Raw genomic sequence first — 48,650 nt, 5'->3', positions numbered from 1 at the left:
CTGCGTGGCCGAGGCCGAGAGTCCAGCACCGAGCTTCACTACATCTTGATTCTGGCTCGTGCTCTTGTACGTGTTGTTCTCGTTCAGGATCACCTGACCGCTGCCAGCATTAACGATCACCGTATCGGCACCGCTGCCCGCATACACGGTGTTGTTCTTGCCCACCGTGATCGTGTCGTTATGGTCGGCCCCGAAGATCGTGTCACCCGCGGCACCCACGATCCGGTTGTCCACGCCATTCAAGGCATGCAGCGTATTGCCGCCCGCACTCGTGTCCGCGAACACGAGGTTGCTCGTGATGGTCGTGTAGTTCCACGTGGTGCCATCAGCAAACTTGATCGTCGGCTGATTGGACGCGTTAGCGAAATAGCCCTGGATGGTCAGCTGACTGCTATCACTAAAGACCAGCACAAGGTTATTCGACGTATCGCGATAGATTTTGGCCTGTGCTGCGGAAATGCCGCTGCCGATTTGCACAACATCGAGATTGAAACCCCCGACCTTGTTCGATTCGATCACGGTGTCCTTGCCGAATCCCGACTGAAGAACGAACGTGTCGTTGCCTGTTCCGCCATACAGTGTTTCGTCTCCGCTCCCGGCAAGCAACGTGTCGCCACCGGAACTTGCGTAAAGCGTGGCCTTGTCGGTCCCGATCAGAATGTTCTCAACACCCTCCTGACCCCGAATGACCAGGTGGCTTGAATCGGCAGCAATAACATTGGCGCCAAGTGCGGCCAACTGCCCTAAGAAGCCTGACTGTCCAAGCTTGCCCTGCGCATGCAATGCCGCGATGACTTGCTTCCCCGAGTCTCCATCAGACTTCAGGCTACTGCCCAAATCGGCAATGACCTTCGTGGTAGCGATCGGATCCTTTTGATACACGCTACTCAAAGTAGCTATCAACGCGGATACGTCAAAAATGACCTTCCCGTTCGCGTCGACCGATAGTCGCAAGCTTCCGTAGAGGTCCTTCAACTCGGTTTGCGCGAGGAGTTGCCCGCTCACGTAGGACGCGAGCTCATCGAATGCGCTGGACAAGATATCCGCGTCCACGTGCCGAGGATTGGGGTCGGCCCCCGCTCCGTAATTAACGGCATAGCGCTGCCCAAGAAACGCCTCGAGGGTCTCGATCTTTCGAGCATCGATGACATGGCCATAGATGTTGTTGTCACGCCCGTTCGGATTGTTCTGGGCCACGCCCGCCCAGGCATATACCAAATTGGTCGCGATCTGGGCACGCTGGCTTGGGTCGGTCGCAGCAATGAACGATTGAACGAGCGATTGGAGTTGCCCTGTCTTATCGAGCGCCATCGCAGCATGCAGGCTGGACACGTTGCCAAAGCCCGCTATGTCTGGCAGCGCGGCAATCGTGCCGGTAACCGGAACCTGCGTGGTGTTGATCGTTCTCGCCGTATCGACGTTGAGCCAGACGTCTTCCATCGTATGGGTCTTTCCGTCCGCCGTTGTGAACGAACTGATGGCCAGATGCCTATTGCCGTTGGCATCCGTCACGCTTTCACCGGTATAGGCGAGGCTGATCGAAGTAATGCCCAGTTCGCTGAGCGTCTTCAGTTCGCCCGCCTCCGACTTTCCGTCGCCGTTTGCATCGACCCAGACACGCAGTTTCGAAAATGCAGGATCGCGCGCATCGATGACACCATCTCCATTCGAGTCGAGCGATGCCAACGTGGTGAAGCCGTTAGCAGCGGCCGTGGTCGCGTCGGTGCCAGCGTTGCCGATCAGTTCGTCGCCCGTGATGTTGCCATCGCCTCTCTTGTCGATCACGAGAATGCCCTCGTCCCGCGTGACCCATGCGGTTTGCTGGGCAAAGCCCGTGCCGTTGTAATCGAAATGGGCGCCCGAGTCGATGCCGACCGTTTTGATGCCGGTGCCGTTCAAGTCGAGCACCAGCGGGTCCATTGGCCGCAAGGCGGTATGGAAGAGGGTTTGGAGCGAGCCAATCAGCGAGTCTAGCGCCCCGCCTTTTGATAGCAACGCGCCAGCGCCCAACGACCCGAGAATACCGCCCGCGAGCCCGGCCAGCAGCGTGAGTCCCCCTGCAATGACCGCACCTGCGGGGCCAGTCAGATACAGAGGCAACAGGGCCGAGCCCACGATTTCCGAAGCGAGGGTCGCGCCCGCCCAACCTGCGGCAAGCTGGGCCACCCAATTCCCGATAAGGGCATTTCCCTTAGCGCTATCGCCACTCGCGTAAGCGGCGTTCGCTTCCTGCGACACAATGGCTGCGGACAACAACATTCCGGCCCATCCCAGCCTGCTGAGCGTCGCCGACGCACTTTCAAGCAGCGCCGCGCTCTCTGGCGCTGCCAAGATTTGCAGCGCCTTTTGTGTAGTCATCGACAGGAATTCACCAGCACTGCTTGGGCTGACGAGACTCGCCTCCGAAATCGCCGCCGACTGCGCGATCGCCATGTTGACCTGCTCGGCCAACGAGCCAGCTTGCGCCAGGACAGTTCTGGATTCTCCGTTGATGAGAAAATCGCCGGGCTTACTGAGCAACGCGGGCAATTCTGTCTGCATTGCGACACTGCTCGGGTCCACATTGCCGACGGCTATGATGCGCCAATTGCCGTCGTTCTCCATGACGTATGAGTGCGAGACTACGTCGAAAAGCGATGTATTGCTTACGCGGGCGCCCGTGGAATCTATGCCGTAAATATATCGATCGGCACTAGCCTTGATGGACGTCTGCTCAACGGTAGTCGCATTTCCATACGTAGTGTTGAACTGCTCTTTTGCGATAGCGTCTTTCAAAGCATCGGCAAACTGCCGGCTATCCACGAACTGGCCCGCCGCGGTACTGCCAAGGTCATATACATCAAGAGCCGTAGAAGCGAGATTCGCCGAGATCGCCGCCGCATCGGCTCCCCCGCTATAAAGTAGAAATGTACTTCCCGGAGCTACCTTCTGGACCCGAGCATCGACCTGCGATGCCAAATCGAAAAGACCTGAAACGGAGAGACTTCCGCTGCTGATCATGCCCCGAAGCGCGAGTTGGGCAGACATTAGATTGAGTGCCATGCTCAGACCTCCGCGGGAAAAGCCGGAACCAACGGCACGTAGCCAAGGTTCGACACGCCGAACTCGCCATGTACCGCAAACGCCTTCGTCAGCTCTTGCTTGAACTCCTCGTACTCTTCCCTAGGAGGCTTCTCCCCGGCGTAGAAATCCACCATTGCGTCAAAGCTGCCTTGCACGCGAAATCTATACATCCTCGATCGGAAAAAGAAAAAATACAGACTTCCCGGCAAACGAAGGAAAAATCTCGGCGACAGCATCAAGTAGTTCCCGCTCTCTCGATCTATAGCCCAGTAGTTCTCAAACAATTCGCCCCCACCCGACTCCCAAAAATGCCGCTTATCCATGATGCGAGCCAAATCAGGCCCCACGTCGGCGTCAACTCGCTTTCTCGCCTCGCCATCAATTTTCTCTAGCACATACGACATTTAAATCCCCTTACGCAGACGCAAATTTTTGTCAAAAATTGACGAGACGCAGTCCAGTTGGACGCGACGAATCGCCGCGCTCGGCCACCTCGGCCACGCAGCATTGGCAATTCAGAAAAGTAGAGCGCTCTATCGGTCGATAGTGCTTCGTTTAAGACAGTGCCTTGATAGGTAGAACATCGCGCGCGGCTGGCTTGCGGCTACGCGACAGGTATTGCAGCCCCCGACAACCCTGATTTCGGCATGCAGCTTCATACGACCTCGAGACGTTTTAGATTCGTTTTCGGTATGTATGGGCGTGACAAAACACGTGAAGGCAAAGACACCCTTCAGCATTAGCCCATTTCTACCTTTTTTCATTATTTTGCTTGCGCAGAATACACCATTCTTCACACGAAAGTGAAGTGCCAATTGGCATGTCGCGTCGAACACCATTGCAGCCCATACACCGGAAATGCATCAAGGTCGCGCGAGTCAGGAAGCCCCAAAACAATTTGATAGATCGCCGCGGCTTGCTTTAAGCGGCGCTCATTGAGATGACATTGAGGCGAGCATAATTTGCAAGCTCTTCGCTGAAGTGGCGTTAAGTTGCTGACTCGAAAGATAAATTCATTGTTTGTAATCGGCACGGCCGCGAACCTGCCAATCTGCTCATCGATGTGTCGGCGACTGTCCGCCGCATGCTCGAAAGAAACGCGTCTACCGGATGGTTCGCGCCACGGCGGACATGCGTTCGCTTCCGGTCTATATTGGAGAAGCGCAATGACACATGCGCCGCTCTAGCCGAAGCCCTTCAACCTCGGGCTTCAATGTCTAACCCGCCCCCGCACGCAGCATTCCGGCCGCATCCGAATCCCCCCAATTCGTACGCAGAATGTCAGCGTCACCCGGTGCTGCGAGCCAAACTCACCGAGCTATCCACCTGATCTCAGGAGATCACCATGAATGCAGAAACCACCGGCAACGTACGCGCTTTCGTGCAAACCGCCGAACGTGCCGGCTCGTATGTCTGGGTCATCACACTCGTCGACTTCGACGCGCAGAACGTCAAACGCGCGTTCGTGTCGGAAGAATCGTATAGCACGCCTGCCGCCGCAAAGGATGCCGGCGATGCCCGCTTGATCGCGCTGCAGGAAGACCAATAATTGATCGCTTGTGCGTGCAGACCCACCTTGTTTTCGCGCACGGACGTACTAAGGTTGGGCTATAGGCAAAGGGCCAGAAGCGGAGAACGTCCATGCCCGATACGCAAAAGCCCCCTGGGTCGCCTCCCACTGTGTCCGTCGATGCGGGCAGCTATCGCGTCGTACGTCCCGAAAGCGCGAACGATGTAATCGACCTGCTGCGCAAGCACAGTATCCAGATCGTCGACCTGAAGTTCACCGACTTGCCCGGACTCTGGCAACACTTCTCAATTACGCTCCCGGAAGTTCACGAAGGCCTGTTCGAAGCCGGAATCGGCTTTGACGGTTCGTCGATCCGCGGCTTCCAGGAGATCCACGAATCGGACATGCTGTTGAGGCCGGACCCCACCACCGCGTTCGTCGACCCGGTGCTGAGCACGCCGACGCTCTCGCTGATCTGCGACGTCGTCGATCCCGTGCTGCAGCAACCCTACTCGCGCGATCCACGCTATGTCGCGAAGAAGGCCGAGCTTTACTTGAAACAGACAGGCATCGCGACGACCTGTTACTTCGGCCCCGAACTCGAATTCTTCATTTTCGACTCGATCCGTTTCGGACAGGATCAGCATAGCGGCTACTACTACGTCGAATCGGCCGAAGGCGACTGGAACACCGGCCGCGATGAAGGCGCATACGGCGGCGGCAATCTCGGCTACAAGGCGCGGTACAAGGAAGGCTATTTTCCGGTGCCGCCGCAGGACACGCTGCAAGAAATACGTTCAGAGATCGCACTGACGCTGCAACAGGCAGGCGTACAGATCGAGGTGCACCACCACGAAGTGGCGACTGCCGGGCAGAACGAGATCGACATGCGTTTCGCGACACTCACGCGGATGGCCGACAACGTGATGATCTACAAGTACATCTGCAAGAACGTCGCACGCAGACACGGCAAGGTCGCCACCTTCATGCCGAAGCCGCTCTTCGCCGACAACGCGAGCGGTATGCACTGTCACCAAAGCCTGTGGGACGAGGAGCGCAACCTCTTTTACGACGCGAGTGGCTGGGCGCTGACGTCGGACCTATGCCGCTGGTACATCGGCGGCTTGCTCCAGCACGCGCCCGCGCTGATGGCGTTCTGCGCCCCCACGACGAATTCGTATAAGCGACTGGTGCCAGGCTATGAAGCGCCGGTGAATCTCGCGATGTCACAGCGCAATCGTTCTGCTGCGGCGCGTATCCCGATGTATTCGGATTCGCCTAATGCGCGGCGTGTCGAGTTCCGCTGCCCCGACCCTTCCGCCAATGCCTATCTCGCGTTTGCGGCGATGCTGATGGCCGGTCTCGACGGCATCGAAAACAAGATCGATCCTGGCGCCCCGCTCGACCGGAACATCTACGACCTGCCGCCGGAAGAAGCGGCGAAGGTCAGGAAAGTGCCAGGCTCGCTCGAGGCCGCGCTGCAGGCGCTCGAAGCCGACAACGCATTCCTGCGCAAAGGGGGGGTGTTCAGCGAAGACCTGATCCAGACATGGATCGATTACAAGCGCACGCGGGAAGTCGATGCGATCAGGCTGCGTCCGCATCCGTGGGAGTTCTATCTGTACTTCGATATTTGAATGCGCAGTGGTCCTAAGCTAGCAGAGTGAAATCCCCCGTGCGAGGAGCCCATGAAGACGACACCCGGCTTAGCGCTCTTTGCCATCGCCCTCACCCTTGCCTATCTCGGGCTTGCCGTCTATGGCGAGGGGAGTTTTGCGGCCTTTTTCTCCCACCCGCCACTGACGGTAGTCGCGGTCGCAACCATTGCGATGACGGTGGTTTCGCTGTTCGCTGATGGGAATCTAAGTCCCGGCGAGCGCGAGGACAGGGCTAATCGCTGGGTTCTCCCCGCCTTTGCGCTGATCGGCCTGCTGGCTGGCTATCTCCCGGCCTTGACGGATCGGCACGACGTGTTGACGCTCGACGGCGAGCATATCCGCTGGGTCGGTGTCGTTCTTTTCATCGCGGGAGGCGCGCTACGGATCTGGCCGGTCTTCGTGCTCGGTTACCGTTTCAGCGGCCTGGTCGCGATTCAGCCCGGGCACACGTTGGTCACGAGCGGCGTGTACCGGTTCGTCCGCAACCCCAGCTATCTGGGGCTGCTCGTCAACTCGCTCGGATGGGCGCTAGCCTTTCGTTCCGTCGTCGGCGTGTTGCTTACGGCGATTACCTTGCTGCCGCTCATCGCGCGCATGCGCTCTGAGGAAGCGCTGTTACGCGCGCAGTTCGGAGACGAATACGATGCCTATTACGCGCGTACGTGGCGGCTGATTCCTGGCGTCTATTGACGGAACGGTCGGCGTCAAGACACGAGCCTTGCGGATCGCTTGCAAGGCGTGGCTGACGACACGGCCCTCCGACCGTCGCCATGAACTCACACGTAGCCCGGCCGCGACCGGCGATGATGATGATGGTGATGACGATGCGGCGTCACATGCCAGCATTTGCGGACCCAATGCCCGCGATGCCAGCCGTGCTTGCAGACGAGGCGCGTCTGGGCCTGTGCGGCGTGAGGAATGAAGAGTGCCGAGGAGACGGCGAGCGCGACGAATAAAACGAGCTTGTGCATGAGGCTTTCCTCTTCGTTCGGAAGGGGCCGCATTTTACCGGCATACCGGGAGCCGCGTCACGTGCAATGAGCGCACTGCCCCGTCAGTCCACGCGTCCGTCGGCTCTGGGTGAAACCAGATACGGAACGTAATGAATCGTGTACGCGATGAACGCCACGATCCAGCACGCGCCCGACGCGTCGAGCCAGATTCTATACGGTAGGCGCGGCGCAAGCGGCCCGAACACACGTAAGAGTGTCGCGCCGAGCACCAGCCAATAGCACAGCTGCTCCCATGGTCCGGCAACGAGCTTGCGCCCGGTATGGCCAAGCGCGGTCCGCGTCATCATCGCGATGATCGAGCCACCGATTGCACCGACCGTCAGTGCGTGTACCGCCAGCGAATGCGGCACCATGCCTGCGACCGACAGCGCAAGCATCACGAACCCGACTGGAATCCACAGGCACGACACGTGGAGAACCCACAGAATCGGCCGGTTGCCCACACGCCATGACCGCCACCCGACGATGCGAATGACGTGCAGCAGCGCGGTCGCACAGGCAGCGGCGATCAGGATGGCACCGGGCAACCCGAGCGCATCCGCGAATAAGGTCAGCGCAACCGCGGGGGCAGCGGTTGCCTCCACGAACTTGAAGCGCTGAACGGTGAAGCCCGCAATCGCGTTCATCGTGAACATCGGCACGATGCGGCCTGTAATCACGGCGACGAAGAACACGATCAGCCCTGTGGCCGCATACGCCGTGCGCAGCGCGAGATCGACACGCCCTGACATGACGGACCAATGGAACAGCACGTTCAATCCGCCGAACAATGCCAGCGCCACAGGCAGAAAGACGTTATGCCGGTTTTTGGCTGAAATCAGGGCACGCAGCAGCACAACGGCCGTTACCGGCAGGAATAGCGAATCGACTACTGCGGCAACCAGCTCAGGGGCGGACCAAACCAACAACCGCCCTGCCGCCCACAATAGCCAAAGCGCGGCAAGCGGCGCGCCTCTCAGCGTTTCGCGCGAAGTCCAGGCCCGCACGGCAGTCAGTAAAAAACCGACCACGATAGCCGCCACGAAACCGAAGATCATCTCGTGCACGTGCCACAGCAATCCCGTCATTGCCCCGGCGCGTCCGGCGATCGGAACGCCGTGCCAAGCGGCCAGCCACGCCACGATTGCGATGCCCCCGAACAATGCGCCACCCAGATAGAACGGCCGCAAGCCGAGTTGCAGGACCGGCGCGGTGCCAACGGCCGAGGGGGTTTGCAAGGGTTCACTGATCTTCATGTCGCTCTCCGGCAGCGGATGTGCTTTGTGCTGTCCGGGTCCATCGTGCCCCGCTGCGTCACGCGGATGCATGATCTGCATCAAGGTCAGCCTCCAACAGACGTGCGTACGCATAGGACTTAGTGCCGCATGCGACATGCGACAAAATGCACGTCGCAAATCCACGCTCAAATACCTAGCTTGGACTCATCCATGCCCGGCACGGGCAGGGGGAACGACGAAGCTACGCCCCGCCCACCGATGCCGGCGCCCCGATGTTCAGGAGAGTCGAAGATGTTGAGCCCACACGAATTTGCCGCGCTCTTGCTCATAGAGCACACCACCAATCCAGCCGACTTCGATTGCGGCGACCTGTCGGCGCTTGTCGAACGCCAGCTCGTCGTACTGGAGCAGCTCACGTCGGAATACTTGCGAGCCCACCTGACGCCGAGCGGTCGTTCGATCATTGAATCGATCGAACGACAGCAGTGATGTCGGCCCGGCCGCTCGGCGAAGCCAGGCAGCGGCTAGGCGATAACCGGCGTGCGCCGTACTTCCGACAGGTAGATCAGGATCAGCGACACCCACACGATCCCGTAGAGGAACATGAAGCAGGTCGTCCGCACGTGCAGCAAGTCGAGCAGAATGCCGAAGCTGATCGGCAGCAAGAATCCGCCGAGGCCGCCCGCAAGACCGACGATACCGGTCACGACGCCCATGTTGTCCGGGAAGTCGTCTGCGACGTACTTGAAGGTCGATGCCATCCCGAGTGCGAATACCGCGCCGAGCACGAACGCGAGTGCAAGGAAGCCGGTGAGCGACATCGAAAAGTGCAGCGTCGCCGTGCCGTTGATCGTGTGGATCGCGAAATCGGTCGACGGATACGACAGCAGAAACAGGCAGATCCACGCGACCCACAGCCCCCACCATGTCACCGTGTGGGCGCCGAAACGGTCGGACAGCGCGCCACCTACCGCACGCAGCACCGAACCGGGCAGCGAGAAGCCTGCCGCGAACGCAGACGCCGCGACGAGCGTCATGCCGTACTCGCCCTTCAGGTACTGAGGAATCCACAACGACAGCGCGGTGAAGCCGCCGAACGTGATCGAGTAGTACTGGCAGAGCCGCCACACACGAGGATTACGCAGCACCTTGAATGAATCGAGCCACGATGCATTCGCTTTGCCCGCGCCCGGATCGGGCGCCGACGCGAGCCAGAAGATCGCTGCGGTGACCAGGAGCGCTACCGCATAGATGCGAGGGACGAAGCGCCAGCCATACGCGGCTTGCAGCAAGGGCGTGACGAACAGGTTCACCGCGGCACCGGCCGTGCCTGCGCCGAATACCCCCATCGCAAATCCGCGCCGCTGCGGCGGAAAGAAGCGTGCGACGTATGGCGTGCCCACTGCGAACGACGCGCCGACGCAGCCCAGGAAGAGGCCGATCACCAGGAACTGCCAGAGCTCTGTCGCATAGCTGACGATATAGACCGGCACCGCGCAGACGATCAGCAGTATCGTCATCACGATGCGCCCGCCAAAACGGTCGGTCCAGGTGCCGAGCGGCAGACGCATCAGCGCGCCCGTCAATACCGGCGTGGAGGTCAACAATCCGAATTCCGTGCCGTTCAGGCCGAGATCGGTGCGCAGCTGCACGCCGAGCACGCCGAACATCATCCAGACCACGAAACACACCATGAACGCGAGCGTGCTCGCGGCCAGCACCGACCATGCGCGCAATGGCACCGCCTGTGCATCCATCTGCGGACCGATACCACTTCGGGTCGCCATATGTGTCACTCCCATTTATTGAACAAGTGGTCCGTTCGCGCCGTCGAGCACGACACCTTCGACTCGCGCCGTGCCCGCGAGAATGGCAACGTACTGCCGCATCGCATTGCGTCGTACCCGCTCAGACAGGAATGCGGCGATCCGCTCTGCCACCTCATCGAATGGCACGGCTTCGCCGGGCACGCGGCGCTCGATGCGCACGATGTGAAAGCCGTAGCGCGTGTTCACGAGCTGCGGCAACACGCCAAGCGAGTCTGATTCGAATAAGGCGGTTTCGAATTCCGGCACCATGTCGCCACGCAGTAGTTGCCCAAGGCTGCCGTCGACCGACGACGACGGACAGTTCGACGACGCGCGTGCCACTGACTCGAACGTTTCCGGCGCAGCCAACACGCCGGCCAGCGCCCTCTCCGCGTGCTGCCGCAATGGCACGAGCGGCACGCGGTCCGTCACCGCGAACAGGATGTGACTCGCGTAGACGATGTCGTTGCGCCGAAAGCGCGCCGGATGCTGGGCGTAGTAGCGTTCGCAGTCCTCACGGCCCGGCTCGGGCAGGTGCGTCAGCTCACGTTCGAGCAACGTATCGAGCGATGCGTCGTCGAGCGGAGCGCCGTCCGCAACCAGCGCGAGCGCAACCGCGCGCTGGCGCAGCAGCTCGCGCACGACGAGCGCGCGCCGTGCGGCATCGTACGGATCCGGTGCATCTTCGTGATGCGCGCATTCGGCTGCCATCGCGTCGTCGTCGATCGCGACGCCGTTGACACTGACCGGCACCGATACGCTTTCATGCGCGATGTCCATGTCGCCCCCTCAACGCTTGCGAACCAGCTGATACGGGCGGATGACATACGCGATCGACGCGATGCCGCTCCAGATGTGAACCATGCGCGTGAACGGCGACACGAGAAAAATCGTGAACCCGAGCAGGATGTGCAACCGATAGGTCAGCGGCACGCCGACGAGCAGCTCAGCGATGCCCGGCCGGAACGTGACGACGCCTTTCACATAGTCGGTCAGTTGCTCGAACAGCGCGCCGTCCATGTGACGCATCGACAGCACGACCGTACCGAGTCCGAGTGCCAGCTGCAGCCATAGCATCAGGACGATCAGAATGTCGGATGGGCGACTGTTGCGGCGGATGCGCGGATCGCCGAGCCGCCTGACGATCAGGATCGTCAGGCCAACGATCGACACCGCGCCGGCTGCCCCGCCCGCGACCATCGCGACCAGCTGATGCCCGGACGCCGATAGAAACGGCGACACCAGCCAGTGCGGCGCGAGAAAGCCCGCGAAGTGCCCGAGCACGACGACGAGCACGCCCCAGTGGAACAGGTTGCTGCCAAGTCGCAGCGCGCCGTGCCGCAGGAGTTGCGACGAATCGCTCTTCCACGTGTACTGCTCACGGTCGAACCGGATCAGGCTGCCGATCAGCAACACCGCGAGACAGATGTACGGATAGATTCCGAACAGAAATTGATGCACGTAATCGTTCATGGCTTCCCCTCTTGGGACGGATAGGGCTACGTGCGGCGGCGGGCGAGCCGTTTGTCGTAGAAGTGCACCGTTTCCTCGGCGGGCGTCGTCGCGCCGACGAAGCGCACCGGCTCGTCCGCATACGCGGCGTCGAGCGCGCGGTAGTCGGCGCCGCTCGGCCGCTCGCTAGCGGCATCGTCGTCCGGCGAGACCGGTGCATCGACCGGCTCCATGCCGGCCAGTGGCAGCAGGGCGCCGACGACCAAGCCGTAGTGGCTGCCGCGCTTCGTAAGCTGCTCGGCGAGCGAGCGCAGGATCTCGCCGGTTTCGCCGAGCAGGCTGTGCGCGTCGGTCGCCGGCAGACGCGACAGATACTCGAGAAACACCGGAAGGTGATCGGGCAGCTCGCCTGGCTGCAAATACAGGCCGTGCTGCTCGTACATCTGCAGCAGGTCGACCATCGCCTGGCCACGGTCGCGCGATTCACCGTGCACGTGCTCGAATAGATGCAACGACGTCGCGCGGCCACGATCGAACAGGCCGACATAGTTTTCCTGCAACGTCAGCAGGTCGCGTTCCCGCAAGTAGTTGAAGAATCGTTCGAGCCCGGCATGGGCCGACTTCGGCAAACGCGTGTTGTCGCGCACGTGATGCTCGATCGAATCGAGCGCGTCGAGCAACGCCTGGTCGGGATAGTCGAGCAGCGCGGAAAGCGCCGCAAAGGTCCGATCGGGTGTGATGTTCATTCAGGTTACCTCCCGGATCGGAATCGTCTTGGAGCCCTTCTTCGGGCTGAACAGGCTCCCCCCGGAACGTCCGTCCGAGCAGCCATTACCGAACGAAAACCCGCACGACGCGCGCAGATCGTAGGCATCCTCGGCGTATTCGCGGTGCGTCGAGGGGATCACGAAACGGTCTTCGTAATTCGCGATCGCGAGATACCGGTACATCTCCTCGACCTGCCCGAGCGACAAGCCGACTTGGTTCAACACACCCGGTGCGTCGACGCCATCGACGTGACGCGCACGCATAAACCCGCGCATGGCAAGCAGCCGTTGTAGCGCGAGCTTCACCGGCGCCTCGTCGCCAGCCGTCAGCAGGTTCGCGAGATAACGCAGCGGGATCCGCAGCGACTCGACATCCGGCAAATAGCCGTTCATGCCTAACGCACCGCTGTTCGCGGCGGAATTGATCGGCGAGAGCGGCGGCACGTACCAGACCATCGGCAGCGTCCGGTACTCCGGATGCAGCGGGAATGCGATCTTCCAGTCGATTGCCATTTTGTACGTGGGAGAGCGTCGCGCCGCGTCGAGCCAGGCGGCCGGCACACCATCGCGCTCGGCCTGCGCGATGACTTCGGGATCGTTCGGGTCGAGGAACAGCGAGAGCTGCGCCTCATACAAGTCGCCTTCCTTCTCGACGCTGGCCGCTTCGCTGATCCGGTCCGCGTCGTACAACAGCACGCCCAGATAGCGGATGCGCCCGACGCAGGTCTCCGAGCACACCGTCGGCTGACCGGCCTCGATGCGCGGATAGCAGAAGATGCACTTCTCCGCCTTCCCGCTCTGCCAGTTGTAGTAGATCTTCTTGTACGGACAGCCCGACACGCACATCCGCCAGCCACGACACTTGTCCTGGTCGATCAGCACGATGCCGTCCTCCTCGCGCTTGTAGATCGAGCCGGACGGGCACGCAGCGACGCATGCCGGATTCAGGCAATGCTCGCAAAGACGCGGCAGGTACATCATGAAGGTGTTCTCGAACTGTCCGTAGATCTCCTTCTGCACCGCCTCGAAGTTATAGTCCTTCGCGCGCTTCTCGAACTCGCCGCCGAGGATCTCCTCCCAGTTCGGCCCCCACTCGATCTTCTCGAGCCGCTGGCCGCTGATGAGCGAGTGCGGTCGCGCGACCGGCATCGCACGCGCGTCTCCCGCTTCCTGCAGATGCGCGTAATCGAACGTAAACGGCTCGTAGTAATCGTCGATTTCGGGCAGATGGGGATTCGCAAAGATCTGGGCAAGCAGCCGCCACTTGCCGCCGAGGCGCGGCTCGATCTTGCCGTCTGCGCGGCGCTTCCAGCCGCCGCGCCAGCGCGCCTGGTTCTCCCAGTCCTTGGGATAGCCGATGCCCGGCTTCGTCTCGACGTTGTTGAACCACGCGTATTCCATCCCCTCGCGACTCGTCCAGACGTTCTTGCACGTCACCGAGCAGGTATGGCAGCCGATGCACTTGTCGAGGTTCAGCACCATCGCGATCTGCGCACGTACCTTCATGACGTTTCCTCCTGCGTTCCGGCGCCAGCATCGGCGGTCTCGCCGTCGAGCCAATCGATCTTGTTCATCTTGCGCACGATGAGGAACTCGTCGCGGTTCGATCCCACCGTCCCGTAGTAGTTGAAGCCGTAGGACAGCTGGGCATAGCCGCCGATCATGTGCGTCGGCTTGAGCGCGACGCGCGTCACCGAGTTGTGGATGCCCCCGCGTGTGCCGGTGATTTCCGAGCCCGGCGTGTTCACGATCTTTTCCTGCGCGTGGTACATCATCACCATCCCGGCCGGTATCCGCTGACTCACGACCGCCCGGGCACACAACGCGCCGTTCGAGTTGTAGCACTCGATCCAGTCGTTGTCGGCCACATCAATGGCCTTCGCGTCATCTTCCGACATCCACACGATCGGCCCACCGCGCGACAGCGTCAGCATGAGCAGGTTGTCCGTGTACGTGCTGTGAATGCCCCACTTCTGGTGCGGCGTGATGAAGTTGAGCACGCGTTCCCGGTTGCCGTTCGAACGCTTGCCGAGCATGTGCGCATAGCTGCCGGTATCGACGGGCGGCTTGTAGACGCACAGCGATTCGCCGAACGCGCGCATCCACGAATGATCCTGATAGAGCTGCTGGCGTCCGGTCAGCGTGCGCCATGGGATCAGCTCGTGGATGTTGACGTAGCCCGCGTTGTACGACACGTGCTCCGACTCGATGCCGCTCCAGGTCGGCGACGAAATGATCTTGCGCGGCTGTGCCTGGATATCGCGGAAGCGGATTTTCTCGTCGGCACGCGCAGCGGCCAGATGGGTATGGTCGATGCCTGTCACTGCCGACAGCGCACGCCAAGCCTTGACCGCAACTTCGCCATTGGTTTCGGGGGCGAGCGACAGAATCACCTCGGCCGCGTCGAGCGCGGTATCGATGCGCGGACGGCCCTGCGTCGCGCCCGCATCGGTCACGCGATAGTTGAGCTCGCCAAGCAGCTTCACCTCGTCCTTCGTATCCCAGCCGATCCCCTTGCCGCCGTTGCCGAGCCGATCCATCAACGGCCCAAGCGAGGTGAAACGCCGGTACGTATTCGGATAGTCCCGCTCGACGACCATGACCGACGGCATCGTGCGGCCAGCAATCGCTTCACACTCGCCGCGCTTCCAATCGCGCACGTCGAACGGCTGCGCGAGCTCGCCCGGCGTGTCGTGCGCGATCGGGGTGAGCACGACGTCACGTTCGACGCCCAGGTGCCCCTCGGTCAACTCGGAGAAGCGCTTCGCGATGCCCTTGAAGATCTCCCAGTCGCTCTTCGATTGCCAAGCCGGGTCGACGGCCGCCGACAACGGATGGATGAACGGGTGCATGTCGGACGTGTTCATGTCGTCCTTCTCGTACCACGTTGCGGTCGGCAGCACGACGTCCGAGTACATGCAGGTCGTCGACATCCGGAAATCGAGCGTGACGAGCAGGTCGAGCTTGCCGCGCGGCGCCTCGTCGTGCCACCTCACTTCTTCGGGACGCGGGCCACCCGTCGCGCCGAGATCGTCGCCCTGCACGCCGTGCGTCGTGCCGAGCAAGTGCTTGAGGAAATATTCGTGGCCCTTCCCGGATGAGCCGAGCAGGTTCGAGCGCCAGACGAACAGGTTGCGCGGAAAGTTCTCCGGTGCGTCGGGGTCTTCGCACGCCATCGTCAATGCGCCCGATGCAAGCCCCTTCGCCACTTCAGCACCGACTTGCGACGGCTCGGCGAGGCTCGCGCCGACCCGCAACGGGTTCTCGCCGAGCTGTGGCGCGGACGGCAACCAGCCCATGCGCTCCGCGCGGACGTTGTAGTCGATCGGCGAACCGTGGAACTGCGTCTTGTCCGCGAGCGGCGACAGTAGCGCCGTCGGGTCCATCGGGTCGTAGCGCCACTGATCGGTGTGCGCGTAGAAGAACGACGTTGCATTCATCTGGCGCGGCGGACGGTTCCAGTCGAGCGCGAACGCGAGTGCGGTCCAGCCCGTCTGAGGCCGCAGTTTCTCCTGCCCGACGTAATGCGACCAGCCGCCGCCCGACTTGCCGACACAACCGCACATGATCAACATGTTGATGATCGCGCGGTAGGACATGTCCATGTGGAACCAGTGATTGATCCCGGCACCCATGATCACCATCGACTTGCCCTGCGTCTTGTGCGCGTTCTCCGCGAACTGCCGCGCGACCGTGATCACATCGGCCCGTTTCACGCCGGTGATCGCTTCCTGCCAGGCAGGCGTATAGGGCAGGTCGTCGTCGTAGCTCATCGCGACGTCGCGCCCGCCGAGCCCCTGGTCGAGCCCGTAGTTCGCGACGAACAGGTCATACACGGTCGCGACCAGCATCTCGCCATCGCGCGTCGCGACGCGGCGCACGCCGATCCTGCGCGACAGTTCCGAACCGTGCGACGTGTGATTGAAATGCGCGTGCGGCTGGTTGCCGAAATACGGGAACAGCACGTCGACGACGTCGTCATGGGCGGCCGCGCACGATAGCCTTGGCGACAGCGCTGTGCCGTTCGACGACTCGGACCGCAGGTTCCACTTGCCCTTGTCCGCCTCGTCCTGCTGCCCCCAGCGGAAGCCAACGGAACCGAGCGGCACGACGAACGCCCCCGCCGTATCGTCGATCATCACCGACTTCCACTCCGGATTCGCGCGCTCGCCGAGCATGTCGTCGAAATCCGATGCGCGCACGATCCGCTCCGGCACATAACCGTCGCCGTGCCGCACCAGCCGTACGAGGCACGGCATATCCGTGTAGCGCTTGCAGTAATCGATGAAGTAGTCGCTCTTGCCCGCGAGGTGGAATTCCTTGAGGATCACGTGCCCCATCGCGAGCGCGAGCGCCGCATCGGTGCCCTGCTTCGGATGCAGCCAGAGATCGCCGAACTTCGCCCCCTCGGAATAATCCGGAAACACCGACACGACCTTCGTGCCGCGATAGCGCGCCTCGACGAGGAAGTGCGCGTCCGGCGTGCGGGTCTGCGGGACATTGGAGCCCCACATCATGATGAACGTCGAGTTGTACCAGTCGGCCGATTCGGGCACGTCGGTCTGCTCGCCCCAGGTCTGCGGCGACGCGGGCGGCAGGTCGCAGTACCAGTCGTAAAAGCTCAGGCACACGCCGCCAATCAACGACAGATAGCGCGAGCCAGCGGCGTACGACACCATCGACATCGCCGGAATCGGCGAGAAGCCGACGACGCGGTCTGGACCGTAGTGCTTCACCGTGTACACGTTGGCCGCGGCGACGATCTCATTGACCTCGTTCCAGGTCGCGCGCACGAACCCACCCAACCCGCGCCGGCTCTGGTACGAGCGGCGGGCGTCGTCATCCTCGACGATCGAGCGCCAGGCATCGACCGGTGCGAGCGTTTGCCGGCGCTCGCGCCACAGCTTCACGAGCGCGCTGCGCACGAGCGGGTACTTGAGACGGTTGGCGCTATAGAGATACCAGGAGTACGACGCGCCGCGCGAACAGCCGCGCGGCTCATGGTTCGGCATGTCCGCACGTGTGCGCGGATAGTCGGTCTGCTGGGTTTCCCACGTGACGATGCCGCCTTTCACATAGACCTTCCACGAGCAGGAACCCGTGCAGTTCACGCCATGCGTAGACCGAACGATCTTGTCGTGCTGCCATCGCTTGCGATAGCCGTCTTCCCATTTACGATCTTCGTCGGACACGACGCCATGTCCTTCGGAGAACTGAGTTCTTGTGGTCGAGAAATAGCGCAACCGGTCGAGGAAATGGCTCATGGGGATCTCGTTTCGAGTCTTCCGACAGACACTGGATCAATTTAGGAGACCGTCTTCGCCTTGTAACGATTACGCCGCTCCGAGCATCAATCCGCATCATCTTTTATGCAAATTGCATTATTCGGGATTCGCCATTGCACGACTTGACCTAGGTCATACAGAAGGGTCGGGCTCGATTTCCTCAGTCGATACCTCGGTACGTCGGGCCGGAGCAATCGGCCCATGCCGGCGCGACTCGCGGAAGTTCAGGCGATCATCTACGCTTGGATATTGATCCGGCGCCATGACGGGCACGTGCGCCGCTTTCGCCTCCGTACGCCTCGCGGGCAACTGCACCAACCGCCAACGCGGGTCGGTCGCGTGGCGGCAAGACCGGTCACCGCGAACTATGGGACGCAAACGCCTACGCTCCGCCTGGTTCAGCCTGTTCTCCAGCTTCGCCGCCGCCGGCGCGATCGGCGCGACTTTACCCGGCGACATCCCGTTGGAGACGCCCCGAGGCTTTGTGCCCGTCTCGATCACGCCGATCAAGGCAGGCGCGTATTGCATCAGCGGCGAGGTCGTTGCGGAGGCCGGCTCGGCGACGGCGCTGGCCATGCTGGTCGACACCAACAAGCGACAAGTCGTGTGGCGCAGCACCATTCCTCCCGCGGAGTCGTTCGTCACGAACGAAGCACGCTCCTGTGCCGGCAGCGGATCGTCTTACTACGTCGTCACCGAAGAAAGCACGAGTACGGCGGTGACGCCAAGTCAAAGCGTGCTGTTCATCCATAAGCTCGACGCCGACGGTAAGTTGGTCAGACGACAGCGCATCGATGCGGGGTTCGACGAATGGTCCTACCTGCTCGACGTAAGCGCCGAGCGCATCTCCGTCGTCGGGGGCGACAGCGATTCGCCCGATCGCAGCGGGACGTACAGCACGTTCATGGCGCAATTCGATTCGGACTTGGCGCAGACCAACTTGGTGAAGCTGCCGACCGGCGCGTTCGCGCCGTCGTCCGTCGCGCGCTTCGACGGCCGCTACTTGCGTGTAGCCGGACCGTTTCGCCCTAATGGCCCCGCACCCACACCCGCAGCGTGCTGCGGTTATGCGGTTTCCAAAATCGACCTCGCGAAGCGAAGGTATATCTGGTCGGCCCACCCGGACGAGCCAGGCGTCGAATCCCCCATCGCCGCGTTCGGGGCCGATGGCAGCACGCATTACCTTGCTTTGGACTCGGGGAAATTGACGGCGGCGTCGGTGGACGCGTCAGGACGTGTAACGAACCGCTTCTCCGTCAGCAAGCCGGTTTGCAGTGTCGAGGCCATGGATGTGGCGGGCAATGCATTCGAGATCGTCGGAGCAGCATGCGACGAGCCGCCTGCGAGCGTGATGCTCAGCGTGGACTTCTCTGGACAGGTCGTCTCGTTGACTCGCAGCGCTGGCGACATCGTATTGATCGCCCATTTCGATCGTTTGGGATGGGCTGCCGTCGTCGATGCAGGAGACGTGGGCGATGTGTTTCGGCGAATGGGTGAATGAGCGCGTGCCCGTCAGGAAGCGGCGAAGTCGCGTGAATGACCACCGATAGTCTCACGGACAGAGGCACGGGCAGGCGCGGGCCAAACCTTGTTTCTGCCCGTGGCCTTCGCCTGGTAGAGCGCCTCATCGGCAGCGCGGATCATGGCGGCCAGGTCGCCGTCGTAATCGGGCGTCCAGCTCGCCGTGCCGATGCTCACCGTTACGCGTCCAAACTCGCTGCCCGTATGTTCGATTCCGAGGTCACTGACGGCATTGAGGATTTTCTCTGCAATCTGCGCGGCGCCGCTGGGAGGCGTGTCGGGCAACACCACGATGAACTCCTCACCGCCATAACGGGCAGCGCTATCGCTCGGCCGCCGGATGTTTTCGCCGATACAGTGCGCCACGGTCGTCAGCGCGTCATCGCCCGCCTGATGGCCGTAGAGGTCGTTGTAGGCCTTGAAGCGATCGATATCGACGAAGAGCAGTGACACGATGCTGCGGGTGCGCCGTGCACGACGCCACTCCTGTTCGAGGATCTCGCCGAGCGTGCGGCGGTTGCTCAGGCCGGTGAGGCCATCCGTCCTGGCAAGGATCTCGAGCTCCGCCTCGGCTCGCATGCGGCGGCGCAGCTGCGCCGCGAGCAGGTAGGCCAGCATGCTGAACCCGATACCGAGGGCCGCCGTGAGCGAGCCCGTCCTGATGGCGCGCCGGCGCCACGCCGCATAGATCTCCGACTCGGCCTGGGCCACCATGACGATCAGCGGCAGGTCCGGGAGATTGCGGAAATAGTAGAGTCGGCGCGTGCCGTCGATGGCCGACGTGTCCAGAAAACTGCCGTCCGCGGTCGCGGTGAAACGGCGGAACGTACTCGCCTGGCTGAGGTTGCGCCCGATCACGCGCGGATCATAGGGCTGGCGCATCACCATGACCCCATCGCGGCCGATCAGCGAAATGGCCCCGTGCGGCCCGAGCGACAGCCCCGCGAAGAGCTGGCGGAAATACGTGAGGTTGATGCCGACGAGCGCGATGCCGGCGAACGAGCCGTCGGGATGCGAGAGGCGGCGGCTCAAGGCAATGGTGGGCACGCCATCGCGCAGCCGGGAGCGAAACGGGTCGCTGATGAACAAACCCGCATGCGGGTTATCGCGTTGAAAGGTGAAATACTTGCGGTCTGCAAAGTTCCCCGGCCGCGGCACGTCGTTGGCGGAGTCGAGCACGATGTTGCCGGCCGCATCGAGCACCAGCATCGACCCGACGTACTTCGCGGTTGTCGTCGAATGATCGAATAGCACCTCGCGCTGCAAATGCCGAGACAACCCCCTCACGTCAGCCTGGTTAAAGCCATCGGCGACCGCTTGCAGCGACAGATCGTAGATTTCGAAATTGCGCTCGATGTCGCGTTCGACCACGAGCCCCAGATTGGACGATGTTTCGCGAGCGCGCTCCAGCGCATCCTCCCGCCCCTGGTACAGCACGATGGTGCATAGACCCAGCATGGTCACGGCGAGCAGCAGGCCGCCGATGACGATCGCGCGTGGCTCGGTCAGGAAGCGGTACGCCCGCTGGATAATCGTCGCCCGACGGCTCCGGTCTTTCCCGATCATCGTCTCCCTCACGTCCTCTCAGCCCATTACCGTCGTGCGTGCGTTGCGCCTTTCGGAATACGCTGCGCCCGGGTCAAGAGAATACAGCGGGGCAGCCTGAACGAGTGTCGCTCATAGGCAACGCTGGCAATCGGATGAATAGAGAGGTTTTTTCCCTCCGTTTGTAAATGATTGGTCGACAAATTGAAGTTCGGCAAGTCATCTCCGTCGAAATACCGCCACACTTGTTACTCCCGGCGTTCGGCTTCCGGTGCCATGCTGTCTCAATGACGAACCACGAGCGATGAGCAGTCGATCGTGCCGCGTCTCGGCGACGCGGCTCGGGGTTTCGCTCAACTCAGGAGAGGCGAAAGCTATGACTACGTCAACCAGCAATGGACCGACAAGCAGGCAGCCTGCCATGCACACCCCACCGGTCGTGTCGCCACAGGAATGGGAAGCGGCCCGCGAGCAGCTGCTCGTGAAGGAAAAGGCCCAGACTCGCGCCCGCGACGCCCTGGCTGCCGAGCGCCGGCGAATGCCTTGGATGGCCGTGGAGAAAGCGTATGCGTTCGAGGGGCCGGCCGGCAAGGTCAGCCTGCTTGAGCTGTTCGACGGTCGACGTCAGCTGATCGTCTACCGCGCCTTCTTCGAGCCGGGCGTATTCGGCTGGCCCGACCAGGCCTGCCGGGGCTGCTCGATGGTGGCCGATCAGGTGGCTCACGTCGCGCACCTGAACGCGCGCGACACCACGCTCGTCTTCATCTCGCGCGCGCCTCAGGCGGATATCGCGCGACTGAAGACGCGCATGGGCTGGGCCATGCCGTGGTTCACCATCACCGACAGCTTCGACGCCGACTTCGGCGTCGGCGAGTGGCACGGCACGAACGTCTTCTACCGCGACGGCGACCGCGTTTTCCGCACCTACTTCATCAACAACCGCGGCGACGAACAAATGGGGAGCACCTGGAACTACCTCGACATTACGCCGCTAGGCAGACAGGAGGTCTGGGAGGACTCGCCCGAAGGCTATCCTCAGACGCCGCCCTACAAGTGGTGGAACTGGCACGACAGCTACGTCGCTGGCGCAGCGCCCGACAAGAAGTGGGTCGAGGTATCGGACGCCGGCGAAGCGGCGTTCCGAGACCAGCAGGCGAGCCCGAAGCCATGAACACGGCGCACCACGACTGCATCAACGAATGTGGCGGCGGCTGAAGTACGGCAGCGCAAACAGGAAGAGCCCCGTGCACAGCAAGAGGAACAGCGGCAGCAGCGGCGCGTAGGTGATCCAGGGCGGCGGCGTGCCCTTTCCCTGGGCCATGGCGGCGAAGTTGGCGATGACCGTCAGCGTGAAGGCGATCGATACCCATCGGTGAAACCGACGAATCCAGGTGCTGGCGCTCACGTCGTGCTCCTCGCGGCTTGGATCATCTTCCAGCCGTTGCCGGCGGGGTCGCGGAAGCCGGCATCGACGCTGCCGAAACGGTCTACCGGCTCCTGGGTAAATTCGACACCGAGGGCTTGCAGTCGGGCGTAGCTGGCGCGGCAGTCGGCCACGGAGAGGACCAGGGGCGGCATGGCGCCCTTGGCGACCATCGCGCGGAGGGTTTGCGCGGTGGCTTCGTCATGGATCGGCGGGCCGGGTCTGAACAGACCAAGCTGGAACGAGGGCTGATCCGGGTGCTGGACCGTGAGCCAACGATAGTCACCGTTGCGCACGTCCGTATGGACGCGAAATCCGAGTTTGTCGACGTAGAACGCAAGCGCCTCGTCCTGATTGTCGACGTACAAGCCGACTACATTGATCCCTTCGTTCATGACACGTCCTTCTCCGTGGTTGATGGCTGCAATGTATCTTCGGCGACGCGGCGGCGCTTCTCCAAAACTGCGATCGTGAGGTCGGGGCGCTGCGCGGCCTTCAGGACGCAGGCAGGCACACGATCGAGTTGAGGCATGTTGGCGCGGGCCTCGAGACGCAGGGCGCCGGGGCTTTGGCCGGTGATGTCACGGAAGATGCGACCGAAGGTGCCCAGACTCTCCCAGCCGGTCGCGAACGCAATGTCCGTAATACTCAGCTCGGTGTCGCGCAGCAGTGTGGTGGCCTGCTCGATGCGTCGTGTCAGCAGATAGCGATGCGGTGGGAGGCCGAAGGCCCGCTTGAAGGAGCGCGCGAAATGGGCTTCGGAGACGCCGCTGACCTCGGCCAGACGCTTGACGGGCCAGGCCTCGTGCGAGGCGGCATCCATGCGGTCCTTGGCGCGTAGCAGGCGGCGCAGCAGGGCTGGGTCTTGCAGTGCGTCGGCGCCGACCGGTGAAGGGGACGAGGCAAGCGGCTGGGCACGATGGTCTTCGCGACGGGGCATGAGTTCGGATGCGCTGGCGGTATGCGGGTAGTTTAAGCGGGGCCAATGACTTCAGTCTCGAATGAGCGCGTGCCAGCCTCGGGACGCGCTCATCGGTGCGCCGAGCTTGACTCCAGTCGATCAGTAGCGTTTGCCGGCTACAGTCGCAGAGTCCAATTCCCGAGTCACGATTTGGAGCCCGCCGACGTCGGCTACCGTTTTGACCATGCCGACCCCGGGCGCCCACCACTCATCCGCGGTAGTCGTTTCGGTTGTCTTTGCATTGGACGACGTCTGCGCACCTCGATAGTGGCAGGCATTGTTGAAGGTCTTACCGTTCTTGAGGCTCACAGTGTCGCGCCCGACGTACGTCCGCTGCATCGATATAGCCGTTTGGTACCCGCCCGCTGGCAATACCGGCTCATCCACATAGTTCACGGATTCCGTTCCCGCAAGCCCGATAGTTTCGACATACCCACGCGAATACACGTTCTGCGCGATCAAGAATCCGGAAACAAATGACTCATCGCCGTAGTACGTGCGTGCACCATTTCCTACGAGATAGTAGAGGTTGCTTTGTACCGGATTCGTAGCACTTTTCTCAATTTGTTGTGTCAGCGATGTGCCTAGGAACGTTGCTGGTGAGTAGGTTCGCGTATATAAACCCTCGTCCATAGCGGGGCTTTGTGGCGGCCGTTGAACGTAGACATGCAAGGTAACGGTATCGCCTTTCTGATAGACCGGATCGCAATCAAGGTTCGAGAGCTGGCTCGCGTTCGCGACAGCACTGCTCGAACCAAGGGTAGGCTGACCATCTCCCCCACAGGCAGCTAGAACCATACTAGCCAGCGTCGCCATCGTCCCGCTCCACCCTCTGCTTCTTTTCATTTCCGTCCTCCAGATGTAGTCGAAAAAGCCCTCGCGAGGGCCCTTTGCTCTCTCAACGAACTGTGGCTTTTGATACCCGAACAACGAAATGTGAGCGCTTCGGTAATTCCACGCAGGCGGAGTGAATTGCCTCGCCCGAGAAGCATCATAGAATATGGGTCGTCGTGCCCCATGCCAGAAGTGAATTTGTCAGATCGCATCCCGGAATTTAGACAAGAGAGCATCACCATGAAAGACGTTTCCATTGCCCATCGTATCGGCGCAGCAACCATCACCCGGGTCGACGAAACCGACTTCGCACTGGCTCCCAACATCTTGTTCCGCGACTGGGATGCTGCCAGTGGTCGCGCCCTGGAAGCGCACCTTGCGACGGCCAGTCTCGACCTCGTGAATCAACGTGTGCCGATGAAGACGCACTTGTGGGTCGTCGAAATCGATGGGCTGACCGTGGTCGTCGATACGGGGATCGGCAATGGGAAGTCGCGGCCGTTCAGCGCGCTGTTCAACATGCTCGACAACCCGTTGCTCGAGCGCTTCGAAGCGGCGGGTTTTCGGCGCGAGCAAGTGGACTATGTGCTGCTCACGCATTTGCACGTCGATCACGTCGGCTGGAACACGCATTGGATTGATGACCGCTGGGCGCCCGTGTTCCCGAACGCCACCTATGTGTTCAGCGAGCGCGAGCGCGACTATTTCGCCACGCCGGCAGGCGAGCCGCGGCGCATGGTGTTCGAGGACAGCGTCCTGCCCATCATCGAAGCCGGACAGGCTCGTGCCGTACCGGATGCAGGCGAGGAAATCGTCGACGGCATCCGCTTTCTGCCGACACCGGGCCACAGCATCGGACATATGGCAATCGAGATTCGCTCGCAGGGAGAAGCGGCATTGTTCTCCGGCGACGTGATGCATAGCCCGGTACAGGTCTATCACCCGCAGTGGAATTCGATGTTTTGCCTCGATCAACAACTCGCGCGAGCATCGCGGCAATGGCTGCTCGAATATGCGGTCAATACAGGCGCAACGGTGTTCGCCGCACACTTTCCGGAAACATCGGCCGGCACCGTGCGCGAGGGGCGGAACGGCTTCGAATGGCACTACCTAAGTAGTGCGAAATAGAAATACGCCTGCGCCCCAGTAAGAGAAGCGAACGCTTATACGTACAGCGCAACTGCTGTGCGTATAAGCGCAATGGATCTTTATCGCGGCCACTAAAGACGCCATAGCAATCACTTTTCTTGTTTTCCCTGTATTCTCCCCGCTCGCTGACATGAAATAAGAAGTTTCATCCTCTAGCGAACGGAGATTGGTTGATGCAGACACGTGAACAAGCGCTGAATTCGAAAGACGTGAGCGCGGCGCAAGCCGGTCGGGTTGACGCAACATGGCAAAGCATTCTGAGTCAGGACGTCATATGCAGCGCTTCGATTCTGGTCGATTCGACCAGCCCCTCTCCGGCAGCGCTTTTCACTTCGCAGAGCGCACGCTCAGGCGAAGAGCATCAGGTTACTGAAGCACTGGCCATTGTGGTTCGCGACGTAAATGATCAAACGGCGCGGCAACTCTGTCACGTGGCAAGACACGCCGATAGCGAAGGCGGCTGGCAACTCATTCCGCTCTTCCCGGACATCGTGCCCGTCGAGGTCGTAGCCGCCACGCCGTACGCGACAGCCAGCTCATCGCAGCCTATTCAGGCACTGTTCACGGACGGGCAAGCGCTCTACTCCACCGCGTTGCAGCCAGGCGAAAGGACATGGATGAGCCCGCAAAAGGTGGGTGGGCAAGCCGTATCCAACCTGCGGATCGCTTATACCCCATTGGGCGGCATGGTGGTTTATGGAAAGACCGCGGACGACAATCTCTTCGTTGCCTATCAGCCTACGATGGGCGGCGCGTTCGTCGCCACGCCCTGCAACCTGAACCACCACCTTGCGTCCAGCGATTTTCACCTGTGCATGCTGGACGAAAGCAACTGGACGCTCGCTGTGAATGCGAACGGCAACCCGGTGCTTTACACCGGCATGCTGGGCGCCACTGAATATGCGTCCACGGCGTTCCCCGCCAGTTTTCAGGGGACGATCCGCAAGGTGATATTCGGCTATTGGAACGCGCAGCAGAATGCATTGATGTTTCTCTTCGCGGCGGCCGACGGTTCGCTACAGGTGTGGGCAGAAAATTCGTCCAACAGCGCAGCCCGTGCGCAGCCGGTTCCCAACGGCAAGATCGTCAACGCTACCGGCTACATTGACGACAACGGTGGACTTCACGTCTATGGAGTCGATGAAGCGCGCACGCTTTGGGTGATTCACCAGCGCGCCGACCTCCCGTGGGACGAAAACGGGCTGCCGCTCTGGACCCCGGCCATCCCGCTACGCAAGGATGTGGCGGCGTTGACGAGCGATATGACCCAGACGGCTGAGCCGACGCTTCTGGCTTTCGCGGCGGCTGACTATTCGATGCATCTTCACACCCAGGATTCGGTCAGCGGCCTATGGCGCCGGGTTCCTGTTTTGCAGTCGTCTGCCAAAGCGTTCGAGGTCGTGCGATTTCGGACCGAGGTGCAAATCACGGACGGCTGGGGCAATCCCATCCCCTTTCACCCCGTTACGCTCAAGGTCGAAGCAGAAGGCTCCGTACTCGACATCGATCTGGCGGGGAAAACCTATCGCCTCGGACGCGCAACCGAGACACCGCTCACGGCGGACGCCCACGGCAAGGTCACCTTCGCCGTCCTCGCGTCGGCGGGGCTGTCCAGCCCGAAGCTCGTCCTCGATGCGCCAGGGCTGGATGCCCCCATGCAAGTGGTGCCTGGTCAGAGTCTGCATACCTACCTGTCCGGAAAGGGCACCTTGAATCCCACGAATCCGGGTGGGCCGCTTCCCGTCTTCGACGCTGCAGGTTCAACGTTGATCTCGGCGCATGTCGGCGGCAAAGCACTCGCCCCCGGCCTGGCTGGACAGGGACAGTTAGCCGCTACGGCCGCCAGCGCGATCCGACAAACGGCTGCACTCGGAGACGGCAAGAACACGGAGATCGTCGGCTATGCCGGCAGCCTCCGCCCAGGCGCGAGCCGCTTCGAAGTCTTTGACAGTCGCCAGCAATTGAACGAACGGCTGACGCAGCTCGCGGGCGGCATTGAGCCCGAGGATTTTTGGGGCGACCTTGGGAAGTGGGCCTCCGACCTTTGGGAAGGCATCAAGAACGGGGTCATCAAACTCGCCGATTTCGTCGTCGATGCTGCCGAAAAGGTGGCCAATCTCACGATCGAGATAGGCGACTACATCAAGGAAGGGATAAAGCTCGCGATCAACGGTATCGAAAAGGCCGTGCATTTCATCGAGGGGGTCTTCAACGCTATCGCGGCTGGAATCGAGGAAGTGATCGACTGGCTGAAGGCGCTATTCGATTTCGCAGCGATCTGGCGAACCAAGCGCGCGCTGCAACAGGCGCTGGTCAAAACCCCGGCCTATACCAAGTCGCTCGCCGGCCTGGGGCGCAAATTGGCGGATGGGTGGTTCGCTGGGCAAAAGGCGTCGGTGAATGGTGTGTTCGATCGCGAGATCCAGAAATTCCGCGGTAAGCAATTCAACGATCTCGCAAGCTGGTGCCAACCCGGTTCAGGAAACGGTTCGGGCACGATCGTAAAAGGCCTCGGCGTCGACGACATCAAGTCCAACGTGCATCACAACTGGCTTCAATCGAAGATCCCCTCCTCCGTGACGCTTCAATCGCAACGTACGTCGGCGGCCACCGATGGGCAGGACGCCTGGGCTGCCTTCGTGGCCCAGCTTTCCGAAACGGGCGGCGATCTTCTTGCAGCGGCACAACACTTTCGCGATGCCATCTCGGACACGGTTCAACATCCTGGGCAAATTGGCTCACTCGCCGTGGTCGACCTCCTTCAGATGATCCAATCGCTAGTCGACGCGGGACTCAGTCTGTGCGACGCGCTCGTCGATGGATTCATCGCGCTCGCGGAAGATGTGTTGGATGCCTTGGCGGCCCTGCTCAATCAGGAACTCGACCTTGGCATATTCAATATCGTCTGGGACTGGATTGCCGACCTGGCCGGCGCGACGGGTGACGACCGGAAGCTCACGGTAGCCGCATTGCTGTCGTTGCTTGCGGCCTTTCCGGCGACGGTTATCTACAAGCTGATCGAAGGCGTGGATACCGAGCCATTCCCGGACGGGCAGCTGCCCCTGCCGATCTCGGCACAAGCTGGGATGAGCGGCACGCCACGGGCCTGCCGGATCGTTGCAGCCATCCTTCGCATGCTGACGGCGCTTCCCGCGGCCATCTCGGAGGCCCTGGGGCCGGCAACCCCAGGCCTGCTCTCCGCCGGCTCCCTGACACTTTCGATGCTCGTTTGGGGGCTCAATAACGGCTATCCGGAACTCTCCATGATCGAATGGGGTATCGCCGGTACGCTCGGATCCCAGGTTGTCTGGGTCGCCCCACTGGCTTACTTCGTGATGAAAGCCAAATTGACCGAGCTGCGGGAAGAATATCCCAACGAAATTTACGACGGCAGCCTCCTGGTGTTTGCGCTCTACGGCCTCGTCGCCATGATCTACGGTGCATACGAGGACGCAGTGTCCCCCCGGACGCCGGAAAGTGTGGTGGCCGGCGTGTTGCTGCCGCTCCCATCGATGTTTCCGCTTCTCTTGAACTCGACCGGGGAGCGCGAGAGCGAGTTCGCACCGCTCTTTCTCGCTGCCGACATGATCTTGGTCGAGTTCGGCTATATCGGCGGGGGCGGTGCCCAGCTGATCGACGCAATCGCGAGTTGAGCGAGCTGAACGCCATTGCATCCCCGAAGCAGCGAAAGCCGCAAGGCATCGAGCGGCGTCGCTGCTTCATCATCGAGGCACACATAAGAAAGAGCCATGCAAGCAAACGAACGTCAGGCGGGTACGAGCCCTAGCGTCACGAACGGCTGGGACGCCGTATGCGCGATGGACGCCAACGCGATCAACGCCATCCTGTTGCAGCAGTATCTCGAACTGCACCCCGATGCCAGCGCGATGCATCTTCGGGCAGTGGTCGACGGTAGCGACGGCAACCTTTGGATCCTCGATCTGACGCTCGGCCCCCCGAGGGTTCAATTTCACGATCTTCCCAGCGATTCCGATCAATGCGAAGTGACGCTCGTTATCGTCACGGGCTCGCTGTTCCGATTCGACGGTTTCAAAGGCGATATAGCCTACGAGATCAAGATCGCACCCGATACGTCCTTTCTGCGCGGCGCCTTGGACCTGACGAAAGTGACGGGCGACGTGGATAAGCTTGGCGAAGTCGTGCTCGACCTCGGACGTGCGGCTTATGCACCCAAAATTCAGGGCGTCGACCCGGATTCGACGCTGTCCTCGAACATTGGCGACGCCATCGTGGCGTTCTTCAAATATCGCGATACTCGCTACTCGATCGGCAAGATCGTGGCCAGCCCGCAACCGGGCGGTCTGCAACCGACCTCATTCGAGATTTCCACCCAGAGCACAGGCGATGGCACAGGCGACGGCTGTGTATTGCTGCTGATCAAAACGGATGGCGCCGGTGGCAAGCGTGGCTCGATCACGCCCTACCCGATTCCGAAAGATTGCACAGCTGCCTTGATCGTGTCGGACCGTACGGTCTTTCAAAGCGTGTTTCCCACCTATCTGTCCAAACTCTTCAAGAGCCTTGGAGTCGTCTTCTCCGGTGTCCAGTCGCCGACAACCGGCTCGTGGTCGACCCAGGGCAACGGTGGCGCGTTCGACTTCGGCGTCTTCGACGCCGGCCAGGGAGTCACGACCATCATCACGTCTTCGGATAGCGATGGAAACACCGCGCCCATCAAAATTCCGATCACGGGCTTTACCGTTGCGTTCAACGACAATCAAGTCTCGGTGAGCTGGACACGGAATTGGCAGCAATATTTCAGCGTCTACAACTCCGCCTCGAAGGGGGGACCGTCTGTCCGATCCACACATATCGACTTCGGCTATTCGCGTCGCGCCGCACCCCATATCGATCCAGTCACGGACGACGTGACCTTCGACACCCTGAGTGAAACCGTAGATTGCCGGAATCCGGATCCTCCGCACTGGTGGGATATAACCGGCTCTTCGATCAAGTTGCCCGATGTCGTACGCAAGACGATCCAAGCCTCGGTCGGGGCATCGCTGAAGGGATTTTCGCTACCAGACGTCAACACCTTTGCGCTGGCGAATCTGCTCTTTCCCTCTCGTCACGTCCTCGAGTTGACCCGGGCCTCGGTGCCTTGCGACATCGTCCTCACGGGGCAAATGGCGATGCCCATCACCGTCACACCGACACAGGTCAAGCTCACTGCCGGGAAGTCGCAGCGATTCAGTGTCGCCTCCGGCAGCGCCTCCGTTGACATCGAGTGGATGCTCGGACCCGGTGGGCGAGGAACGATCGATGCCAATGGAAACTACACGGCCCCACCGACGATCGACAGGGGTGAAGTCGTCATCGTGAATGCCATCGACAAGACCAATGCGACCCACGTCGGCCGGGCGATGGTGTGGCTCTATTCGGCTACGGCGGATGGCGCGCTCGCCATCGTTCCCGCAACGCAAGCCGTCACACCCGGTGCCGAGGCTTTTTTCAAAGTTGAAGATACGTCGGGCACCGAGGTTTCTGCCGACTGCACCCTCGAGCCGAATGTCGGAACGCTGGTTTATTCGAAAGCCGAACGTACATGGGGTTATCAAGCGCCCGCCTCCGCTACTGCGGACTGGCCGGTCACCATCACGGTGACGGCGCGCCCGACGACTGGCGGCTCCAGCACGGCAATCGGGACAATCGTCCTGATGCCGACGGTCGCCACGTTATCGATCACGCCCGCACAATCGACCGTTCGCCCTGGCGGCACCATCGAGCTCACCGCCCAGGGCGCCGACGGCTTGCAATGGGCCGCCAATATCGGCGACATTGCGCCGACGACATCGGATGGAACGCGCGCTGTCTATACGGCGCCGACCACAACTGCCGGTGGCCCGACGAATGTCGTCGTCGTCGCATATTGTTCCCGGGAGTCGCTTAGCGCCGCTAGCGCAACCATTACGATACAAAGCGCTTCGTGATCCGGCTGAGCGCGCTGTGCCCCCCGGGGCACAGCGCTTGGGCGCGGTATGCACAGCGGCTTCCGAGGGCGTTTATATGGCAGATCGATTCCATGCAATCGCGCGCTAATGTGCATACCAAAGAAAGCAAAGAAGAGTCATTCGCCATCCTAGCCACCAGTCCATCGGAGCAGCGATGCTGGTTTAGCGAGACTCTGGAAAAGCCTTGGCATCCCAGTCAATCCGATAATGGTGCTGAGATCCGAATATCTTGGCTGGCTTGAACAACGTCTTCAGCGCGATCGGCATCACGATATCCATCAAGGCCCTGGCCAACGGCCCCTGAGCTTTCTGGTTGTTGGTCTTGGCGGCGTTAGCGGCCACCTTTTCGACCCGCTCACGCCGTAGTTGCTCGTAGCAGGCGAATGCCTGAGAAGGCTCGGGCGTATCGCGCAGGCAACGCGCCAGTTGGATCGCACTTTCGATCGCCAGTGAAGCGCCTTGTCCGGAACTGGACGACGGTGCGTGCACAGCATCACCAACCAACACCATCCTCTCGCTATGCCAACGTGGCACGGGTGGCATCATCTCGCTCGCGATAGGTCCCAAAAGCTGATTCCGATCCGAGTGCTTCAGGAGTATCTGCGCAGGCTGGTCGTCGCCGTAGAGCTCGCGTAGCTGCTCCAACCATTGCACCGACGGCACTTTACGTACCTCTCCCATCGACGAAGGCGCAGCATGCGGAAGGTTGCCGAACCAGCAAATGCCTTTGTCGGGGTCCGCCCAATAGCCCCAAAAGGCGCGCTTGCCGAACACGAACGTCATCGTGTCGGAAGGGACCGGTATGGTGTCGCGTGGCGCCACGCCACCAAAACCTAAGGTCCCTGCATAGTGCGGGGATGGCGCACCGGGATCGATCAACTCGCGCACCGTGGAACGAATGCCGTCCGCTCCGATCAGGATATCGCCACTGGCATCGCTGCCATCCGCGAACGACGCATGCACGCCATTGGCCGTTTCGCTTGCCGTAACCAGCCGTTTTCCGTGCACGATGGGGATGCCTGCGTCTTCCGCGGCCCGGCGAAGCACTCGATAGAGATCGGAGCGCCACACTACGCGACTGGGCTGCATCCCTTCCAGACCATCGAATCGGCTCAGCACTTTACCGCGGCTGTTGGCGATCGCCATGTGCGAAATCGGTCGGCTCGCGACGTGTAGATCGGCATCCACACCGATGATTTTCAGTGCCTCAAGGCCATTGGGGGCCACCATCATGCTGCCACCTACCTGGTCCGCCGTAGCGGAGTAAGACTCATAGATCGTCGAGCGGATGCCGGCCTTGGCCAGCGCCAGGGCCACGGCCGGCCCAGCGATACCGCCTCCGATGATTAGTACGTGTGTCACGGTCTTCATGCCTCACCTCGATATACGTCATGTTATGACTATACTATAGCCATAACATGATTAATCGTGCAAGATACTGCCGCTACCCACATCAGGATTCGCATGTGACAACCCGTCCGCGACAACGGTCGCCCCTGGCGATGGTGATTCTTGGCTTCGTGCTCGAAGCCCCCTCGCACGCCTACCGGATGCACGAACTCATCAAGCAGCGCGGCAAGGACAACGTGGTCAACGTGGCGCAACGCAACAGCGTCTACCAGACCATTGCTCAGCTGAAGACAGCCGAACTCATACGAGTTCGCGAAACGCAGCAGGACGAGGGGCGGCCCGAACGCGTGGTCTACGAGATCACGCCGTTGGGCAAGAAGACTTTCCACGCGTGGCTGGAAGCCATGCTCGGTGAGCCGCGCCGCGAGTTCAATGAATTCCCCGCCGCGCTCGCCACGGTGATGGCGCTGTCGCCGGAGGTGGTACTCGCACAACTTCGGCGGCGCAGTGAGACCCTCAAACACCAGTTGGCCGAATCGCTATCGATCTACAAGGAGTCGCAGAGTAAGGGGTTGGTGCGACTGTTCATGCTGGACGACGAGTACAAGCAGGTGCTGCTGAAAGCCGAGATCAAATGGCTGGGTGGATTGATCGCAGAGCTCGAATCGGGTGCGATGACGTGGAGCGAGAAGTGGTTGCGTCAATTCGCTGCAAAGTTCGAAGGCGGTGGATTGGACTGATGCACCGATCGTAAGCCCCGACCATCCTCGAGCATCGAGAAACCGAGCACTTGCTGCGGGGATGGCTTCAGCAGTCGCCCGGGAACGCGCTTAGCACGGGGCTTTCCGCATCATTATCGGGGGATCGGAAAAGCGAGTGGACAGGCGGACCTCATCCGAAAATAATGTCCGCGTAGCGCACATATCATTTGAAATGAGGAGGCCGCCACCATGAGTGCAGGAGAACTACTGTTCCGGATGTTCCGCTATCAGGCTTGGGCAAATGAGGAAATCCTGGAAGCCATGAAGGGGCTCGACGTCGAGCATCATGCCGAGGAGCGGCGTCTCACCCTTCGATTGATGAACCATTGCCTCATCGTGAACAAGATCTTCGCAGCTCATCTTACCGGCCACAGTCACGGCTTCTCTGCCGACAATCCGCCAGATACCCCCGAGCTCGACGAACTCCGCTCGGAGTTGGCTACGGTCGACCGCTGGTATCTCGACTATGTCAGCGCAGTGACGCCGGCGATGTTGTCTCAAGCCGTTCCATTTGTGTTTACCGATGGAGACAATGGGTACATGACGCGCGAAGAGATGCTCACCCACGTCATCACCCACGGTGGTTATCATCGAGGCGAAGCGGGACGGGTCATGAAACAAGCGGACGCCAGCTCAGGGCAAGGCATGAAGTTGCCATGGGATACCTACGCTGTGCATCTCCACCGAACCGAGCCCGAGCGGAGACTCCAAGGCAGGGTAGAGCCGGCAGAAACCGCCGGCAAATAGCCAGGCCATCACGCATGTGGGATGGCCTGCGATGAGCGCGCCGTTCGTCATAGCTGCATGGTGCGTTCGCGCGTTCGTACCCGCGCACAAGCCCTGCACCCGCATACCGGCCGGCCCGCCATCATCGCGCAGCGACGACAGGCGCAGCACCTGTATCCGTCAGGCCCCCACCCAGCGCCTTGTAAAGCGCAACGGCATTCCCAAACTCGGCACGTCGCAAGTCCAGCAGTGCCTGTCGCGCCGCATAGAGTTGCCGCTGCGAATCCAGCAGTTCGAGCCGCCCCTCGACGCCTGCGCGGTAGCGCAGGTTGGAAAGCTCGGTGCGGCGCGCCTCGCTGGCGACCACGCGGGTCTGCGCCTCGATCTGCCGGCTGAAGGTTTCGCGTCCGGCGAGGCCATCGGCCACCTCCCGAAACGCGGTCTGGATCGCGCGCTCGTATTCGGCGACAGCGCTTGACTTGCGTATCTCCGCCAAGCGCAGCTCGGAGCGCAGCCTGCCGCCCTCGAACAGCGGAAGCGTGACCTGTGGAGCGAAGCTCCAGACCCGCTGCCCGCCGTCGAACAGGCTGCTCATGGCCGGACTGATGAAGCCCAGCGAGGTCGTCAGCGACAGCCGCGGAAAAAACGCGGCACGCGCCGCGCCAATATCGGCGTTGGCGGCCACCAGATTCTGCTCGGCCTGCAAAATATCCGGCCGTCGAAGCAGCAGTTCCGACGGCAGGCCCACCGGTAGTTGGGTCACCACAGGCTGCTGCTCCAGCGGCAGCGGTTCGGGCAGGTCCACCGGCAGTTCGGCACCGACGAGCAACCGCAGCGCATTGCGCGCTTGCGCCACGGCTCGCGTGCGCGCTTCGAGATCCGCCTCGGCGCTGGCGACCTGACCTTCGGCCTGAGCGACGTCCAGCCCACTGTTCTGATGAGCCGCCCTCAGCCGGCGCGCCAAGTCGAGCGATTGCCGCCAGTCGCCCAGCGTACGTTCGGCCAGTTGGCGCTGCTCTTGCGCCAAGCGTTCCGCGAAGTAGGCGTCCGCCACCGCGCCGACCAGCGCGATTTGCACGGCCCGGCGTCCCTGATCGCTCGCCAGGTAGCGCGCAAAGGCGGCATCCGACAACGACCGCACGCGGCCGAACAGATCGATCTCGAACGCACTGAGCCCGACATTGACACCGAACTGCTTCTGCGTCGCCTCGAGCACGGGAGGGTTTGCGTCGGCATCGGCAGCCGTGCGCTGACGCGTCAAGCTGCCGGTCGCATCGACGGCCGGCAATCGTGCGGCACGCGCAATACCATACTGGGCCTCGGCGGCCTGCACGTTCAGCGCGGCAAGACGCAGGTCGCGGTTGTCGTTCAGCGCCGATTCGATCAAACGCTGCAGACGCGGATCGCCGAACATAGCACGCCACCCCAAATCGGCCGCATTGGCGTGGGTGCCGGAATCGGCCTCTGTCGTATAAGCCGTCGGTACGGGCAACGCAGGCTTCACGAGCGCAGGGATCATCGAGCAGGCCGACAAGGCCAGGACGATGGGAAGAATGAGAAGTCGCATGACATTAACCCTCTTGTTCTTGTTCGCGGCACAACACAGCGTCTTTGCGGCGGGAGGTCCGCCATGCCTTGAATCGTTCCTGGAAGCCCATGACGAACACGAAGAACACGGGAACGAAGAAGATGGCCAGCACGGTCGCGCTCACCATGCCGCCGAACACGCCGGTGCCGATGGCATGCTGCGTCTCGGCGCTGGCACCCGCCGCGATCATCAGCGGCACCACACCGAGCCCGAAGGCCAGCGAGGTCATGAGGATCGGCCGCAAGCGCAGCCGGGCAGCTTCCACGGCCGACTCCACCAGCCCCTTGCCCTGCTCGCGCAATTGCTTCGCGAACTCGACGATCAGGATGGCATTCTTGGCAGACAGGCCGATCACGGTAATCATGCCGACCTTGAAGAACACGTCGTTGGGCATGCCTCGGAGCATCACCGCACCCACCGCGCCCAGCAGGCCCAGCGGCACCACCAACATCACCGAAAGCGGAATCGACCAGCTCTCGTAGAGCGCGGCCAGCACCAGGAACACGACGACCATCGACAGCGCCATCAGCATCGGCGCCTGCGCGGCGGACTGACGCTCCTGCAGCGACTGCCCGGTCCACGCGATGGTGAAGCCCGGCGGCAGCTGTGCGGCAAGACGTTCCATCTCCGCCATGGCAGCCCCGCTCGAGGCGCCGGGCGCAGCGCTGCCGGCGATACGCACCGACGGATAGCCCAGGAAGCGCACCAGTTGCAGCGGCGTCTCGCTCCAGACGGGTCGCACGACTTCAGACAGCGGCACCATGCCGCCATTGACGTTGCGCACGTAGAGCTTGAGCACGTTGTCGATCTGCATGCGTGCCGGCGCGTCGGCCTGGATGATGACCTGCTGCATACGTCCCGCGTTGGGGAAGTCATTGACGTAGGTCGAGCCCATCGCCGCGGACAACGCGTCGCTGATGCTCGCGAACGGCACACCGAGTGCTTCCGCCTTCTCCCGGTCGATGTCCAAGCGGATGCTCGTACCAGCCGGCAGGCCATCGGGATAGACGCCGCTCACGATCTTGCTCTGGGCGGCGAGTTCGAGCAGCTTGACCTCGGCCGCGTGGAGCGCCGCATAGCCTTGATTGCCCCGATCTTGCAGGCGCAACGTGAAGCCCGAGCTCGTGCCGAGTTCGTCGATGGCCGGCGGCAGCAGATTCATCACCGTTCCTTCTCTGACACCCGCCATCGCCTGGTCGGCCAGCCGCACCTCGTTCTGCGTCGTTGCGCCGTTGCGCTTGTCCCAGTCCTTGAGCACGGAGAAACTCAATGCTGCATTCGAACCAGAACCGGAGAAGCCGAAGCCCACGATCGACAGGTTGGACCCGATCGCCGGACGCGAGGCGACATGCCGCTCTAGCATCTTGACCACATCCAGCGTGCGTTCGGCGGTAGCGTCAGCGGGAAGCTGGATGGCCGTCATGAAGTAGCCCTGATCCTCCTCGGGGAGGAAGGACGATGGCAGTTGCCGGAATGCCCATACCAGGACGACGGACATCGCGACGAACATCAGCATCATCCGCGCCGAGCGGGCGATCAGCTTGCCGACGCGCGACGCGTACCACTGCGTCATACAGTCGAAGCGGCGATTGAACCAGCCGAAGAAGCCGCGCTTTTCGTGGTGTCCGTGGGCGACCGGTTTGAGCATCGTCGCGCACAGCGCAGGCGTCAGCGTGAGTGCGAGGAAGGCCGAGAACAGGATGGAGACCGCCATCGACAACGTGAACTGCTTGTAGATCACGCCAACCGAACCGCCGGCAAGCGCCATCGGGATGAACACCGCGGTCAACACCAAGGTGATGCCGACGATCGCGCCCGTGATTTCCTTCATGGCCTTGATCGTCGCGTCCTTGGGCGACAGACCTTCCTGAACCATCAGGCGCTCGACGTTCTCCACCACGACGATGGCGTCATCCACGATGATGCCGATCGCGAGCACCATGCCGAACATCGTCAGCACGTTGATCGAAAAACCGGTGGCCAGCATGATCGTGAAGGTACCGAGCAGCGCGACCGGCGCCACGATCGCCGGGATCAGCGTGTAGCGCACGTTCTGCAGGAACAGGTACATCACGAGGAACACCAGCACCATCGCCTCGATCAGCGTATGGATGACCTTCTCGATCGAGATCTTGACGAAGGGCGCAGTATCGAACGGGATCGAGTAGCTCATGCCCGCCGGCATGGCTTTGCTCAACTCCTCCAGACGTGCCCTCACGGCTGCCGCGGTCTTGACCGCATTGGCGCCTGGGGCAAGCTGGATAGCGGCCGCCGTGGCGGGCTTGCCGTCCTCGCGATTGATGAAGGCGTAGGTCTGCGAGCCCAACTCGACCCGCGCGACATCGCCCAATACGACCTTCGAGCCGTTCGCGTTGGCACGCAGCACGATGGCGGCGAACTGCGCCGGCGTCGTCAGTTGGCCTTGCGCCGTGAGCGGGACCGTCACGCGCTGGCCAGACAAAGCCGGAGACGCGCCCAGGCTGCCCGGCGCAATTTGGGCGTTCTGCTGGCTGATCGCCGTGGTCAGGTCGCTCATCGACAGGCCGTAAGTGATCAGCTTGGCCGGATCGACCCAGACACGCATCGCCTCCTCGGAACCGAACAGCTGCACGCGGCCCACGCCCTCGACGCGCCGAAGCTCCTCGACGAGATTGCGCGCCAGGTAGTCACTGAGCGCGACTTCGTCGAAGCGGCCCCCCTCGGATCTAAGGCCGATGATCATCAGAAAGCCGGACGAAGCGGACTCCACGATCAGCCCGTTCTGGCGCACGGCCTGGGGAAGGCGCGGCTCGATCGCCTTGAGCTGGTTCTGGACATCGACCTGCGCCATCGCCGGGTCCGTACCGGGCTTGAAGGTCGCGGTGATCTGGGCGGTACCGGAGGTATCGGCCGACGACTCGAAATAAAGCAGGTTCTTGACGCCGGACAACTCGCGCTCGATGAGACTGAGCACGCCGTCGCTCATCGTCTGCGGCGTCGCGCCGGGGTAAGTCGCGGTAATGCTGACGGTCGGGGGCGCAACTGACGGGTAGCGCGCGATCGGCAGCTGCGGGATGGCGATCGCGCCCAATAGGATGATGAAGAGGGCAATGACCCACGCGAAGACCGGGCGCCGAATGAAGAATTGAGACATGGCAAGACGCTCCCGGTCACTCAACGTGCGGAGACCGCGGCAGCGGACTCGAGTGACTTCACGTCGTGCACGGCGACCACGGCGCCGTCGGAAAGACGCTCCATCCCTTCGACGACGACCTTCTGTCCGGCATGCAACCCTGCCCGGATGCGATATCGACCCTCCACGAGTTCGCCGAGCTCCACTGCGGCTAGGTGCGCCTGGTTCTTCGCATCGACAGTCCAGATCCGTGGCTTGCCCTCGATGCGGACCACCGCCTGCTGCGGCACGGTCAACGCGTCCGCATAGTTCGCTCGCGGGATGCGGGCACGCACGAACATGCCCGGCAGCAGTTGCCGTTTCGGGTTGTCGACCACCACGCGCAGCAGCACATCGCCTGTCCCCGCGTCGACGTTGACGCCCGAGAACAGGATGCGACCGGTCACGTTATACGGCTCGCCGTTGTCGCGCAGGATGGCCACCGGCAGGCCATTGCCGGAAGCAGACGGTTGCGTCGCCAGCGCTTCGCGCAAAGATTCGAGTGACGCCGCCGGCTGACGCACGTCGACGTAGACCTGGTCGATCTGCTGAATGCGCGCCATCGGGTTGCTGTCGCCGCTGCCGACCAGCGCGCCCTCGGTCACGAGCGCCTGGTCGATGCGGCCCGTGATCGGCGCCTCTACCGTGGCGAACTTCAGATCGAGTTGCCGCCGTGCAAGCGTGGCACGCGCCTGCGCCACATCGGCGGCGGCCTGGTCGCGCTGCGACACCGCGTCGTCGTAGACCTGACGGCTGATCGCATCCGACTCGACCAGAGACTCGAACCGCGCGGTTTGCACTTGAGCGCGCGCCAATGCCGCCTCGGCGCGCTGCAGCGCTGCCGCAGCCGTGTCCACGTCGGCCTTGAAGGGCGCGGGATTGATCTGGAACAGCGGCTGCCCGGCACGCACCTCGGTGCCTTGCTCGAACTGGCGGCGCAGCACGATCCCGCTGACCTGCGGGCGAATCTCGGCGATGCGGACCGCGACTACGCGTCCAGGCAGGTCTTCGGTCAGTTTGAGATGGGTAGGCGCCAAGGTCGCGGCGCTAACTTGAGGCGCCGGTGGCGCACTCTGCGGTTCCGCCTGTCCGCAACCCGCCAATATCGCCACCACCAGGGCGTAGGCACCGCTAAAGCGGCACCGTCGTTTGTTCTTCATATCCACTCCATGAGGCGCGGGCAGCCAACTGCCCACCAAAACACGCGGCAATGTGCGTTCGCTCGATGGCGTTTCTTCTGCGGTAGTATGGAGATTCGATGGAGATGCCAAGTGGATGTGAAGTAGTCGCGATGCCTGATACAACCCAACCGTCCGGAGCCGCGCAAAGCGCCCAAGCTTTGATTCTCATTGCCGAGGACGAGCCCGAGATCGCCGAAATTCTCGCTGCCTATCTCGCGCGCAGCGGCCTGCGCAGCGTGTATGCCGCCGATGGCCGCCAAGCGCTGGAGCTGCATTTGTCGCTCAAGCCCGACCTCGTGCTGCTCGATGTGCAAATGCCGCAGGTCGATGGCTGGAAAGTGCTGGCGGAGATCCGCCATCGCGGCGATACGCCCGTCATCCTGCTGACCGCGCTGGATCAGGACGTCGACAAGCTGATGGGACTGCGCATCGGTGCCGACGACTATGTGGTCAAGCCGTTCAATCCTGCGGAAGTCGTGGCGCGCACCCAGGCGGTATTGCGTCGGTCGATGTCCGGTTCACGGCAGGCGGAGCAGCGCGTGTTGCGCGCAGCGCCGTTCGAGATCGATCTGGACAACCACGAAGCCACCGTCCTGGTAGGCAGTCGGCGTCATACCCTTACGTTGACTTTGACGGAGTTCAAGCTGCTGGCGCAACTCGCGCGTGCGCCCAAGCGCGTGTTCAGCCGCGCCGAACTGATGGCCACCTGCCTGCCCGAGGGCGACACGCTCGAGCGCACGGTGGACAGTCATATCAGTAAGCTTCGCAAGAAGTTGGAGGATCTCGACGTCAAGGGCATTCCGGTGGGTGTCCGCGGAGTCGGTTACAAGCTCTGGAGTACTGAGTGAAATTGAAAGGGCTGAGCCGCCAGATTGCGCTGTCGATGGCGGCGATGGCATTCGGCGTGACGCTGCTGGTCGTCCTGACCGCCTACGCGTTCTACTATCTGACATTCACGTATTGGCCGGCTCATTACGAGCAATCGGGCTGGATACCGACAGCTCCGGAATGGGTCTGGCTGATCTCGACCACCTTGGTCGGCCTCGCGCTTTCCGTTGCAGTGGGCGTCAATCTGGCGCGACGTATTCTGGTGCCGCTCAACTCCGTCGCGGACAGCATCCGTCGTGTCTCGCAGGGCGATCTTGGCGCGCGCGCCATTGCGGGCGATCGCTCGCTGCACGAGGCGGCCTTGCTTGCCGACGACTTCAATGCGCTTGCGGATCAGTTGCAGCGCGTGACCGAAGAACAAGCATTCTGGAACGCTGCGATCGCCCACGAACTGCGCACGCCGGTCACCGTTTTGCGCGGACGATTGCAAGGCTTGGCCGAGGGCGTGTTTGCCCCTGAGGAGTCTCAGTTCCGCAGCCTGCTGACCCAGGTCGAAGGACTGACGCGGCTGATCGAGGATCTGCGGGTGATCAGCCTCGCGGAAAGCGGACACCTCGACCTCGAAGTTCAAGAGAGCGATCTGGCCGCGGATGTCGAAGCCGTCGTCGCGTTCTTTGGGGATTCGCTCCAGGCAGCAGGCCAGCACCCGATCCTCGATTTGGATAGCCGACGCATGCGCTGCGATCCGGTTCGGATGCGGCAAGCACTGCTGGCCCTGTTGGAAAATGCGCGGCGGCATGCCGTGCCTGGGGCGATACGCATTCAGACACGCGTAGCGGATGGCGTGTGCCATTTGTCTGTCGCAGACGATGGTCCGGGCATCCCCGCCGACTTCGCGCGTCACGTCTTCGAGGCGTTCCGGCGCGCGGACGATGCGCGCCCCAGTGGCGGGAGCGGTCTAGGCCTTGCCGTGGTGGCGGCCATCGCCCATGCGCACGGCGGGCAAGCCCTATGCAATCCGACGGCCAGCGGGGGCACGCGCTTCGAGGTGCGCTGGCCGGATGACCTCGCGCCGGCACGATGAGCCTGCCCCCGGCAAGCGACTTCTTTAACCCGCGAGCTTCCTGAACGTTTCGAGCACGGCCTCGCCCTTGAAGGGCTTGACGATCCAGCCTTTGACGCCTGCCGCCTTGCCGCGCTCCTTCATGGCCGGGCTGCTTTCGGTCGTCAGCATGATGACGTTGACCGAACTGTTCCCGAGCTCGCCACGAATCTTTTCGACCATCGTGAGGCCGTCCATGTTGGGCATGTTGACGTCGCTGATGACGAGCCGCACGCCGGGGTTCGTCTTCACTTTGGCGAGCCCGTCCTTGCCGTCGACGGCCGTATCGACGTCGAGGCCGTTCTTGCGCAGGAACCCGGCCACTTCGTCACGCACGGTACTCGAATCGTCCACTACCAGAATCTTTGCCATATCCAGTCTCTCTCGCGTTGATGTTTAAAGTCAGAAAAGTTCGAGCTCACCGGCCTCGATGAGGACGTCGACGTCGGCGGCAGAGTCGGGACAGTCCTCGGGCGACCAGTTCAAGCTGAAGATGAATCGCTGATCGAGCTCCGCCGAAGCCCCCGTCGTTTCGTTGGTCAACCGGTACTTGAAGCACAACTGCGGGTTGTCGGTGCCGAACGAGATGTATCGATGCTTGTGATTGATGAGCAGCGGCACTTGCACCTGCGAACGGGCGAGCGCATCGGCCCCGCCCAGGAAGCGATCCTTGAATGCCCCCCAGATCAGGTTCGTCAGCTCGCCGAGCAACTCGTTGAGCTCGCGAAAGCCGACATCGCCCTGCGCGAGCGCCGTGCCGCGCACGACAGCCGCAAGCGGCTCCTCTTCGGTCTGGATCATCATGTAGCCGCGACACCAGGCACTTTCGAGCGGAATCAGGCTGAACAGCTCGCCGAAGATGATGCGATCGCGCACGATGCAAGGCGTCTCCCAGCTCGCAGCAAGATGCTTGAACATGCCGGCCAGGCGCGCCTCGGTGATCTCGGAAATGCCTCGCACGAGCGCATTCGGGAAGTCGAAGCTGAACAGGTATTCGTCGATCGCCGAAACGAGCGGCGCGGTGTCGTCCGCCGAGTAAGTCGCGCAAACCACGTCGGCAAGCGCGGGCGGCAAGCCCTCACGCCCGCTCCCCTCGGCACGGCGCAGGATGATCGGCAACTCCGGGCGCAGTGCGTCGATGCGCGTCGCCGCCGCGGCGCTTTCCGCTAGCGAGCCGCCGTAGTCTTCGCCGAGCAGCACGGCGCCAAGATCGATGTTCGAGCGCAACACGCTCGTGAGCCGGTTCTTGCGCGCCTTCAGCCCAACCAGATTGTGCTCGTCACAGAAGCGCCGGATCGCGGCGAGACGGACAGGTGAGTCTTCGAGAACGAGCACCTTGCTGACCGGCTTGTTCGTGTTCATGCAGGGTGCACCTTCTTAATACTTTGGAAAACTAAGGAATTTCAGAATCGGCTGCGCTAGAACAACTCTAGCTCGCCAGCGCTCTCGTGTGCGTCCTCGGTCACGTTCGCGACAAAGTCGAGCGGTGCGCTCATGCACACGCACAAGGTCGCACGCAGGCGGACGGCGTGCTCGATCGTGACATCGTAGGCGGTGACGTAGCCGGGCTTCAGTTCATCGATGTAGCCCATGCAATCGCTGGACAGCGCGTAAGGCGTCGACATACCGAGGTCGGGGAAATACTCGACGAGCTGCTGATTGATGGCGCCGCAGCAGAGATTGCCGATTTCCATCCCTGCTTCGCGCAGCGTGCGCTCCGCCCCTTGCCCCAGGTAGTAAGCACGCGTGGCCTCATCGTCGGCGAACTGCAGCAAGAGCACGATGCGAAATTCAATCGAAGCAATCGTCAAGACGAGCACCTCGGCGCCCGGCTTAGGTTCGGCGTTGCCGTGCGCTGACGCTCGAACGATGTCGCAAGCGTGCGACGACTCGACAGTCAAACGTGTGCGCGCCGCCTGGAAGAAAATCCGCTCGAAGCTATCCTTCGCCGCTTGAGTAATCACGTCGGCTTCCGTTCGAGCTTCGATTGAAACTGTTGCGCGCTCGCCTCGACGCTGGCGAGCGCCGCCGTGATCATCTTGCCGCCGGCTTGAATGTCCTGGAAGGTGGCCGTCGTGACGAGATCGTTGCGATCGAGACTGTCGCGGTAGCTTTTGGACAGCTCTTGCGAGCGCGTCGCGAGCGCGCGCACTTCACCGGCGACGATCGAGAAGCCACGCCCCGCCGCACCGGCGCGCGCGGCCTCGATCGAGGCATTGAGCGACACCATCAGCACGTGATTGACGATGCGCGCCAGCTCGTGGTTCTTGCGGTGCATGTCCTGATTTTGCGACATCAGCGAGATCATCTGCTCGTGCCAGCGCTCGAACGTCGCCGAGAATTGCTTGAGCCGCGCCGCCTCTTGCTCGATCCGCTTCGCATGCGCAAGCAGATCGTCCTGGCGCGCCAGCGCCGTTCCGAGTGCGGCCTGCGCCTCGCCGAGACTGCCCGATTCGCGTGCGAGCGAGCCCGCGAGACGCTCCGTTTCGGCCGCGAGTTCGCTCACGCGCGCTTCATAGGTGGCGATGGCTGCCGCGTGGCGTGCCGTTTCCTTATCGTGCTCGGCCGTCAAACGTGCGAGCGCCTCACCGTGCGAGCGCGCCGCCCGGGCGCTCGCGCGCTTGTGTGCGACCGCTGCGGCTAGCGCCGCGAGTGCCACGCCGCCCGTTGCGGCGAGTGCCGACATCCAATACGTTAGAACCACAGATTTCCCCGACTCGACCTGCTATGCCTGCTTCATCCGATCGTTTGCGCTCGCCCGCTTCTTACGCGAGCGCATCGTCGCGCGCTGCTTTCGTGTCCTGACCGACCGGTGCGCCGAGGCTATCGACGACCCACGATTCGGGCAGGTGAACGATCGTCTGGAAGCGCCGGAAATCGGCCCCGTGGCGCTCGTCGGTGAAACGCAGCTCGATGCGTCCGTGCTCGCGCTCGAGCATCTCCTTCACGGCATCCATGCCCACGCCGCGCCCCGACACTTCCGTTACGGCTTTGGCCGTAGAAAAGCCCGCTCGGAAAATGAAATGTGTGAGCGCTTCGTCGCTGATCTCATCGTTCGGCGCGACCCAGCCGCGTTCGGCCGCGATGGCGCGAATGCGTGCGAGGGCAAGCCCGCGGCCGTCATCGCTGAGCGTGATTTGCAGCGCGCCAGCGTCGACGCCGACTTCGACCTCGATCGTCCCTGCCTCACGCTTGCCAGCCGCCGTGCGCTCGTCGGCCGGCTCGATCCCGTGATCGACGCTGTTGCGCAGCAGATGCGTGAAAACATCGCGCAGCGCGGTGCTCGCATGGCGGCGCAGGCGGTAACCGTTGTCGTCGATCGCGACCGACGGCTCGGCCTTGCCCAACTCCTTGGCCAGCGAAGGCAGCGATTCGATCGGGCCCGACAGCGCTTCTCCGAAGCTTTCCGTATCGAGCAGGCGAAGCGTGCGGCGTACCGCGTCGCGCATGGCGGCGAGCCCTGCTACGTCGCCTTCCTGAACCGACTCGACGAGACGCAGACTGTCGTCGATGTGCGAGCGATCGACCACCATGTAACGGCCGCCCTGTGCGCGATGCGCCACCCCATCCGGGCCTTTGCGGCCAAGATTGACCTCATTGATCGTGGCGTAGTGCTCGACGGCCTGCTTCACGCGTGCGAGCTCGGCGATCGACGCCTCACGGTCCCACGCCTCGCCGCTCCCGAGACTGCGCATCTCGTCGTAACGCTGCTCGGCCTCGTGCACGATGCTCGTCAGATGACGCAAGCCGTACGTGCGCGCATTGCCCTTGATCGTGTGCATGTTCCGGAACAGCTCGGCGAGCGCCGACTCGTCCGCGTGCTCATGCTGACCGATGATGCGTTCGTTCTCGTGGATGAAGCCCTTCGCGCTCACGACGAACTGATGGAACTTCTCCTGGCTCACGGCCAGGATTTCGCCGATCATTTCGAGCTGTCGCTTTTGCTCGTTCGATTCGGCGGCCAGACGACGCAACTCGGTCACGTCGCGCACGCAGAGCATGAGGCGCATGACCGTGTCGGTTTCGTCGGTGATCGCCGACCAGCTCAGATCGAGCGTCTTGGTGCGCCCGTCCGGCATCACCTTGATCACTTCGTTGACGAGCAGATGTTCGTTGAACGCGAAGTTCATAGCGTCTTCGCCGATGCAGGCATGAACGGCCGCCTCGACCTGCGAGCGCGTGTCGGCATCGAGGGTCGTGTCACCGAAGACGAGGGCCATGACGCCGCGTCCGGCGATGTCCTGCGTTTCGAAGATGGCTTCCAGATAAGCCGAGTATTCGCCGTGCACCACGCCGTTGTCGATGACGGTCAAGATGCCCTGCGGCATGTTCTGCAGCATCGCTTGGATGTCGGCCGTCTTTTGTTTCAACTGCAGCGAGCTTTGCTCGATCTTCTCGATCATGTCGTTGAACGCGACGATCGAGCGGCCGATTTCATCCATGCGCGCGACGGGCACGCGCCGCGTGAAATCCTGGCTCGACGCGATCTCGCTCATTTCCGACTGCATGCGCGTCAACGGCCGCGTGATCTGGCGATAGAGCAGCATGCCGATGACGGTCAGCATCGCGATGGCCGCAGCGGTCGCACCGCCGATGGCCGTCGTCGTCGTGGCGAGCATGCCGTTGAGCGCGCCGATCGCGGCGTCTTTTTGGCGGTTCTTCTCGATCCGCATCGTCTCGACGATCCCTTCAAGCTCGTCGCGGTATTCGCCGACGTTCGCGAACAGATACGCTTGCGCCATGTCGTTCTTGCCCGCGGCCTTCATCTTCGCGGTTTCGTCGATGGCCGAGAAGTAGTTCGCGAGGCTTTCGCGCGCCTGCGCGACGAGGCCCTTTTGTGCGTGGCTCGCGGCGGCTTTGTCTTGGATGTCGAGGGCTTGGAGCAGCGCCGCCTTTTTCTTCGTCAGCTGATCTTGCGCTTGCGAGACCATGTTGGCGTCGGGGGCGTAGACGAGGGTCATCGTCGCCAGTTGGACGTCCTTGACCTGGGAAACCAGATCGGCCGATGCGAGTGCACTCGGTACGACGCCTTGCGTGACCTGGCGTACTTCGCCGGCGCTACGGCGCGCCTGATACGTGGCGTAGCCCCCGATCGACGCGAGCGCGACGAACATGAGCAGCACCAATAAGATGATGCGATGACGAATCGTCATGTGAACCCCGATGCGTGGTCTGCCGCGCCCGGTCTGGGCCAGGCGCGGTATGTTCTTTTGTGGTGAATCCGTTACTGCTTTATCCCGTCATCATCGGGGGCTACCGTGACGGCTTAATGACTGTGGGGAATGGGGGTGTGCAGGGATGGGTGGTAGGCTGATGCGAATTGGCGGAAAAGCGGCGAGTTTCGCGGCCTGTGCGCAGATCGAACTTGTTGAACGGCAGCAACACACTATTTGAGGATAGCGACTCATCATCAAATAACCGGTCGGTAGGTTCAATGAGTCGCTGCAACAGCCTCACGTAGCTTATCGGCCGGAGACATGAAGCCCAATGTCTTTCTGGGCCTTTCATTGAGCCGTGCTGCGATTTTGTTCAGCTCCGCCTGCGAGTATTGATCAAGTTGCGTACCGTGAGGCAAGTACTGACGCAGAAGTCGGTTCGTGTTTTCGTTGGTACCGCGTTGCCAAGGACTTCGCGGGTCGCAGAAGTAGATCTTCACATCCGTGGAGATCGTGAAGTCTTTGTGGTTCGCCAGCTCCATGCCACGGTCCCAGGTGAGCGACTTGCGTAGATGCTGCGGCTGCCGCTTAACCTCACGCTTCAGGCCCGCCACAACGCTCACCGTGTCCTTTCCCTTTACCTTGACGAGGATGGCGAACCTCGCGCGCCGCTCGACCAAAGTGGCGACATGAGTATTGTTGGCGCCACTGACGAGATCTCCTTCCCAATGACCAGGTACCGCACGGTCGGCTGCTTCAGGTGGTCGCAAGTGGCCGACAGATGGCATCTGTTGAAGAATCTCGGCGACACCATTGAGCACACCTTGAGCCGTTGCCAGCGAGATATCCGCGAGGTCGCACGCTCGCTTGATAACGAGGACATTCCTCCCGCAATAGCGACGATCACATCGAATTTGCCCTGCGTGCCAACAACGTCACGAGCGAAACAGCAGCAAGCTCAGCGGCGCGAAGCGCGGCTCGCTTGCTATGAAGCGGTCATGCACCATCATCGAAGCGGAATGGCAATACGCGCGATTGCACGCGCTACGGCATTGGATCAGTGCCGGTGGGTTTCCCGAACGGGCGCAACGGCCACCAGCAAGCAGCAAGCTGGATCCCTTTCGGGCTTATCTTGCCGCGCGCTGACGCGAGGGCTGCCAAAACGCGGCAGCGTTGCATTCGGAAATCGCAGCACAAAGATTCAGGGGCGGCTCCGGCATCGTGCGCCAGGCTGTTCATGCTTGGCGCCAAACCTCTCCGCCGGTTCAACAGATGCGTGCCGTGGTGCCGCGAGCCATACCTTCCACTCGCCGCGCATGCTCCTGGCTACTTGGCCGAGCCATGGCAGCGTTGACCGATGGCGATAAGCGGCATGTCGAGCGCCTTGTTCAGCAGCTAGCCGAGCGAAATCCGCAGATCGCAACGATCCGACGGCTGTCGGTCGAGTTCGTCGACATCGTAAAGCACCGCGCGCACAACGCGTTGGCAAGCTGGCTACGTCAGGCCCAGGCTAGCGGTGTCCCGGAAATGCTGCGGTTTGCGACAGGCATCAGCCACGACTACGACGCAGTACACGCTGCATTGCTAACGCCCTACAGCAACGGCATTGTCGAAGGGCATGTGAATCGG

38 protein-coding genes and 1 pseudogene (1 of these 39 cut by a window edge) are annotated in these 48,650 nt (G+C 62.0%); 14 read left to right on the top strand and 25 right to left on the bottom strand.

What is annotated here, in order from left to right:
• Together D7S89_RS17975 and D7S89_RS17970 are read right to left on the bottom strand one after the other, a co-directional pair.
• On the bottom strand, nt 1–3,042 hold a 3,042-nt coding region (locus D7S89_RS17975; protein ID WP_281273147.1), incomplete at its 3' end, for a calcium-binding protein.
• A 2-nt stretch (nt 3,043–3,044) separates the two neighbouring features.
• The gene (locus D7S89_RS17970; RefSeq protein WP_121279416.1) at nt 3,045–3,467 is read right to left on the bottom strand and encodes a hypothetical protein; all 423 of its coding nucleotides are present in this window, start codon (nt 3,465–3,467) and stop codon (nt 3,045–3,047) included.
• A gap of 941 nt (nt 3,468–4,408) precedes the next feature.
• On the opposite strand from D7S89_RS17970, the gene D7S89_RS17965 reads away from it, so the two are divergent.
• The 3 genes from D7S89_RS17965 to D7S89_RS17955 all read left to right on the top strand — a co-directional run bounded on the left by D7S89_RS17965 (nt 4,409) and on the right by D7S89_RS17955 (nt 6,921).
• The gene (locus tag D7S89_RS17965) at nt 4,409–4,612 is read left to right on the top strand and encodes a hypothetical protein (RefSeq protein WP_121279414.1); all 204 of its coding nucleotides are present in this window, start codon (nt 4,409–4,411) and stop codon (nt 4,610–4,612) included.
• Nucleotides 4,613–4,704: 92 nt separating this feature from the next.
• Nucleotides 4,705–6,210, top strand: a complete 1,506-nt coding sequence (gene glnA / locus D7S89_RS17960; RefSeq protein WP_121279412.1) for a type I glutamate--ammonia ligase — start codon at nt 4,705–4,707, stop codon at nt 6,208–6,210.
• Between the two features lie 51 nt (nt 6,211–6,261).
• The gene (locus D7S89_RS17955; RefSeq protein ID WP_121279410.1) at nt 6,262–6,921 is read left to right on the top strand and encodes a methyltransferase family protein; all 660 of its coding nucleotides are present in this window, start codon (nt 6,262–6,264) and stop codon (nt 6,919–6,921) included.
• Between the two features lie 86 nt (nt 6,922–7,007).
• On the opposite strand, the gene D7S89_RS17950 is transcribed toward D7S89_RS17955, so the two are convergent.
• Both D7S89_RS17950 and D7S89_RS17945 read right to left on the bottom strand, forming a co-directional pair.
• Nucleotides 7,008–7,202 carry a hypothetical protein gene (locus D7S89_RS17950; RefSeq protein WP_147426704.1) on the bottom strand — a complete coding sequence of 65 codons (195 nt, stop codon included), beginning with the start codon at nt 7,200–7,202 and terminating at the stop codon, nt 7,008–7,010.
• 83 nt (nt 7,203–7,285) lie between these two features.
• Nucleotides 7,286–8,479: an NnrS family protein gene (locus D7S89_RS17945; RefSeq protein ID WP_121279504.1), complete on the bottom strand. Its 1,194-nt coding sequence runs from the start codon at nt 8,477–8,479 to the stop codon at nt 7,286–7,288.
• A 273-nt stretch (nt 8,480–8,752) separates the two neighbouring features.
• Here D7S89_RS17945 and D7S89_RS17940 point away from each other — a divergent pair, with 273 nt between their 5' ends.
• Nucleotides 8,753–8,950 (top strand): hypothetical protein, encoded by a 198-nt coding sequence (locus tag D7S89_RS17940; protein WP_121279406.1) that lies wholly within the window; start codon nt 8,753–8,755, stop codon nt 8,948–8,950.
• A 35-nt stretch (nt 8,951–8,985) separates the two neighbouring features.
• On the opposite strand, the gene D7S89_RS17935 is transcribed toward D7S89_RS17940, so the two are convergent.
• Genes D7S89_RS17935 through D7S89_RS17910 form a run of 6 tightly spaced genes read right to left on the bottom strand, consistent with a single transcriptional unit; the run spans nt 8,986 to nt 17,752 of the window.
• Nucleotides 8,986–10,248, bottom strand: coding sequence for an MFS transporter (locus D7S89_RS17935; RefSeq protein ID WP_121279404.1), 1,263 nt, complete (start codon nt 10,246–10,248; stop codon nt 8,986–8,988).
• Between the two features lie 15 nt (nt 10,249–10,263).
• Nucleotides 10,264–11,049, bottom strand: coding sequence for a peptidylprolyl isomerase (locus D7S89_RS17930; protein WP_121279402.1), 786 nt, complete (start codon nt 11,047–11,049; stop codon nt 10,264–10,266).
• Between the two features lie 9 nt (nt 11,050–11,058).
• Complete coding sequence (narI, locus tag D7S89_RS17925) at nt 11,059–11,742, bottom strand: respiratory nitrate reductase subunit gamma (protein ID WP_121279400.1); 684 nt, start codon at nt 11,740–11,742, stop codon at nt 11,059–11,061.
• Between the two features lie 26 nt (nt 11,743–11,768).
• Nucleotides 11,769–12,467 (bottom strand): nitrate reductase molybdenum cofactor assembly chaperone, encoded by a 699-nt coding sequence (narJ, locus tag D7S89_RS17920; RefSeq protein ID WP_121279398.1) that lies wholly within the window; start codon nt 12,465–12,467, stop codon nt 11,769–11,771.
• Entirely contained in the window at nt 12,468–13,994 is a 1,527-nt protein-coding gene (gene narH, locus D7S89_RS17915; protein WP_121279396.1) for a nitrate reductase subunit beta, read from the bottom strand.
• The gene (locus D7S89_RS17910; protein WP_121279394.1) at nt 13,991–17,752 is read right to left on the bottom strand and encodes a nitrate reductase subunit alpha; all 3,762 of its coding nucleotides are present in this window, start codon (nt 17,750–17,752) and stop codon (nt 13,991–13,993) included. The genes narH and D7S89_RS17910 overlap by 4 nt, the downstream gene beginning before the upstream one ends.
• A 388-nt stretch (nt 17,753–18,140) precedes the next feature.
• On the opposite strand from D7S89_RS17910, the gene D7S89_RS17905 reads away from it, so the two are divergent.
• Nucleotides 18,141–19,274: a hypothetical protein gene (locus tag D7S89_RS17905; protein ID WP_147426703.1), complete on the top strand. Its 1,134-nt coding sequence runs from the start codon at nt 18,141–18,143 to the stop codon at nt 19,272–19,274.
• Nucleotides 19,275–19,285: 11 nt separating this feature from the next.
• Here D7S89_RS17905 and D7S89_RS17900 read toward each other — a convergent pair whose 3' ends face one another.
• Nucleotides 19,286–20,860 carry a sensor domain-containing diguanylate cyclase gene (locus tag D7S89_RS17900; RefSeq protein WP_121279390.1) on the bottom strand — a complete coding sequence of 525 codons (1,575 nt, stop codon included), beginning with the start codon at nt 20,858–20,860 and terminating at the stop codon, nt 19,286–19,288.
• A gap of 355 nt (nt 20,861–21,215) precedes the next feature.
• Here D7S89_RS17900 and D7S89_RS17895 point away from each other — a divergent pair, with 355 nt between their 5' ends.
• Nucleotides 21,216–22,010 (top strand): DUF899 domain-containing protein, encoded by a 795-nt coding sequence (locus D7S89_RS17895; protein WP_183085253.1) that lies wholly within the window; start codon nt 21,216–21,218, stop codon nt 22,008–22,010.
• Between the two features lie 21 nt (nt 22,011–22,031).
• On the opposite strand, the gene D7S89_RS17890 is transcribed toward D7S89_RS17895, so the two are convergent.
• The 4 genes from D7S89_RS17890 to D7S89_RS17875 form a co-directional block, all read right to left on the bottom strand.
• A complete protein-coding gene (locus D7S89_RS17890) occupies nt 22,032–22,244 on the bottom strand; it encodes a hypothetical protein (RefSeq protein ID WP_121279385.1) in 213 nt (70 codons plus the stop codon).
• Entirely contained in the window at nt 22,241–22,657 is a 417-nt protein-coding gene (locus D7S89_RS17885) for a VOC family protein (RefSeq protein ID WP_121279383.1), read from the bottom strand. The genes D7S89_RS17890 and D7S89_RS17885 overlap by 4 nt, the downstream gene beginning before the upstream one ends.
• Complete coding sequence (locus tag D7S89_RS17880; RefSeq protein ID WP_121279381.1) at nt 22,654–23,202, bottom strand: helix-turn-helix domain-containing protein; 549 nt, start codon at nt 23,200–23,202, stop codon at nt 22,654–22,656. The genes D7S89_RS17885 and D7S89_RS17880 overlap by 4 nt, the downstream gene beginning before the upstream one ends.
• A gap of 120 nt (nt 23,203–23,322) precedes the next feature.
• Nucleotides 23,323–24,039, bottom strand: coding sequence for a hypothetical protein (locus D7S89_RS17875; protein WP_183085252.1), 717 nt, complete (start codon nt 24,037–24,039; stop codon nt 23,323–23,325).
• A gap of 258 nt (nt 24,040–24,297) precedes the next feature.
• On the opposite strand from D7S89_RS17875, the gene D7S89_RS17870 reads away from it, so the two are divergent.
• The 3 genes from D7S89_RS17870 to D7S89_RS17860 all read left to right on the top strand — a co-directional run bounded on the left by D7S89_RS17870 (nt 24,298) and on the right by D7S89_RS17860 (nt 31,157).
• The gene (locus tag D7S89_RS17870) at nt 24,298–25,185 is read left to right on the top strand and encodes an MBL fold metallo-hydrolase (protein ID WP_121279379.1); all 888 of its coding nucleotides are present in this window, start codon (nt 24,298–24,300) and stop codon (nt 25,183–25,185) included.
• Between the two features lie 194 nt (nt 25,186–25,379).
• Nucleotides 25,380–28,859, top strand: a complete 3,480-nt coding sequence (locus D7S89_RS17865; protein WP_121279376.1) for a hypothetical protein — start codon at nt 25,380–25,382, stop codon at nt 28,857–28,859.
• 96 nt (nt 28,860–28,955) lie between these two features.
• Nucleotides 28,956–31,157 (top strand): hypothetical protein, encoded by a 2,202-nt coding sequence (locus D7S89_RS17860; protein WP_121279374.1) that lies wholly within the window; start codon nt 28,956–28,958, stop codon nt 31,155–31,157.
• A gap of 183 nt (nt 31,158–31,340) precedes the next feature.
• Here the strand turns inward: D7S89_RS17860 and D7S89_RS17855 are convergent, their stop codons facing one another.
• Nucleotides 31,341–32,549 (bottom strand): FAD-dependent oxidoreductase, encoded by a 1,209-nt coding sequence (locus D7S89_RS17855; protein WP_121279372.1) that lies wholly within the window; start codon nt 32,547–32,549, stop codon nt 31,341–31,343.
• Nucleotides 32,550–32,644: 95 nt separating this feature from the next.
• Here D7S89_RS17855 and D7S89_RS17850 point away from each other — a divergent pair, with 95 nt between their 5' ends.
• Both D7S89_RS17850 and D7S89_RS17845 read left to right on the top strand, forming a co-directional pair.
• Nucleotides 32,645–33,268 (top strand): PadR family transcriptional regulator, encoded by a 624-nt coding sequence (locus D7S89_RS17850; RefSeq protein ID WP_220702169.1) that lies wholly within the window; start codon nt 32,645–32,647, stop codon nt 33,266–33,268.
• 210 nt (nt 33,269–33,478) lie between these two features.
• Nucleotides 33,479–34,036, top strand: coding sequence for a DinB family protein (locus D7S89_RS17845; protein WP_121279368.1), 558 nt, complete (start codon nt 33,479–33,481; stop codon nt 34,034–34,036).
• 121 nt (nt 34,037–34,157) lie between these two features.
• On the opposite strand, the gene D7S89_RS17840 is transcribed toward D7S89_RS17845, so the two are convergent.
• The 3 genes from D7S89_RS17840 to D7S89_RS17830 are packed head-to-tail and all read right to left on the bottom strand — an operon-like array spanning nt 34,158 to nt 39,914.
• Nucleotides 34,158–35,582 carry an efflux transporter outer membrane subunit gene (locus tag D7S89_RS17840; RefSeq protein WP_121279366.1) on the bottom strand — a complete coding sequence of 475 codons (1,425 nt, stop codon included), beginning with the start codon at nt 35,580–35,582 and terminating at the stop codon, nt 34,158–34,160.
• Between the two features lie 4 nt (nt 35,583–35,586).
• A complete protein-coding gene (locus D7S89_RS17835) occupies nt 35,587–38,736 on the bottom strand; it encodes an efflux RND transporter permease subunit (protein ID WP_121279364.1) in 3,150 nt (1,049 codons plus the stop codon).
• Between the two features lie 20 nt (nt 38,737–38,756).
• A complete protein-coding gene (locus tag D7S89_RS17830; protein WP_121279501.1) occupies nt 38,757–39,914 on the bottom strand; it encodes an efflux RND transporter periplasmic adaptor subunit in 1,158 nt (385 codons plus the stop codon).
• 131 nt (nt 39,915–40,045) lie between these two features.
• Here D7S89_RS17830 and D7S89_RS17825 point away from each other — a divergent pair, with 131 nt between their 5' ends.
• Both D7S89_RS17825 and D7S89_RS17820 read left to right on the top strand, forming a co-directional pair.
• Entirely contained in the window at nt 40,046–40,783 is a 738-nt protein-coding gene (locus tag D7S89_RS17825; RefSeq protein WP_121279362.1) for a response regulator, read from the top strand.
• A complete protein-coding gene (locus D7S89_RS17820; protein ID WP_121279360.1) occupies nt 40,780–41,847 on the top strand; it encodes an ATP-binding protein in 1,068 nt (355 codons plus the stop codon). Before D7S89_RS17825 ends, D7S89_RS17820 begins: the two co-directional genes overlap by 4 nt.
• A 24-nt stretch (nt 41,848–41,871) precedes the next feature.
• Here D7S89_RS17820 and D7S89_RS17815 read toward each other — a convergent pair whose 3' ends face one another.
• From D7S89_RS17815 to D7S89_RS17790, 6 genes and pseudogenes are all read right to left on the bottom strand, one after another.
• Nucleotides 41,872–42,237, bottom strand: coding sequence for a response regulator (locus D7S89_RS17815; protein ID WP_121279358.1), 366 nt, complete (start codon nt 42,235–42,237; stop codon nt 41,872–41,874).
• Between the two features lie 30 nt (nt 42,238–42,267).
• Nucleotides 42,268–43,227: a chemotaxis protein CheX gene (locus tag D7S89_RS17810; RefSeq protein ID WP_121279356.1), complete on the bottom strand. Its 960-nt coding sequence runs from the start codon at nt 43,225–43,227 to the stop codon at nt 42,268–42,270.
• A gap of 56 nt (nt 43,228–43,283) precedes the next feature.
• Nucleotides 43,284–43,829, bottom strand: coding sequence for a hypothetical protein (locus D7S89_RS17805; protein WP_121279354.1), 546 nt, complete (start codon nt 43,827–43,829; stop codon nt 43,284–43,286).
• The gene (locus D7S89_RS17800; protein ID WP_121279352.1) at nt 43,826–44,551 is read right to left on the bottom strand and encodes a methyl-accepting chemotaxis protein; all 726 of its coding nucleotides are present in this window, start codon (nt 44,549–44,551) and stop codon (nt 43,826–43,828) included. Before D7S89_RS17800 ends, D7S89_RS17805 begins: the two co-directional genes overlap by 4 nt.
• Nucleotides 44,552–44,630: 79 nt before the next feature.
• Nucleotides 44,631–47,018, bottom strand: coding sequence for an ATP-binding protein (locus tag D7S89_RS17795; protein ID WP_121279350.1), 2,388 nt, complete (start codon nt 47,016–47,018; stop codon nt 44,631–44,633).
• Between the two features lie 278 nt (nt 47,019–47,296).
• Nucleotides 47,297–47,788: pseudogene (locus D7S89_RS17790) on the bottom strand (IS30 family transposase); the annotation flags it as partial.
• A 505-nt stretch (nt 47,789–48,293) separates the two neighbouring features.
• Here D7S89_RS17790 and D7S89_RS17785 point away from each other — a divergent pair.
• On the top strand, nt 48,294–48,650 hold the 5' portion of the coding sequence (locus D7S89_RS17785; protein ID WP_121279348.1) for a transposase. It continues 78 nt past the right edge of the window; only the first 357 of its 435 coding nucleotides appear in the window; its start codon is at nt 48,294–48,296; the stop codon falls past the right edge of the window.

The sequence above is a fragment of the Trinickia fusca genome (genome assembly GCF_003628145.1).
GTDB lineage: Bacteria > Pseudomonadota > Gammaproteobacteria > Burkholderiales > Burkholderiaceae > Trinickia > Trinickia fusca.
The sequence above is the reverse complement of the archived record's forward strand: the minus strand, read 5'-3'. Positions and strand labels throughout refer to the sequence as shown.

Coding starts and splice junctions, on each gene's coding strand:
- D7S89_RS17855 (WP_121279372.1), bottom strand. CDS start 32,549: ATGAAGACCGTGACACACGTACTAATCATCGGAGGCGGTATCGCTGGG.
- D7S89_RS17900 (WP_121279390.1), bottom strand. CDS start 20,860: ATGATCGGGAAAGACCGGAGCCGTCGGGCGACGATTATCCAGCGGGCG.
- D7S89_RS17910 (WP_121279394.1), bottom strand. CDS start 17,752: ATGAGCCATTTCCTCGACCGGTTGCGCTATTTCTCGACCACAAGAACT.
- glnA (WP_121279412.1), top strand. CDS start 4,705: ATGCCCGATACGCAAAAGCCCCCTGGGTCGCCTCCCACTGTGTCCGTC.
- D7S89_RS17930 (WP_121279402.1), bottom strand. CDS start 11,049: ATGGACATCGCGCATGAAAGCGTATCGGTGCCGGTCAGTGTCAACGGC.
- narH (WP_121279396.1), bottom strand. CDS start 13,994: ATGAAGGTACGTGCGCAGATCGCGATGGTGCTGAACCTCGACAAGTGC.
- D7S89_RS17945 (WP_121279504.1), bottom strand. CDS start 8,479: ATGAAGATCAGTGAACCCTTGCAAACCCCCTCGGCCGTTGGCACCGCG.
- D7S89_RS17880 (WP_121279381.1), bottom strand. CDS start 23,202: ATGCCCCGTCGCGAAGACCATCGTGCCCAGCCGCTTGCCTCGTCCCCT.
- D7S89_RS17830 (WP_121279501.1), bottom strand. CDS start 39,914: ATGAAGAACAAACGACGGTGCCGCTTTAGCGGTGCCTACGCCCTGGTG.
- D7S89_RS17875 (WP_183085252.1), bottom strand. CDS start 24,039: ATGGCGACGCTGGCTAGTATGGTTCTAGCTGCCTGTGGGGGAGATGGT.
- D7S89_RS17815 (WP_121279358.1), bottom strand. CDS start 42,237: ATGGCAAAGATTCTGGTAGTGGACGATTCGAGTACCGTGCGTGACGAA.
- D7S89_RS17955 (WP_121279410.1), top strand. CDS start 6,262: ATGAAGACGACACCCGGCTTAGCGCTCTTTGCCATCGCCCTCACCCTT.
- D7S89_RS17860 (WP_121279374.1), top strand. CDS start 28,956: ATGCAAGCAAACGAACGTCAGGCGGGTACGAGCCCTAGCGTCACGAAC.
- D7S89_RS17950 (WP_147426704.1), bottom strand. CDS start 7,202: ATGCACAAGCTCGTTTTATTCGTCGCGCTCGCCGTCTCCTCGGCACTC.
- D7S89_RS17835 (WP_121279364.1), bottom strand. CDS start 38,736: ATGTCTCAATTCTTCATTCGGCGCCCGGTCTTCGCGTGGGTCATTGCC.
- D7S89_RS17905 (WP_147426703.1), top strand. CDS start 18,141: ATGGGACGCAAACGCCTACGCTCCGCCTGGTTCAGCCTGTTCTCCAGC.
- narI (WP_121279400.1), bottom strand. CDS start 11,742: ATGAACGATTACGTGCATCAATTTCTGTTCGGAATCTATCCGTACATC.
- D7S89_RS17885 (WP_121279383.1), bottom strand. CDS start 22,657: ATGAACGAAGGGATCAATGTAGTCGGCTTGTACGTCGACAATCAGGAC.
- D7S89_RS17895 (WP_183085253.1), top strand. CDS start 21,216: ATGACTACGTCAACCAGCAATGGACCGACAAGCAGGCAGCCTGCCATG.
- D7S89_RS17965 (WP_121279414.1), top strand. CDS start 4,409: ATGAATGCAGAAACCACCGGCAACGTACGCGCTTTCGTGCAAACCGCC.
- D7S89_RS17840 (WP_121279366.1), bottom strand. CDS start 35,582: ATGCGACTTCTCATTCTTCCCATCGTCCTGGCCTTGTCGGCCTGCTCG.
- D7S89_RS17940 (WP_121279406.1), top strand. CDS start 8,753: ATGTTGAGCCCACACGAATTTGCCGCGCTCTTGCTCATAGAGCACACC.
- narJ (WP_121279398.1), bottom strand. CDS start 12,467: ATGAACATCACACCCGATCGGACCTTTGCGGCGCTTTCCGCGCTGCTC.
- D7S89_RS17865 (WP_121279376.1), top strand. CDS start 25,380: ATGCAGACACGTGAACAAGCGCTGAATTCGAAAGACGTGAGCGCGGCG.
- D7S89_RS17825 (WP_121279362.1), top strand. CDS start 40,046: ATGCCTGATACAACCCAACCGTCCGGAGCCGCGCAAAGCGCCCAAGCT.
- D7S89_RS17970 (WP_121279416.1), bottom strand. CDS start 3,467: ATGTCGTATGTGCTAGAGAAAATTGATGGCGAGGCGAGAAAGCGAGTT.
- D7S89_RS17870 (WP_121279379.1), top strand. CDS start 24,298: ATGAAAGACGTTTCCATTGCCCATCGTATCGGCGCAGCAACCATCACC.
- D7S89_RS17935 (WP_121279404.1), bottom strand. CDS start 10,248: ATGGCGACCCGAAGTGGTATCGGTCCGCAGATGGATGCACAGGCGGTG.
- D7S89_RS17810 (WP_121279356.1), bottom strand. CDS start 43,227: ATGAACACGAACAAGCCGGTCAGCAAGGTGCTCGTTCTCGAAGACTCA.
- D7S89_RS17845 (WP_121279368.1), top strand. CDS start 33,479: ATGAGTGCAGGAGAACTACTGTTCCGGATGTTCCGCTATCAGGCTTGG.
- D7S89_RS17795 (WP_121279350.1), bottom strand. CDS start 47,018: ATGACGATTCGTCATCGCATCATCTTATTGGTGCTGCTCATGTTCGTC.
- D7S89_RS17800 (WP_121279352.1), bottom strand. CDS start 44,551: ATGTCGGCACTCGCCGCAACGGGCGGCGTGGCACTCGCGGCGCTAGCC.